General features: G+C 61.9%; 47 protein-coding genes and 1 pseudogene. 26 read left to right on the top strand and 22 right to left on the bottom strand.

All coding sequences use genetic code 11. The features are described from left to right. Positions 1-432 precede the first annotated feature (432 nt). Together AB4Y32_RS36045 and AB4Y32_RS36040 are read right to left on the bottom strand one after the other, a co-directional pair. The gene (locus AB4Y32_RS36045; protein WP_368725852.1) at positions 433-1,122 is read right to left on the bottom strand and encodes a TetR family transcriptional regulator; all 690 of its coding nucleotides are present in this window, start codon (positions 1,120-1,122) and stop codon (positions 433-435) included. A gap of 116 nt (positions 1,123-1,238) precedes the next feature. Then, positions 1,239-2,516 carry an NAD(P)/FAD-dependent oxidoreductase gene (locus AB4Y32_RS36040; RefSeq protein WP_368725851.1) on the bottom strand — a complete coding sequence of 426 codons (1,278 nt, stop codon included), beginning with the start codon at positions 2,514-2,516 and terminating at the stop codon, positions 1,239-1,241. 344 nt (positions 2,517-2,860) lie between these two features. Here AB4Y32_RS36040 and AB4Y32_RS36035 point away from each other — a divergent pair, with 344 nt between their 5' ends. Then, positions 2,861-5,962 carry a transglycosylase domain-containing protein gene (locus AB4Y32_RS36035; protein ID WP_368725850.1) on the top strand — a complete coding sequence of 1,034 codons (3,102 nt, stop codon included), beginning with the start codon at positions 2,861-2,863 and terminating at the stop codon, positions 5,960-5,962. On the opposite strand, the gene AB4Y32_RS36030 is transcribed toward AB4Y32_RS36035, so the two are convergent. The 3 genes from AB4Y32_RS36030 to AB4Y32_RS36020 are packed head-to-tail and all read right to left on the bottom strand — an operon-like array spanning position 5,956 to position 9,043. Further along, entirely contained in the window at positions 5,956-7,179 is a 1,224-nt protein-coding gene (locus tag AB4Y32_RS36030) for an ROK family transcriptional regulator (RefSeq protein WP_368725856.1), read from the bottom strand. The two genes, AB4Y32_RS36035 and AB4Y32_RS36030, sit on opposite strands and share 7 nt — an antisense overlap. Positions 7,180-7,209: 30 nt before the next feature. Beyond that, positions 7,210-8,031, bottom strand: coding sequence for an ATP-binding cassette domain-containing protein (locus AB4Y32_RS36025; RefSeq protein ID WP_342943793.1), 822 nt, complete (start codon positions 8,029-8,031; stop codon positions 7,210-7,212). Positions 8,032-8,053: 22 nt separating this feature from the next. Next, complete coding sequence (locus AB4Y32_RS36020) at positions 8,054-9,043, bottom strand: ABC transporter permease (RefSeq protein ID WP_368725849.1); 990 nt, start codon at positions 9,041-9,043, stop codon at positions 8,054-8,056. Here AB4Y32_RS36020 and AB4Y32_RS36015 point away from each other — a divergent pair. Next, positions 9,042-9,179, top strand: a complete 138-nt coding sequence (locus AB4Y32_RS36015) for a hypothetical protein (RefSeq protein ID WP_368725848.1) — start codon at positions 9,042-9,044, stop codon at positions 9,177-9,179. The two genes, AB4Y32_RS36020 and AB4Y32_RS36015, sit on opposite strands and share 2 nt — an antisense overlap. A 20-nt stretch (positions 9,180-9,199) precedes the next feature. On the opposite strand, the gene AB4Y32_RS36010 is transcribed toward AB4Y32_RS36015, so the two are convergent. Next, positions 9,200-10,228: a sugar ABC transporter substrate-binding protein gene (locus tag AB4Y32_RS36010; RefSeq protein WP_439899885.1), complete on the bottom strand. Its 1,029-nt coding sequence runs from the start codon at positions 10,226-10,228 to the stop codon at positions 9,200-9,202. Positions 10,229-10,683: 455 nt separating this feature from the next. Between AB4Y32_RS36010 and AB4Y32_RS36005 the strand changes: the two genes are divergently transcribed. From AB4Y32_RS36005 to AB4Y32_RS35975, 7 genes are all read left to right on the top strand, one after another. Further along, positions 10,684-11,577 carry a YihY/virulence factor BrkB family protein gene (locus AB4Y32_RS36005; protein ID WP_368725854.1) on the top strand — a complete coding sequence of 298 codons (894 nt, stop codon included), beginning with the start codon at positions 10,684-10,686 and terminating at the stop codon, positions 11,575-11,577. 238 nt (positions 11,578-11,815) lie between these two features. Further along, positions 11,816-14,206, top strand: a complete 2,391-nt coding sequence (locus AB4Y32_RS36000; protein ID WP_368725847.1) for an ATP-binding protein — start codon at positions 11,816-11,818, stop codon at positions 14,204-14,206. A gap of 17 nt (positions 14,207-14,223) precedes the next feature. Then, complete coding sequence (locus tag AB4Y32_RS35995; protein ID WP_368725846.1) at positions 14,224-14,958, top strand: methyl-accepting chemotaxis protein; 735 nt, start codon at positions 14,224-14,226, stop codon at positions 14,956-14,958. After that, positions 14,955-15,494: a hypothetical protein gene (locus AB4Y32_RS35990; protein WP_368725845.1), complete on the top strand. Its 540-nt coding sequence runs from the start codon at positions 14,955-14,957 to the stop codon at positions 15,492-15,494. Before AB4Y32_RS35995 ends, AB4Y32_RS35990 begins: the two co-directional genes overlap by 4 nt. A gap of 82 nt (positions 15,495-15,576) precedes the next feature. Next, positions 15,577-15,942: a response regulator gene (locus tag AB4Y32_RS35985; RefSeq protein WP_087737019.1), complete on the top strand. Its 366-nt coding sequence runs from the start codon at positions 15,577-15,579 to the stop codon at positions 15,940-15,942. 200 nt (positions 15,943-16,142) lie between these two features. Continuing rightward, positions 16,143-16,454 carry a DUF4148 domain-containing protein gene (locus tag AB4Y32_RS35980; protein WP_368725844.1) on the top strand — a complete coding sequence of 104 codons (312 nt, stop codon included), beginning with the start codon at positions 16,143-16,145 and terminating at the stop codon, positions 16,452-16,454. Between the two features lie 644 nt (positions 16,455-17,098). Next, complete coding sequence (locus tag AB4Y32_RS35975; protein WP_368725843.1) at positions 17,099-17,674, top strand: H-NS family nucleoid-associated regulatory protein; 576 nt, start codon at positions 17,099-17,101, stop codon at positions 17,672-17,674. 350 nt (positions 17,675-18,024) lie between these two features. Here AB4Y32_RS35975 and AB4Y32_RS35970 read toward each other — a convergent pair whose 3' ends face one another. Both AB4Y32_RS35970 and AB4Y32_RS35965 read right to left on the bottom strand, forming a co-directional pair. Then, positions 18,025-18,285 (bottom strand): DUF1488 domain-containing protein, encoded by a 261-nt coding sequence (locus AB4Y32_RS35970; protein WP_087737022.1) that lies wholly within the window; start codon positions 18,283-18,285, stop codon positions 18,025-18,027. Positions 18,286-18,521: 236 nt separating this feature from the next. Then, a complete protein-coding gene (locus tag AB4Y32_RS35965) occupies positions 18,522-19,397 on the bottom strand; it encodes a LysR substrate-binding domain-containing protein (RefSeq protein ID WP_368725842.1) in 876 nt (291 codons plus the stop codon). A 119-nt stretch (positions 19,398-19,516) separates the two neighbouring features. Here AB4Y32_RS35965 and AB4Y32_RS35960 point away from each other — a divergent pair, with 119 nt between their 5' ends. Together AB4Y32_RS35960 and AB4Y32_RS35955 are read left to right on the top strand one after the other, a co-directional pair. Then, positions 19,517-21,037, top strand: a complete 1,521-nt coding sequence (locus AB4Y32_RS35960; protein WP_368725841.1) for an MFS transporter — start codon at positions 19,517-19,519, stop codon at positions 21,035-21,037. A gap of 69 nt (positions 21,038-21,106) precedes the next feature. Next, positions 21,107-22,525 carry a PLP-dependent aminotransferase family protein gene (locus AB4Y32_RS35955; RefSeq protein ID WP_368725840.1) on the top strand — a complete coding sequence of 473 codons (1,419 nt, stop codon included), beginning with the start codon at positions 21,107-21,109 and terminating at the stop codon, positions 22,523-22,525. Positions 22,526-22,948: 423 nt separating this feature from the next. Here the strand turns inward: AB4Y32_RS35955 and AB4Y32_RS35950 are convergent, their stop codons facing one another. Continuing rightward, on the bottom strand, positions 22,949-23,845 hold the full coding sequence (locus AB4Y32_RS35950) for a fructose bisphosphate aldolase (protein ID WP_439899884.1): 897 nt from the start codon (positions 23,843-23,845) through the stop codon (positions 22,949-22,951). A 298-nt stretch (positions 23,846-24,143) separates the two neighbouring features. On the opposite strand from AB4Y32_RS35950, the gene AB4Y32_RS35945 reads away from it, so the two are divergent. Together AB4Y32_RS35945 and AB4Y32_RS35940 are read left to right on the top strand one after the other, a co-directional pair. Further along, positions 24,144-24,713 carry an SRPBCC family protein gene (locus tag AB4Y32_RS35945; RefSeq protein WP_368725839.1) on the top strand — a complete coding sequence of 190 codons (570 nt, stop codon included), beginning with the start codon at positions 24,144-24,146 and terminating at the stop codon, positions 24,711-24,713. A gap of 651 nt (positions 24,714-25,364) precedes the next feature. Next, positions 25,365-25,634, top strand: coding sequence for a DUF1488 family protein (locus tag AB4Y32_RS35940; protein ID WP_087737029.1), 270 nt, complete (start codon positions 25,365-25,367; stop codon positions 25,632-25,634). 617 nt (positions 25,635-26,251) lie between these two features. Here AB4Y32_RS35940 and AB4Y32_RS35935 read toward each other — a convergent pair. The 5 genes from AB4Y32_RS35935 to AB4Y32_RS35915 all read right to left on the bottom strand — a co-directional run bounded on the left by AB4Y32_RS35935 (position 26,252) and on the right by AB4Y32_RS35915 (position 31,629). Further along, positions 26,252-27,262, bottom strand: a complete 1,011-nt coding sequence (locus AB4Y32_RS35935) for a DUF2891 domain-containing protein (RefSeq protein WP_368725838.1) — start codon at positions 27,260-27,262, stop codon at positions 26,252-26,254. Between the two features lie 165 nt (positions 27,263-27,427). Next, entirely contained in the window at positions 27,428-28,867 is a 1,440-nt protein-coding gene (locus tag AB4Y32_RS35930; RefSeq protein WP_368725837.1) for an aspartate aminotransferase family protein, read from the bottom strand. A gap of 59 nt (positions 28,868-28,926) precedes the next feature. Next, complete coding sequence (locus AB4Y32_RS35925; protein WP_368725836.1) at positions 28,927-30,261, bottom strand: glutamine synthetase family protein; 1,335 nt, start codon at positions 30,259-30,261, stop codon at positions 28,927-28,929. A 35-nt stretch (positions 30,262-30,296) separates the two neighbouring features. Then, positions 30,297-31,079, bottom strand: a complete 783-nt coding sequence (locus tag AB4Y32_RS35920; protein WP_368725835.1) for a gamma-glutamyl-gamma-aminobutyrate hydrolase family protein — start codon at positions 31,077-31,079, stop codon at positions 30,297-30,299. Between the two features lie 325 nt (positions 31,080-31,404). Continuing rightward, the gene (locus tag AB4Y32_RS35915; protein WP_368725834.1) at positions 31,405-31,629 is read right to left on the bottom strand and encodes a hypothetical protein; all 225 of its coding nucleotides are present in this window, start codon (positions 31,627-31,629) and stop codon (positions 31,405-31,407) included. Position 31,630: 1 nt separating this feature from the next. On the opposite strand from AB4Y32_RS35915, the gene AB4Y32_RS35910 reads away from it, so the two are divergent. From AB4Y32_RS35910 to AB4Y32_RS35900, 3 genes and pseudogenes are all read left to right on the top strand, one after another. Further along, positions 31,631-31,819: a hypothetical protein gene (locus tag AB4Y32_RS35910; RefSeq protein ID WP_368725833.1), complete on the top strand. Its 189-nt coding sequence runs from the start codon at positions 31,631-31,633 to the stop codon at positions 31,817-31,819. 177 nt (positions 31,820-31,996) lie between these two features. Then, positions 31,997-32,159: pseudogene (locus AB4Y32_RS35905) on the top strand (XRE family transcriptional regulator); the annotation flags it as partial. A 52-nt stretch (positions 32,160-32,211) separates the two neighbouring features. Next, on the top strand, positions 32,212-33,705 hold the full coding sequence (locus tag AB4Y32_RS35900) for an aldehyde dehydrogenase (protein WP_368725832.1): 1,494 nt from the start codon (positions 32,212-32,214) through the stop codon (positions 33,703-33,705). Between the two features lie 57 nt (positions 33,706-33,762). On the opposite strand, the gene AB4Y32_RS35895 is transcribed toward AB4Y32_RS35900, so the two are convergent. Next, on the bottom strand, positions 33,763-34,296 hold the full coding sequence (locus AB4Y32_RS35895; RefSeq protein ID WP_368725831.1) for a MarR family winged helix-turn-helix transcriptional regulator: 534 nt from the start codon (positions 34,294-34,296) through the stop codon (positions 33,763-33,765). Between the two features lie 207 nt (positions 34,297-34,503). Here AB4Y32_RS35895 and AB4Y32_RS35890 point away from each other — a divergent pair, with 207 nt between their 5' ends. Beyond that, positions 34,504-35,070 (top strand): glycine zipper family protein, encoded by a 567-nt coding sequence (locus AB4Y32_RS35890; RefSeq protein WP_368725830.1) that lies wholly within the window; start codon positions 34,504-34,506, stop codon positions 35,068-35,070. Positions 35,071-35,197: 127 nt separating this feature from the next. On the opposite strand, the gene AB4Y32_RS35885 is transcribed toward AB4Y32_RS35890, so the two are convergent. The 3 genes from AB4Y32_RS35885 to AB4Y32_RS35875 all read right to left on the bottom strand — a co-directional run bounded on the left by AB4Y32_RS35885 (position 35,198) and on the right by AB4Y32_RS35875 (position 36,732). Continuing rightward, positions 35,198-35,599 carry a PRC-barrel domain-containing protein gene (locus AB4Y32_RS35885; protein WP_368725829.1) on the bottom strand — a complete coding sequence of 134 codons (402 nt, stop codon included), beginning with the start codon at positions 35,597-35,599 and terminating at the stop codon, positions 35,198-35,200. Positions 35,600-35,703: 104 nt separating this feature from the next. Continuing rightward, positions 35,704-35,874, bottom strand: a complete 171-nt coding sequence (locus AB4Y32_RS35880) for a hypothetical protein (protein ID WP_368725828.1) — start codon at positions 35,872-35,874, stop codon at positions 35,704-35,706. 78 nt (positions 35,875-35,952) lie between these two features. After that, the gene (locus AB4Y32_RS35875; protein WP_368725827.1) at positions 35,953-36,732 is read right to left on the bottom strand and encodes a TetR/AcrR family transcriptional regulator; all 780 of its coding nucleotides are present in this window, start codon (positions 36,730-36,732) and stop codon (positions 35,953-35,955) included. A gap of 305 nt (positions 36,733-37,037) precedes the next feature. On the opposite strand from AB4Y32_RS35875, the gene AB4Y32_RS35870 reads away from it, so the two are divergent. From AB4Y32_RS35870 to AB4Y32_RS35855, 4 genes are all read left to right on the top strand, one after another. Then, entirely contained in the window at positions 37,038-38,219 is a 1,182-nt protein-coding gene (locus tag AB4Y32_RS35870; RefSeq protein ID WP_368725826.1) for an isovaleryl-CoA dehydrogenase, read from the top strand. A 30-nt stretch (positions 38,220-38,249) separates the two neighbouring features. After that, positions 38,250-39,857, top strand: a complete 1,608-nt coding sequence (locus tag AB4Y32_RS35865; RefSeq protein ID WP_368725825.1) for a carboxyl transferase domain-containing protein — start codon at positions 38,250-38,252, stop codon at positions 39,855-39,857. Positions 39,858-39,883: 26 nt separating this feature from the next. Then, a complete protein-coding gene (locus AB4Y32_RS35860) occupies positions 39,884-40,669 on the top strand; it encodes an enoyl-CoA hydratase/isomerase family protein (RefSeq protein ID WP_368725824.1) in 786 nt (261 codons plus the stop codon). A gap of 67 nt (positions 40,670-40,736) precedes the next feature. Then, positions 40,737-42,749 carry an acetyl-CoA carboxylase biotin carboxylase subunit gene (locus AB4Y32_RS35855; protein ID WP_368725823.1) on the top strand — a complete coding sequence of 671 codons (2,013 nt, stop codon included), beginning with the start codon at positions 40,737-40,739 and terminating at the stop codon, positions 42,747-42,749. 28 nt (positions 42,750-42,777) lie between these two features. Here AB4Y32_RS35855 and AB4Y32_RS35850 read toward each other — a convergent pair whose 3' ends face one another. Further along, a complete protein-coding gene (locus tag AB4Y32_RS35850) occupies positions 42,778-43,566 on the bottom strand; it encodes a phosphate/phosphite/phosphonate ABC transporter substrate-binding protein (RefSeq protein ID WP_368725822.1) in 789 nt (262 codons plus the stop codon). A gap of 186 nt (positions 43,567-43,752) precedes the next feature. After that, positions 43,753-45,189, bottom strand: coding sequence for a sialidase family protein (locus AB4Y32_RS35845; RefSeq protein ID WP_368725821.1), 1,437 nt, complete (start codon positions 45,187-45,189; stop codon positions 43,753-43,755). A 715-nt stretch (positions 45,190-45,904) separates the two neighbouring features. Here AB4Y32_RS35845 and AB4Y32_RS35840 point away from each other — a divergent pair. Continuing rightward, positions 45,905-46,327, top strand: a complete 423-nt coding sequence (locus tag AB4Y32_RS35840; RefSeq protein ID WP_368725820.1) for a hemerythrin domain-containing protein — start codon at positions 45,905-45,907, stop codon at positions 46,325-46,327. Between the two features lie 57 nt (positions 46,328-46,384). Beyond that, entirely contained in the window at positions 46,385-47,581 is a 1,197-nt protein-coding gene (gene ubiM / locus AB4Y32_RS35835) for a 5-demethoxyubiquinol-8 5-hydroxylase UbiM (protein WP_368725819.1), read from the top strand. A gap of 212 nt (positions 47,582-47,793) precedes the next feature. Here the strand turns inward: ubiM and AB4Y32_RS35825 are convergent, their stop codons facing one another. Then, positions 47,794-48,612, bottom strand: coding sequence for a DUF899 domain-containing protein (locus tag AB4Y32_RS35825; protein WP_368725818.1), 819 nt, complete (start codon positions 48,610-48,612; stop codon positions 47,794-47,796). A gap of 255 nt (positions 48,613-48,867) precedes the next feature. On the opposite strand from AB4Y32_RS35825, the gene AB4Y32_RS35820 reads away from it, so the two are divergent. The 3 genes from AB4Y32_RS35820 to AB4Y32_RS35810 all read left to right on the top strand — a co-directional run bounded on the left by AB4Y32_RS35820 (position 48,868) and on the right by AB4Y32_RS35810 (position 52,554). Beyond that, positions 48,868-49,410 carry a helix-turn-helix transcriptional regulator gene (locus AB4Y32_RS35820; protein ID WP_368725817.1) on the top strand — a complete coding sequence of 181 codons (543 nt, stop codon included), beginning with the start codon at positions 48,868-48,870 and terminating at the stop codon, positions 49,408-49,410. Beyond that, positions 49,410-49,823 carry a VOC family protein gene (locus AB4Y32_RS35815; RefSeq protein WP_368725816.1) on the top strand — a complete coding sequence of 138 codons (414 nt, stop codon included), beginning with the start codon at positions 49,410-49,412 and terminating at the stop codon, positions 49,821-49,823. The genes AB4Y32_RS35820 and AB4Y32_RS35815 overlap by 1 nt, the downstream gene beginning before the upstream one ends. Before the next feature lie 700 nt (positions 49,824-50,523). After that, a complete protein-coding gene (locus AB4Y32_RS35810) occupies positions 50,524-52,554 on the top strand; it encodes a TonB-dependent siderophore receptor (RefSeq protein ID WP_368725815.1) in 2,031 nt (676 codons plus the stop codon). Between the two features lie 103 nt (positions 52,555-52,657). Here the strand turns inward: AB4Y32_RS35810 and AB4Y32_RS35805 are convergent, their stop codons facing one another. Then, positions 52,658-53,770: a diguanylate cyclase domain-containing protein gene (locus AB4Y32_RS35805; protein WP_439899883.1), complete on the bottom strand. Its 1,113-nt coding sequence runs from the start codon at positions 53,768-53,770 to the stop codon at positions 52,658-52,660. Positions 53,771-54,464: the final 694 nt, after the last annotated feature.

The following is a 54,464-nucleotide window of genomic DNA, read 5'->3' as shown; positions in this document are numbered from 1 at the left end:
TGCGGGTGCGCTTCGTCGACAGATCCAGACCAAGACCAAGCTGTGTCATCTCGCCGCTCCTTGAAGTATCCCCATCCCAGGATAGTTCACGCTCACGTCAGTGCCAGGACTTTTGCAGAGATTCCCTTACTTTCTTTGCGGCGACAAAGAACGTGAGTGCCGCCCCGCACAGGGGCAACACCCGCGCCGTGAGGCGCATACGCGGATGCCTGCGATAAAGGCAAAAAACCCACAACAAAAGCCGTTGCAAACAAAGGCAAGTGCCCCCCGCACAGGGGCAACGCCCGCGCCGCGAGGCGCATCGCGGATGCCCGCGAAGGGCAAAGCGAACCAAAGCGACCCAAAGCGACCCAAAGCTAAAAGCAATCGCAGACACAACGCCAGCGGCAAGCTAAAAGCAAAAAACCACCCAGCGTCACAGACGAAAAACCCCTAACCATTCCGCTTCACAAACCTCAGCGTCGCATCGACGATCATCGCGCGATGCCGCGCCCGCAGTCTCGCATGCGAAGGATCGCGCCCGAACGCCGTACCGAACGTATGCCGGTTCGCGATCCGGTGAAAGCACAGCGAGCTGATCAGCAAGTGCAGATCGATCGCATCGATGTCGTCGCGGAAGTCGCCCGATGCGACGCCGCGCGCAAGCAGATCTTCGATCGTGCGAATCACGCTTGCGTTGCGGCTCTTGAAGGTCTTCACCTGCTCGATGTACTTCGCGCCGTGAATGTTCTCGATCGTCACGAGGCGCACGAAGTCGCGATGCTTGTCGTGATAGTCGAACGTGAATTCGACGAGGCTGCGCAAGCCTTCGACCGGGCTCATGTCGCTCACGTGCAGATCCTGTTCGAGCGAGCGGATGTCGCCATACACTTTTTCGAGCACGGCCTCGTACAACCCTTCCTTGCTGCCGAAGTAGTAGTAGAGCATGCGCTTCGTGGTGTTGGTGCGCTCGGCGATCGCGTCGACGCGCGCGCCCGCGAGTCCCATCGACGAAAACTCCTGTGTGGCTACCGCGAGGATGTTGCGCTTCGTCTCTTCGGGATCGTATTTGCGCCGTGGTTCGGAGATTTCTTTGGGGGTGTCGACTGGCTCGGGCGCAATAGCTCGGCTTCCCTTTTTCATTGTGTATTCCGGCGGCGATGACGGTTCATTCTAGCATGTCGAAAATGCCGCCCGACGCGGCCTGGCGGCATGCGCAACGTTCATCACGCGCATGCGCGCGAGCCGCGCCACGCATCTCACGACGCACGCCGCGCACGGTCCGCGAGCGCATCGCGCGTCTGCATCGCCGCGTAGGTCAGCTGCGCGGCGGCGAGGCCCAGTGCACCGAACGTGTGCGTGAGGCCGAACGTCGCGAACGCTTCGGGCACGGCGCGCTCGCCCGCGATCGCGGCCGCGAGCAGCTCGCCGGAAACGGTCGTCGGCGCCATGCCGTGTCCGCCGAAGCCGACGGCATACCACACGCCGTCCGCGCTCTGGCCGATCTGCGGCATCTTGTGCCGCGCGTAGCTCATCAGGCCGCCCCATGCGTGTTCGATGTGCACGTCGCGCAGTTGTGGATAGACCCTCAGCAAATCGCGGCGCAAAAGGCGCGCGATCGCGTCAGGCTCCCGCTCGAGAATCGAAATACGTCCGCCCCACAGGATGCGGGTGTCGGGCAGCGGCCGGTAGTAGTCGAACGCGAAGCGCGTGTCGTAGACGGCGGAGGGGCAGGCGATCGCCTCGGCCAGACGCGCGCCGAGCGGCTCGGTGGCCATCACGTAGGTCGCGATCGGGAGGACGGCGCGCTCGACGCGCCGATAGACGTTGCGCGCATAGCCGCCGCCCGCCATCACGACATGCCGCGCGTCGATGGGCGCTTGCGCCGTCTCGACGACGAAGCCCGCGCCCTGCCTGCGCAGGGCCGTCACGGGCGACTTTTCGTAAATGCGCACGCCCGCCTGTTCCGCCGCGCGCGCGACGCCCAGCACATACTTCAGCGGATGAAAGTGGAACGCGTTGCGCTCGAAAAGGCCGCCGTGATAGCGCGACGTCTTGAGCCGACCGGCGAGATCGGCGGCGCCCAGCGTCTCCCACTCGACGCCGAACGATTCCTTCATCAGACGGCGCTGGCTTTCGAGCCGCGCTGCATCGTCGAACCAGTTCGCGAGGATCACGCCCGCATCCGTCGCATCGCACGCGATCGCGTAACGCCGGATGCGCGCGCGCATCAGCTCGACGGCATCGACCGTCAGCGCGTAGAGTTCGTGCGCACGCGCCGGACCGAGGATTTTCAGCAGGTCCGCGCAATCGAGGCTGTAGCCGCCGAACACGAAGCCGCCGTTGCGGCCCGACGCGCCATAGCCGACCTGGTTCGCCTCGACCACGACGACATCGCGCACGCCTCGCTCGGCAAGCCCGAGCGCAGTCGATAGCCCCGCCAGCCCACCGCCGACGATGCACACGTTCGCGCTCAGTTTGCCAGCCGATGCGGGGCGCGTGGGCCGCTCGACGGTTGCTTCGTAGTAGCTCTGCATAGGGCGTTGAGAGTCAGGGGCGCGGCTATGTTACTCAAATTCGTCGGCGCGTCATATTCGGTATACCGAAGCGGTCGGCGGTGGCGGTCTTGCGTCGGCGCAAGCGGCGGATGTTGCGGCCGGCATCGGCCCGCCAGGCTCGCACGCGACGCTTCGTGAATCCCGCGCCACGGCTGCCGCGCGCCGAAAACGCCAGCTTCGTTGCGCGCCCATGACGGCAATGTTGTGCGGCGTACTCACTTCACGAAGTCGTCGCACTGCCGACCCCTCGCAACAGCGCTTTACGCGGTAGACTCATATTAGTCGAGGTTGTTGTGGTCAGGCATCTGCAAGGAGACGCCGCCATGAACCGGCCACTACGGTTTCCGCTACGCGCAATCGGCACCACGTCCGTCTGGAAGTGGTTCAAGTGGCTCTTTTTCGCCGCGTTTCTCGTGGCCGTCGCGATCGGCGTGCGCTTTGTCCAGATCGAAATGGACACGTCGAGATTGCAGGCCCGCTACCTCTCCGATCTCACCCGCGACGTCGGTTTTACCGTTTCCGCGGGCCCGAGCGACAACATCCGTTTTCCCACCGACGGCCCCTACGACGTCCGCCTCGGCTACGCGCTGCTGCCGGCCTTCGAACGCCGGCTGAAGGAGCGCGGTTTCTCGGTAGCGTCGCAGGCGCGCGATTCGGAACGCATGGCTTCGCTCTCGGACGACGGCCTTTTCATTCCTTACGAGGAAAAGGATCAGGCCGGGCTGATGCTCTATGACTCGACGGGCGCGCATCTATTCGGCGCGTCGTATCCGACGCGCGTCTATGACGATTTCGCGTCGGTGCCGCCCGTCGTCGTGTCGGCGCTGCTTTTCATCGAAGACCGGCATCTGCTCGACCCCGACCAGCCGAACCGCAACCCCGCAATCGACTGGACACGCTTCAGCCGCGCGCTGATGGATCAGGGCATGCGGTTCTTCAACCGTCATCAGGCGCAGCCCGGCGGCAGCACGCTCGCCACGCAGATCGAGAAATTCCGCCACTCGCCAGGCGGCCGCACGGCGACGCCGCAGGAAAAGCTGCGGCAGATCGCATCGGCGTCCGTGCGCGCGTATCTCGACGGTCCGCGCACGATGCCCGCGCGCGAGCAGATCGTCGTGCGCTATCTGAACTCGGTGCCGCTCGCCGCGCAGCCGGGCATCGGCGAGATCAACGGGATCGGCGACGGGCTCGCCGCCTGGTACGGCCGCGATTTCGACGAAGCGAACCGCGTGCTGAAAGCGCCGTCTACACCCGACAACCTCGCCGAGCAGGGCCTCGTGTTCCGTCAGGTCCTGTCGCTGATGATCGCGCAGCGCGGGCCGTCGCACTTCCTGCTGCGCAACAACGCGGAACTCAATGCGCTGACGGAAAGCTACCTGCGCCTTCTGGCCGCGAACGGCGTGATCGGCGCGCAGCTGCGCGACGCGGCGCTCTCGCAGCAACTCGTGCTGACGCGCGGCAAGCTCGCGACGCCCGAAGGTTCGTACGTCGCGCGCAAGGCGGTCACGTCCTTGCGCACGCATCTGATGTCGTCGCTCGGCGTGTCGAATCTGTATGACCTCGACCGCCTCGATGTGCGTGTCACGTCGACGATGAACAACAAGGTTCAGCAGGACATCAGCGACCGGCTCGCCGATGCGACGACACGCGACGGCGCGCAGGCAGCGGGGCTGTACGGCTTCAACATGCTGCAGCCGAAGGACGATCCGTCGAAGATCGCGTTCAGCTTCACGCTGTTCGAGAAGCGTGACGGCGAAAACCTGCTGCGCGTGCAGACGGACAGCGTCAACCGTCCGTTCGACATCAACTCGGGCGCGCGCCTGAACCTGGGCTCGACGGCGAAACTGCGCACGTTGATCACGTATCTGCAGATCGTGACGGAACTGAACCAGCGTTATGGGCAGATGAGTGTCGACGAATTGCGCGCCGTGAAGCCCGAACGCGAAGACGCGTTGACACGCTGGGCCGTCGACTACCTGATGCACACGAAGGACCGCTCGCTCTCCGCGATGCTCGATGCGGCCGTCGAGCGCAAGTACTCGGCGAACGCGGGCGAGCTGTTCTACACAGGCGGCGGCGCGCAGGCCTTCACGAATTTCGAGGCCGATGAAAACTCGCGCATCCTCACCGTGCGCCAGGCCTTCCAGCATTCGGTGAACCTCGTCTTCGTGCGGCTCATGCGCGACATCGTCCACTACGAAACGATCAAGACGTCCGGTCCATCGTCGCAATGGCTCGACGATCCCGATACGCGCAAGATGTACCTGACGCGTTTCGCCGATCAGGAAAGCCGTGTGTACATGAATCGTTTCTACACGAAGTATCACGGCAAGACACAGGATGAGATGGTCGCGATCCTGCTGCGCGGCGTGCGCAAGTCACCGCCGAAGCTCGCGACCGTGTTGCGCAGCGTGCGGCCCGATGCGCCGCAGGCGTGGTTCAACGAGCAGATGCGCGCGCAGCTGAAGAACACGCCGAAGGCCAATCCGCCCGACGACGCGCTCGCGCAGCTTTACGCGAAGTACGGCATCGACAAGTTCAATCTGAACGATCGCGCGTACATTTCGAGCGTGCATCCGCTGGAGCTGTGGCTCGTCGACTATCTGCGCGTGCATCCCGATGCAAGCGCGAACGAAGTGATGGACGCGAGCCGCGACGTGCGCGCCGAAGCGTACAAGTGGCTCTTCAAGACGCGCTATCACGCGACCCAGGACCGCCGCATCCGCCGCATGGTGGAGCAGCATGCCTATGACGCGATCGGCAAGTCGTGGCAGGCGCTCGGCTATCCGTTCGCGCATCTGACGCCGTCGTATGCGGCCGCCATCGGCGCGTCGGGCGACAGGCCGGCGGCGCTCGCGCAACTGATCGGCGTGATCGCGAACCAGGGCGAGCAGGCGCCCACGCACAGCATCGCGGATCTCGAGTTCGCGAAGGGCACGCCGTATGAAACGCACTTCGTGCACGCAGCGCCGCAGCCGAACGAAGGCGTGTCGACGGATATCGCGCGCGTCGTGCAGGGCATGTTGCGCGATGTCGTCACGGGCGGCACGGCGAGGCGTCTCGCGGGCGGCATGACGTTTCCGGACGGCAAGACGATGGAGGTCTACGGCAAGACGGGCACGGGCGACCAGCGCCTCAATATCTACGCAAAGGGCCGCCGGCTGATCGAGTCGCGCAAGGTCAACCGCACGGCGACCTTCGTGTTCGCAATCGGCGACCGCTTCTTCGGCACACTGACGGCCGTCGTGCACGAGCCGTATGCGAAGCGCTACGACTTCACGAGCGCGCTCGCCGTGCAACTGCTGAAGTCGATGGCGCCCGCGTTGCAGCCGTTGCTCGACGAGCCTGCATCGAAAGAGAAGACAGCGCCGAAGGTTGCGGGCAGCGCGTCGCCGGATGAGGGCGCCGCGCCGCGCGCTCAATAGCCGACGTCGGTGGCCGGCTTCAGAAACAGTTCGTGCATCGGCGCGAAGTGCGCGTAGAGCGGCAGGATCGCGCCGCCCATCGCGCGCGCGTCCGAGCCGATCGTGCCTTCCAGCAGTTGCGGACGCACGATGCCTTCCCATTCGAACCTGTCGAGCACGCGCTCTGTGCGCCGGATGATTTCGCGCACCAGTTGCCGGTCCACTTCGCCGTCGATCACGACCGCTTCGAGATCGAGCAAGGCCGCCGCATTCGTCAATGCGCCCGCAATGGCAGGGCACGCGGTGTCGAGCCATTGCTCCGTCAGACGCCACAGCTCCGCCGACAACGCGCGATGATCGTGCGCGGCCGTCGCGGGCGCACCCGCATCGACGAAGAGCTTTTCGAGCACGAAGCCCGATGCCGCATGCAGCAGTTGCTGCGCGGGTTGACGTGAGCCACCGCCCGTAATCGGAATCGAGCCGACGGCACCTGCGTTGTCGTGCGGACCGCCGTGCAGTCGTCCGTCGATCACGAGCCCGCCGCCGATGAACGTGCCGACGAACAGATACAGAAAGTTGTGGATGCCGCGACCCTGGCCCATCACGAGTTCGGCGGCGCAGGCGGCCGTCGTGTCTTTCGCGAACTCGACGGGCAGGCCCGTCATCGACGCGATCCGCGCGCGAATGTCGATGTCGTTCCATGCGTCGAGCGCCTCGCGCGGCGCGCCGAGAAAATCGCGCCAGCCGCCGAGCCACAGCGGCGCCGCGACGCCCACGCCGACCACTTTCTCGCGCCGAGCGCCGAGCGCGTCGTTCACGCGCGCGAGCTTGCTGTCGAGCGCGGGGAAGAGCGTGCGCGGATCGGGATACGCGTACTCCTGCACTTCGCGGCAGCACACGCGCCCGAGAAAGTCCATCGCGAGCACATCGAGACTGCGCCGCCCGACCTTCACGCCGATCGTATACGCGCCCTCCGCACGCAACGCGATGGGCACCGACGGCTGCCCGATGCGCCCGCGCACGCGCGCCTGCTTTTCGAGCAGGCCGTCGTCGATCAGACGCTCGACGATCATCGACACGGTCTGCATCGACAGCCGCGTGAGCCGGCCCACGTCGGCCTTCGGCAGCGGCCCATGCAGGCGGATCGCCTGCAACACGATCCGCTCGTTGAACTGCCGCATGCCGACCTGGTTCGATCCGACCGTGCGTTTCAGCGGTGAACGGGTGCCCGTATCCATCGACGGTATCTGGTTACTCGTGCTCATTCGTCATGCGATCGCGCGCACGTCGGCCTGCTTCGCGCCCGTCATGATCGCGACGGCATCCGACATGTGGATGTCGTTCTTGTTGACGAGCGCCGCGCGCCGTCCGAGCCGCTGAATGTGGATGCGATCCGCGATCTCGAACACGTGCGGCATGTTGTGGCTGATCAGGATCACGGGCAGGCCGCGCTCGCGCACACGACGAATCAGCTCGAGCACCATGTTGCCTTCCTTCACGCCGAGCGCGGCCGTCGGCTCGTCGAGAATCACGACGTGGCGCGCGAACGCCGCGCTGCGCGCCACCGCGACGCCCTGGCGCTGACCGCCCGAGAGCGTCTCGACGGCCTGGCGCATCGAACGGATGCCGATCTGCAGGTCCTTCATCGCGTTGGTCGCTTCGTCGAGCATGCGGCGCTTGTCGATCATCTTGAAGAGCTTGCCGCGCCAGCCCGGTTTCACCAGTTCGCGCGCGAGGAACAGGTTCTCCGCGATGCTCATCGCCGGCGCGACGGCGAGATCCTGATAGACGGTCTCGATGCCTTGCTGGCGCGCGTCGATCGGGCTGCGGAAATTGACGGGATTGCCGTCGAGCAGCAGCTCGCCTTCGTCGGGCACGAGCGCGCCCGAGAGCGCCTTGATCAGCGACGACTTGCCTGCGCCGTTATCGCCAATCACGGCCATGATCTCACCGGGCATTACTTCGAAATCGCAGCCGTCGAGCGCGGTGACGTGGCCGTAGCGCTTGATCAGGCCGCGCGCCTGCAAAACGGGGGTCTTGCCGTTGGCGGTGCGGGTGGTGGTGTTGGCGGACGAGGGGGTTGTCGACATGACAGTCTCCTTCAGATAACGATCAACGTGCGCCACGGCGCGACAGCTTGTCGGCGGCGACGGCGAGAATCACGAGAATGCCGGTGATCAGCACCTGATACACCGACGACACGCCCATCAGCGTCAAGCCATTGCGGAATACGCCGACGATCAGCGCACCCAGCAGCGTGCCCGCAATCGAGCCGCGTCCGCCGAAGAGGCTCGTGCCGCCCAGCACGACGGCCGTGATGCTGTCGAGGTTTTCCGTCTGTCCCGCTTGAGGATCGCCGACGCCCGTGCGCGCGACGGAGAGCAGCGCCGCGATGCCGTAGATCGCGCCCGACAGCGTGTAGACCGTGATCAGGATGCGTTGCGCGGAAAGGCCCATCAGGCGCGCGGCTTCCGGGTTGTTGCCGAGCGCGTAGAGATGGCGGCCGGGCACGGTGTCGCGCAGCACGAACCACGTCGCGAGATACATCAGCAGCGTGAGGACGGTGCCGTACGTGACCGTCGCGGGACCGACGCTGAACGTGCTGCCGAAGAACATGATCGCGTCGGGCAGATTCGACACGCTCTCCGCGTTCGAATAGATCTGCGTGGCCGCGAACGCGATATTCAGCGTGCCCAGCGTGACGATGAACGCGGGCAGCTTGATGCGCGTGATCAGCACGCCGTTGAGCAATCCGAACAGCGTGCTCGCGCCGACGCCGCACAGGATCGCGATCATGGGCGGCACGCCCATCACGACGGCGAACTTCGTCATCACGATCGAGCCGAGCGCCATCACCATCCCGCACGACAGATCGATGCCGCCCGTCAGCACGATTAAAGTCTGGCCTATCGCGATGACGGCGACGACCATCGTCTGCTGCAGGATCAGCGACAGGTTCTGGAACGACAGGAAGCGGCTGCTCTGCGAGATGAAGAAGATGCACGCGAGCACGAGTGCGATCAACGGACCTGCCTCGGCGAGCGTCGGCATATGATCCGCGAACCGGCGGTGGCTTTGAGCGGGAACGGTGGGAGTCGACATGATGTGTTTCCTCGAAGCGATGCGTGATCTGCGTGCGGCGGATTTCATGGAAGAGGGTCTCGATGGAACCCGTCGCGCTCACGCTGGAGAACTCGCGGAGATGCGCACCTTGCGCATCTCCGTTGCTGCCTGGTGACTGCTATTCGACTTGCGCTGTCACTTGTTGCCCCAACAGTTGTCGAGACCGAACTTCGTGTCCTTGCTGTCGACGCCGCTTTGCGCCTTGTCGGTGATGAGCGTCACGCCCGTGTCGTGATAGCCGGACGCTTTCTTGCCCGACTTCGCGTACTCGACGCCTGCTTCCACGCCGAGCGAAGCCATCTTCAGCGGATACTGCTGCGATGTCGCGGCAAGCTCGCCGGCCTTCACGTTGCGCACGCCTTCGCAGCCGCCGTCGATCGACACGATCATCACGCTCTTTTCCTTGCCCGCATTCTTCAGCGCGCGATATGCGCCCGCTGCGGCCGGTTCGTTGATCGTGTAGACGACGTTGATGTCGGGCGCTTTCTGAAGGCAGTTTTCCATCGCCGTCTGGCCTTTCGCCTGATCGCCGCGCGTGTCCTGACTGCAAACGATCGACGCATCGCCTTCCTTGATGCCGAAGCCCTTCAGAAAGCCGTTATGACGCAGCACGCCGACGGAGACGCCGGGCGCGAGATCGAGCGTCGCGATCTTCGCGGGCTTGCCGGCGAGCGCGGCCTTCGCGTATTCGCCGATCAGCACGCCAGCCTTGAAGTTGTCGGTGGCGAAGAGGGCGTCGGTGGCGTCCTGCGGATCGGTCGGCGTATCGAGCGCGATCACGAGCGCGCCAGCCGCGCGCGCCTTCTTGATGCTCGGCACGATCGCCTTCGTGTCGCTCGGCGTGATGAGGATCGCTTTCGCGCCTGCCGTCAGCATGTTCTCGATGGCCGTGACCTGCGCGGCGTTGTCGCCGTCGAACTTGCCGGCCGCCGTGATCAGCTTCGCGCCGTCTTTCTGCGCAGCGGCTTCCGCGCCTTGCTTCATCTTGACGAAGAACGGATTGGTGTCGGTCTTCGTGATCAGGCCGACGACGGGCTGATCGGCCGCGAGACTCGCGCTCGCGCACCACAGCGCCGACGCGGCGACGCACGCTGCGGCAATACCCTTGATGACGGGCTGCATGTGGGACTCGCGGCGCAATGGCCTGCGGGAATTCGGGTTCATGGAACGCTCCTCCGGATGTTTGACGACGACGTTGTGAACAGCGATCGGTTCAACGGTTTCGACGGGCGCTGATTGCGCTTTCTGTTGCGCTCGCCATGCGATTGGGTCGCCGGCTGCGCGGGCCTTACTAAATCAAGTTGTTTTAGTTAGTACAGCAGCGGCCTTCCCAAAAATCAAGAAGCGGGTTTGATGCGGCGCGACGCGGGGCGAGGCGCGCCGTGACGTGCAGAGCCTTGCTGCACAAGGCCTGGCGGGCTGTGAAGCGGGGCCGCGAAGCACCTGTCGGATAGGGGTAAATCAGGAGTGCGGTGCCCCGCAAATTAGGTTCATTTGTTCTTTTAGTGGGCAAATGCTCTGAAAATCGACGCCTGTGCTCTAATCGGGACCGTGACTTGCTGGCGGTTCTGGCGAGGTCGCCATCACTCGCGCGACAAGCGGAGGCGAACGTGAAGACGATGCACAATCGCGCGCTGCATTACGTCGCGAAGCATCCTGCGCAGTTCACGTTGCAGGTGTTCAAGGCATTCCGCAAGAACCAGGGGCTGCTGCTCGCGGGCGCGATTGCCTACTATGCGCTGCTGTCCATCGTGCCGTTGCTGATACTCGTCGCGATCGCGTTCAGTCATTTCGTCGGCGAGCAATTGCTGCTCGATACGCTCGCGCATCTGCTCGAGTGGCTGGTGCCGGGGCAATCGAAAGCGATCGTGCAGGAGCTTGCCAATTTCCTTGCGCATCGCGCGGTGATCGGCTGGTTCCTCGTCGTCACGATGATCTTCTTCAGCTCGCTCGCGTTCACGGTGCTCGAGAACGCGCTGTCGATCATCTTCGTGCATCGCGTTGCGATACGGCGCAGGCACTTTCTGCTGTCGGCGATCCTGCCGTATCTGTTCAGCCTGTCGCTGGGCGTCGGCGTGCTGCTCGTGACGTTCGTGTCGAGCGGACTTCGCGCCGTCGCAAGCGACAGCGTCGTACTGCTCGATCACACGATATCGTTGACGGGCGCGACGCGTGTCGTGCTTTATCTGCTCGGTCTTGCCGGCGAGATCTTCGTGCTCGCGGCCATCTATCTGGTGATACCCGCGGGACGCACGACGCCGTGGCATGCGTTTGTCGGCGCGGTGGCGGCTGCCGTGCTGTGGGAGATCACGCGGCGCGTGCTGGTGTGGTATTTCGCGACGCTATCGCAGGTGAGCGTCGTCTACGGCTCGCTGACGACGGCCATCGTCGTGCTGTTCAGCTTCGAAGCGCTCGCGACGTTGATGCTGTTCGGCGCGCAACTGATCGCCGAATACGAGCGGCTCAATGCGAGCGGTAACGAGCGCGCTTCACAGCCATTCGTGACGGGTTGAGCCGACGGCAAGAAAAACGTTTGCGTCGGCGAAATAGTGTTTGCGTTAACGGCGACGAGTACGAGAACTTTAGGCCGATTTGCGCGCATGTTGTATTGCGTTTCTTGGCCCGCAAAACAATTCGTCTGGTCACAGCTTCGTCACGAGCCACCGACGATAATCGCGTCGCCCTTCACATGGAAAAATCAGAACGGGCAGCGCTGCGCAGCGCAGCGCAAGACCTCGGGGAATACCGCAAATGACCATCCGTCACCGCATCACTCTACTCGTGGTGTCGATGCTGGTTGCCTTGTCGGCAATCGGCGGATACGCCGTCTATCAGACACGCGGCAGTGCCGCAGACGTCCGGCAAGTGACGCAGGGCGTCGTGCCGAGCGCGCTCGCATCCGCTGACCTCGTTTCGCAGGTCAAGGACGTTCAGCTCGCGACGATGACGCTCGTCTATGCGCCCGATGCAAATATGGTCGAGCAGGCGCAAAAGGAACTGGCCGCGAAGGAGAAGTCGCTGCGCGAAGCACTCGACGTGCAGGCGAAAGCCGCAGCGAGCCATGCGCAGGAAGGGCTCGTCACGCAGGCGCGCGACAGTCTCGCGAATTACTTCTCGGCGATCAACGACACCGCGAAAATGAAGGCGGACGGGAAGAACGATCTCGCGCAAGCGTATCTGTTCGCCAACGTCGCTCAGTATCGCGACGAACTGGAAGGTATCGTCGAAACGCTGCGCATCGAGAAGAACCGCCAGAAGGATGACGCAATCGACGCGCTGAACACGGGCCTCGCCACGACGACGACGGCCATCGCGGCCGCAGCGGGCGCGGCCATTCTCGTGCTGGTCCTGATCGGTCTGCTCCTGTACCGTCAGATCACGCGGCCGCTTTCGCGCATGCAGTCGATGATGAGCGAAATCGCATCGAGCCAGGATTTCACGCGCCGCGTACCCGTGGGCCGCATGGACGAGATCGGCCATTCGATCGTCGCGTTCAACGGCATGATCGAGAAGATCCAGCAAAGCTCCGCGCAACTGAAGCAGAAGACGGCCGACATTCAGGCGATGTTGCAAAACATGCAGCAGGGCATTCTGACTGTCGTCGAAGGCGCCGTGATTCACTCCGAGTATTCGGCTTATCTGGAAGCGATCTTCGAAACGAAGGACATTGCGGGCCGTCCGCTGATGGACCTCGTGTTCGGCGACAGCGAGCTCGGCGCCGATACGGTGTCGCAAGTCGAGGCAGCCGTTGCGGCGTGCATCGGCGAGGACAGCATCAACTTCGAGTTCAACCAGCATCTGCTCGTCAACGAACTGACGCGCAAGATGCCCGATGGCCGCGTGAAGACGCTCGACTTGAGCTGGTCGGCGATCACCGACGAAAACGACACTGTGATGCGCCTGATGCTGTGTGTGCGCGACGTGACGGAACTGCGCCAGCTTGCCGCCGAAGCGGGCGAACAGAAGCGCCGCCTTGAAATGATCGGCGAGATTCTCGCAGTGAGCGAGGAGAAGTTCCATCATTTCGTCGAAAGCGCAACGAGCTTCATCAATGAGAACGAGCGCATCATTCGCCAGCACGCGCATGCGGACGGGTCGGCCGTTGCGGAGCTGTTCCGCAACATGCACACGATCAAGGGCAATGCGCGGACCTATAGCCTTCAGCATCTGACCAGCATCGTGCACGAGACGGAGCAGCGTTACGACGCGCTGCGCCGTCCCGAGACCGCGCACGAGTGGGACCAGGAGCAACTGATCGCCGAACTCGCGCGCGTGAAAGAGGCGCTGCAGCACTACGCGACGATCAACGAAGTGAGCCTCGGCCGCCGCAATACGGGTCGCCGCAGCAGCGTCGAGCGCTATCTGATGGTCGACAGCGAACACATTCAGGAAAGCCTGCGTCTGCTCGATGCAGCGAACCCCGCCGACGTGCGCGATTTGCTGACGGCGCGCGATGCGGTGCGCAGAACCTTGCGTCTGCTGGGCACGGAGAAGGTGGAGGATGCACTCGCGGGCGTGCTGGAGTCGCTGCCTTCGCTCGCGACGGAACTCGGCAAGGCGGCGCCGACCGTGCGTATCGACGATAACGGCTATCGCGTTCGTGCACACGCAGGAAGCGCGCTCAAGAATGTCTTCATGCACCTGTTGCGCAATTCCGTCGATCACGGCATCGAAACGGCGGTGCAGCGCGTGGCGCTTGGCAAGCCCGAAGCGGGCGTGATCGATATCGAAGTGGGTGTCGCGGAAGGGGCGTTGCAGATCACGTTGAGCGACGACGGACGCGGCCTCGCGATGTCGCGCATTCGAGGCATCGCTGCCGAGCGCGGCTGGCTCCAGCCCGATGCCCAATTGAGCGACGAAGCCGTTGCGGAGTTCATTTTCCGGCCGGGCTTCTCGACGGCGCAAAACGTGACGGAAGTCTCAGGTCGCGGCGTCGGCATGGACGCCGTGCGCGATTTCATCCGGCGCGAAGGCGGGCGCATCGGATTGCGCTTCACCGACGAGCGCACGGGTGCCGACTTCCGCCAGTTCCAGACTATCGTCTATCTGCCGGAAAATTGCGCTGTCGATAGCGTCGGCACGTCGATGCACGATGCCGCCAAAACGGTGAATTCGATTCAGGCGAATGCACTTTCCGAATAGCACTACGGGGATTCGTTGTGGTTGAACAGTATGTGATCGCGGCGCTGGCAGGCGTCGTGGCGAGCGCGCTTGCGGGCGTGCTCGCGCATCGTTGGCTTATCAAAAAGGCCAACGAGCAGAACCGGGCGGCGCTCGAGTTGCAGGCGAAGGAACGGGCGCAAGCCGAAGAGCGACATGCAGCGGAGATCCGGCAACATGAGCAGCAGGCGCGCGAATTGCACGCGCTGGCCGACACGTTGCGCGAAGATCTCGTGCATCACTCGGCACAAGCCGAAGAGGCGCGCGCCGCGCTCAATGCGCTGTTGAACCAGAAGGACGAATGGCTTCAGCACGCGACGCGTCTTTCCGGCGAAGCGGCGCGCTTGCGGCATCTGTCGGCCACCTTCGAGCGCTGGCATGAGCAGATGATTTCGCTGATGGCGCAGAACCACGACATGCACGCAAAGAACACCGAGCTGTCGTCGATCGTGCGGCACGTGCTGATCGTCTCGCTGAACGCTTCGATCGAAGCGGCGCGCGCGGGCGCGGCCGGACGGGGGTTTTCGATCGTCGCGAGCGAAGTGCGCGCGCTCGCTTCGCGCTCGCAGGAACTGTCGAAGAGCTATCACGACAGTCTGAACCGCAACGACCTCATCACGACGGCCACGTTTCAGGACATTCAGGCAGGCGGCAAGATGATCGCTGCGTCGCTGGCGAGCGTCGAAGCGCTCGCCGGCCAGATTCAATCCCGGTTAGAACAGGCGACGTCGTGATCAGTCAGCAAGCGAAAGAAAGTATCGAACGGATCTTCTATCAGTCCGCGCGCACGCGTTTGCCCGCCCGTGCCGGCGACGAGTGCGAAATCACTGCTCTCGATGCACATCTGGCCAATAGGGCGCTTGCGAGCCATATCGTCGTTTTGACCATTTCATCGATTGCATTCCGCTTTCTGCTCGTGTTGCATTTCGACGACGACCAGACGACGCGCGATTACTACTTGCGCGACGCCGAAGATCGTTCGCTGGCGGAAGCACTGATGGAAGTCGGCAATCTGTGCTGTGGCGCGATCAATCAGCAGCTGGTCGAGTACTTTCCTGATCTGGGCATGTCGACACCCTATCAGCTGAATGGCGCGTGCGTGCCTTATCTGACGGAATTGAAGCCGGCGCACCTCGCGGCATTTCGCGTGACCATCGGCGCAAACGTACAAATCGGCGCGACGCTTTGTGTGTGCGCGAGCGCGCCCGTCGATTTCGTCGCCCACGTGGCCGAAGTCGAGGACAGCGGCGGAGAACTCGAACTGTTCTGAACGGCTTCGGCTTCGGCTTTCGCGCACGACGCATATCTTCAATCAATCAATGCGCCGCTTTAAAGGCGCGACGGGGTGAGCAATGGGAAAGGTTCTGGTAGTGGACGATTCGAGTACGGTTCGCGATGAAGTGGCGGGCTTCCTCAGAAAGAACGGCCTCGATGTCGAGACGGCCGTGGACGGCAAGGACGGTCTCGCGAAGCTGAAGTCGTCACCGGGCATCCGCCTCGTCGTCAGCGACGTGAACATGCCGAACATGGACGGCCTCACGATGGCCGAAAAGATTCGCAGCGAGCTGGCCAACGCGAGCGTCAACATCATCATGCTGACGACGGAAAGCAGTCCCGCGATGAAGGAGCGCGGCAAGGCGGCGGGCGTGAAGGGCTGGATCGTCAAGCCGTTCAAGGGTGACGCCGTGCTCGAAACGTTCAGGAAACTGGCGGGCTGACGGGCCGCGCACCGCGGATCGGGATTCGGAAGCCCGCTGTATGCGGGCGCAGCGACGCATCGCGGATTGTCACGATTCGCTGAATGATCTATTCACGCGCCGCGTGTTTATCGGCGAACGCTGCACCTCTAAACTTCTGTTGAACGGTTGCACAACGCAGGTTCGAAGCAGCCCAAACGAACAGTCCCGGAGTTGTTGCCATGAAAACGTTTGCCAAAGCCTTTGTCATTGCGGCTCTCATTAGCGCTCCCCTCGCTGCTTTTGCGCAGACCAGTCAGCCTGTGACGCGCGCGCAAGTTCGAGAAGAACTGGTGCAGCTGCATAACGTCGGCTATAGCCCGCTCGACGACCGCAACAGCTATCCCGTCCACATCGAGGCGGCCGAAGCCCGTCTGGCCGCGCAGAATGCGGCGTCCGCGCAGAAAAGCGGATACGGTGCGGCGTCGGATGGTTCGTATCAAGCGGGCGTGCGTGACGTGCGCGCGAACGGCGTCGCGTTCGCGCATCACTGATCGCGTGCGTTGTCTGCGATAACTGCGATAAAACAGGCCGACATGAATCGTTGACGCTGCGCCGAGCGTTTTGATCCAGCGTCAGGGCCGGGAACTGTGCGATGCAGGTCCCGGCCTTTTTCGTTATTAGCGTGCTCATGAGTGGCGTATTCGACGCGTGACTCAACGCCGGATCGCACATACGCCGGCGGGACGAGGATTGCGGAAATCGAATCCGCACTGTCGATCGAATAGAAAATAGAAAAGGCCGGCAGCGCGTGAAAGGTAGTGACTCGCGTCGACTATGCTTTCAAAACAGTAGATCGCCATGGCGCGAAGCCGTCGATGAGGAATTCAAGGTCGACACACTTGTAAAGACTCGTTGAAGTCGAGCCGTTCATTCGTCTCGCGATGCGCAAAGAATAGACCTTTGCCCGGTTTATCTCTCTTCTGCATAGAACGGTTAGCCGGATGCCCGTCGCCAATGCAAGCAATTTGACATTCTCGCTATTCCCTACGCGAATCGAATTTTTTTTAATGCTCTCGTCGAACGCGGCGCTAGCAGCAAAACGAAAGGCGTCTGTCTTTTCATGTAATGGATGAACTCTAGCCATATATGACATGTCCGTGGCATAGTGCCGGTATCTTCAATCAGGAGTTTCAATATGGCTACACTCGAAGCACTTCAGGCAAAGATACAAAAGCTTCAGCAGCAGGCCGATGCCATCGCTTCTCAAAAGTCGGCGGCGGCTCTCGAAAGCATTCGCTCATTGATGGTCAAGCACAATCTGACGACAGCCGATATCGATGCGCATCTCGGCCATCGAAAGCGCGGCCGTCCTTCGCTGAAGTCGGCAGGTGTGCAGACGAAAGCTGTAGCCAGATATCGCGATCCCAAAACGGGAGCGACCTGGACGGGTCACGGCCGCGCACCGGCCTGGATTGCGGGCGCGAAGGATCGCAACAAGTACCTCGTTTCCGGCGCGGCGAGCCAGGTTGCGACGAGCGTGTCCGCCAAGGGGGCGAAGAGCAACGGCCAGCCTAAAGGACGGCAGCCCGCCAAATATCGTCATCCGGAGACGGGCGCGACGTGGAGCGGCCGTGGTCCGGCGCCCGCATGGCTGGCAGCGGAAAAAGACCGTAACAAGTTTCTGATTAGAAGTGCAAAGGCCACGGGAATGAATGGCGTTGCCGGGAAAAAGACAGCGGCCAGGAAGGCTGCGAGAAAATCACGCGCTTAAAAAGTCGATGGGAGGGTGGGCCACTGCGCTGCCTCGCACGAATGCCACGCACGGCGGCGGACTAAAAAAAGCTCGTCGTCGTGCCGGATCTATTCGCTATTGCTGAGAATTTTTGCCGAGGCGAGATGCGCAATCCAATGCGCAGTGGGTTTTCGGTCACGGCGAGCGTCAGAAAGCTCATTTCGTCACTCCCCGTAAATCCCCGCCTGGCGCGCTGAAAAGCCTGTTTTCAGGTGAAAGTACTGGCGGTCGAATCGCGACCTGGCGTGCGTGGATCGATGATTGATCCTGTCGGCGTCGCGCGCGCCAGCATTGCTTTTTCTGCGCGCGACGCGGTTTTCGAGCCAGATCTAATGGAAGTCGCGCGTCTCCAGTTCCACCGACTGTCCCCCATTTCGCTGTAGCACACGGCGAGCGGCAGCTTCAATTGCCTTCCTGTTACCCTCGAATGCCGCGATCAGATCGTGGGACGACGTGCCCGTATTGCCGAAGTGGTCGTTGAGGGCGTCGATTGATACGCTGCACCATACCTCCTTTCCTTCGACGTTCGCTTCGAATGCGACTCGCGATGCGGCTACGACGTGCCGGCGGCTGGTGAATTCGATGGTCATTTGATTTCTCCGTGAGTGCCAGGTGTGATACACGAACGTCCGCCAGCGCGGTTTTCCGGGCGATTGTTCCTTTGCCCGGGGCCAGGTGGTCCGGTCTGGGGCGTTCGCTTCGGTGCTGTACAGCAAGGAACGATCCAGTCCGCTTCGAACATGCCCAGCCCGATGGCGGGCGATGTCGAGCGTCGGTCTCGCTCTCCAATGATAGGTCGCGGGGAGGGTAAAAGCCCGGGAAAGTACTAGGCCGCCTTGCCCGTCATCTGCTCGATGAGCTTTTTCGTCGCGGGCGAATGCTCGTATTTGCGGAAAACCGCGGCGACCTCCGACACGACCGGCTCGCCCGCAAGCGTCTTGAAGACGACGTTCGGCAAATTGACCACCCGGGTCAGCACATTGGGCACGATGGCCACGCCCGCGCCCACGGAGACCTGCGTCAACACGGCGAGCAGCGTGCCCGGCGCGCTCACGATGCGCGGATTGAAGCGGCCGCGCCGCGCGATTTCCCGCGTGCCGAGATCCTGTTCGGGCACGACGAAGGTTTCGCCCGCCAGCGCACGCGCCTTGATCGGACCCGCTGCTGCCGCGAGCGGATGCTCGGCGGGCAGCGCCGCGCAGAACGCATCGCGCGTCAACACGTGCGCGCGCAGCGAGGACGGCAGTTCGACGGGCATGCGCACGAACGCGACGTCGACGCGTCCTTCCTCCAGTAGCGCGGGCAGCTCGCCCATCGGATGTTCGGTTGCTTGCACGAGGACGCCCGGCCTCGATTTGCGGAACGCGCGGAGCTGCTTCTGCAGGATGCCCGAAAATGCGGCCGAGCCGACATAGCCGATATGGATTCGCCCCAGTTCACCGCGTCCGGCGCGCTTTCCGGCATTCAGCGTGCGTTCGAACTGCGCGATGGTCTCGCGCGCTTCGGCGAGAAATGCTTCTCCGGCAGGCGTGAGCGCTACCGTGCGTTTGGTGCGGCGAAACAGTTGCGCCTGCAGCGTACGCTCCATTTCCTGGATCTGCACGGTCAGCGTGGGGGGCGCGATGCCGAGGGCTTCGGCGGCCTGTGCAAAATGCAACCGCTCCGCGACGGCGATGAAGTAACGCAGATGCCGGAGTTCCATAAGGCCTGGCGAGTATTAGGTTAAACCTAATTATATTGAACAGACACGGGAATGAACGGAATAGAAAAAACTGGTGAAATACGGGCTCACCGTCCGTCGTCTTTCCGCAAACCAGCCCCATGAGTTCAATCACCGTTACCCATTCGGCCTCTCGCGGCACGCCGCTGCTGCTCATTGCGTCGATGGGGTGCGCGATGACTGTGCTCGACACGAATGTAGTCGGCATCGTTCTGCCCACCATTGCGCGCGATCTCAATGCGTCGTTTGCCGATATCGAATGGGTGATCAGCACTTACGTGCTGTGCTTTGCCGCGCTGTTGCTGCCCGCCGGCTCGCTCGCCGACCGCTTCGGACGCAAGCGCGTGTTCCTCGCGGGCATTGCGCTTTTCGCGCTCGCTTCGTTCGCATGCGGCGTCGCGCCGAGCGCATCGTTGCTGAATATCGCGCGAGCCGCGCAGGGCGTGGGCGCGGCGTTCCTGCTCGCGCCCGCGCTCGCGATCATCGGCCATGCGTTTCATGACGAGCGCGAACGCGCGCGTGCGTGGGCTGTGTGGGGCGGCATCATGGGGCTGACGATGGTCCTTTCGCCGCTGATCGGCGGTGTCGTCAGCGCGTATCTGGGCTGGCGCTGGGCGTTCACGATCAATGTGCCTATCTGCGCGCTGCTGGCTACGGGTGTCGTCAGAATCGTCGACGAGTCGCGCGACCCGACGCCGCGCTCGCTCGATCTGCCGGGTATTGCGCTCTTTGCGTCAGCGATGTTCTCGTTGACGTGGGCCCTGATTCTCGGTCCGGAACGCGGATGGTTCAGTACCGCCGTCGTGTCGCGTGCATGTGCCGGTGTCGCGCTGTTCGCCGCGTTTGCGCTGGTCGAAAGCCGGCGCGCGCATCCGATGCTCGATCTCGCACTGTTCCGTTCGCTGCCTTTCGTCGGCGCGATTGTGGCGATGTTCGCGTATGCATCGTCGGCGCAGGTAATGGCTTCGCTATTGCCGCTGTTTCTGCAAAATGCGCGAGGCGAAAGCGCGCGCGGTGCGGGGGCCGGCATGTTGCCTTTTGCGCTGGCGATGCTGTTGCTGCCGCAACTTGGGCGCAAACTCGCGGCATATCTGGATTCGCGGCGGATTCTGACGCTCGGCCTCGCAGTGGTCGCTTGCGGCAATCTCGCGATGATGCTTGCCGCGCGCAGCGCGAACCATGCGTGGCTGGTTGCAGCGATGGCGCTGCTCGGCAGCGGCGGGGGACTGCTGAACGGCGAAACGCAGAAGGCGATCATGGGCACAGTCCCGCGAGAACGTGCGGGCATGGCGTCCGGCATCAGCACGACATCGCGCTTCACTGGCATTCTTCTGGGCTTTTCCGGACTCGGCGCGGTGCTGGCCGAGGGTGTGCGTTCGGCGTTGACCGCGCAGATGTCCGATGTCCAGGTTCCGTCCGTTCCGGGCTTCGCGGAGCGTGTGATGGCAGGCGACTTCGCGCGCGCATTCACGCTCTATGCGCCTGCTCTGACAGACACGCTGACCCGCATTGCGCGCTCGAGTTACGGCGAGGGCTTCTCACAGGCATTCGGCGCGGCTGCATTGGTGGCGGCCGTTTCGGCATTCGTCGTCTATCTGTCGATGAAAAGCAGCAAGCGTTGATTGCGTGGTGCAGTACCGATTAGTATAAAAAGCTCTATACAAAGAGCGCGCTGCAACGCGCACCCTTCGATGACTCGGTACGAATCACTCGCCAATACGATGGCGGCGGAAATACGCTCGGGCAGTCTCGCCGTAGGCACGCGGATGCCTTCGTTGCGGCAGGTCATCGCGCAGCATGGCGTCAGTCAGTCCACGGCGTTTCGTGCTTACTACCTATTGGAAGAATGGGGACTCATTCGCGCGCAGGAGCGTTCCGGCTATTACGTCGCGCGCGGCGCGGCCGTTCCCGAAAGTCGCGAGGCCACAAAGAAGCGCGCGCTCGCCGAGTCCGCGAAAGTCGATATCAGCGAACTCGTTTTTAGCGTGCTCGAAGCGGCGAGGCATCCGGGCGTCGTGCCACTCGGTTCCGCGTTTCCGTCGCCCATGTTGTTTCCGTTGCAGCGTCTTGCGAAGTCGCTCGCACAAACGGCGCGCACGGTGAATCCGTGGAGTACAGTCGTCGATTTGCCGCCTGGCAACGAGGCATTGCGTCAGCAGATAGCGCTGCGTTATCTGGGCATGGGGCTGTCGCAACGGCTCGATGAAATCGTCGTCACCAATGGCGCGCTCGAAGCATTGAATCTATGTCTGATGGCCGTGACCCGTCCTGGCGACGTAGTAGCGGTCGAGTCTCCGGGGTTTTACGCCGCGCTACAGGCGATTGAGCGACTCGATTTGCGCGCCGTCGAAATTCCCGTCGATTCGCAAACCGGCCTCGATCTGGATGCGCTCGAACAGGCGCTCGACAAGCATCCCATTCGCGCGTGCTGGTTCATGACGAACTACCAGAACCCGACGGGCGCGACGATGCCGCTCGAAAAGAAAAAGGCGCTAGTGGAACTGCTCGAGCGACACGAGGTGCCGTTGATCGAAGACGACGTCTATGGCGAACTGCACTTTCAGGCGGACTATCCGTTGCCCGCGATTGCGTTTGATCGAAAAGGGCTTGTCATGCATTGCAGTTCTTTCTCGAAGACGCTTGCGCCAGGGTACCGAATTGGTTGGGCCGCTGCGGGAAAATTCGCGGAAAAAGTACAGCGCGCCAAGCTGATGACGACGCTTTCGGCAAGCATTCCCGTGCAGGCGGGTATCGCCGATTATCTTCAACATGGCGGGTACGACCGGCATTTGCGTAAATTGCGCGCGGCATTGCGCGCGCAACTCGATGCAATGAATGTGGCGTTACGACGTTACATGCCGAAGGGCGTGAAATGGACGTGTCCGTCGGGCGGCTATTTCGTATGGCTCGAATTGCCCGAAACGGTCGACGCGTTGACGCTGCACAGACACGCGATCGAGCAGGGCGTGAGCATCGCGCCGGGGCCCATTTTCTCGGCGGCACGCAGCTTCCGGCATTGCGTGCGCATCAATTTCGGGCATCCGTGGAATGCGGATATCGACCGTGCCGTCCGTATACTCGGCGAACTCGTTACACAGGCAGTGAAATGAGTAGCGCGCGTTTCATTAACAGACTCTGCGATGGATTCGTCCAGAGCCTCTCGCGCGTTCGCTGGCGCGGAAGTTCAAGGCGTGATCACTGCTGAGTTGCCAACATGCTTCGCTACGAAGCCGCTTGGATTGCGTCTCTAGTAGACCCGGCTTCTTCCCTTGAGAACGGACAACGATGAGTCGTTTTCGGAAAAGTTGACTTGAGATCGCACCCGTCAGGTAAGGCTTGCTGGCAACTGTCTTCGCGACGCGCTTCAGGTACATCCGTTGCATGCCTTCCGGGCACTCATTTTCGCGGGCGGTAAACAATGGGTTCGATCAATCCGCAAAACGCGCAGAACGGGCGGAGCAGGAGAGACGAAGCCGCGCGGGATCGAAACGCAGTAGCACTGCATCCCGCGCGGCTTGCAGACGGCTTTTCTTTTAGACCTTGACGGAGGAAGCCTCGTAAATCTCATCGATGGCTTCCGCGAGCTTCGCATTGAACTCGTCGTCGCTCATCTGCTTCTTCAGGTCGTTGATCAACGCACGCGAGAAGCTCGCGATCATGCCGTGATTCTGCGCGAGCTTCGTGCACGCATCTGTGCGCGTGTAGCCGCCCGAAAGCGCGACGACTCGCGCAACGCGCGGATGATCGATCAGCGGCTTATAGAAGTCGGCGACGTCGGGAATGGTCAGCTTGAGCATCACCTGCTTGCCGGCAGGCAGTGCATCGAGGCCCTTGCTGATTTCATCGCGCAGCGCCTTTTCCGCGCCCGCCTTGTCCGGCGCCTTGATCGACACTTCGGGCTCGAGAATCGGCATGAGTCCGCTCGCGTCGATTTGCGCGCCATATTCGAACTGCTGCTTGACGATGGCGGCAATACCCGACGGCGAGTTCTGCTCGATCACCGAGCGCATCTTGGTGCCGAAAATGCCGACCTTGCGCGCACGCTCGAGCAACGTATCGAGCCCGGGGATCGGCTTCATCAGGCGCACGCCGTCCTTTTCCGCTTCGAGTCCCTTATCGACTTTCAGAAACGGCACGACGCCGCGGTCTTCCCAGAGGAACGACGGCACGGGTTTGCCTTGAGCCTGCCCGTCCATCGTGGCCTCGAACAGAATGGCCGCGATCACCTTTTTGCCGGTGAAGGCGGGGGAGGTGATGATGCGCACACGCATTTCATGGATCAGCCTGAACATTTCGGCGTCGCCGTTATAAGCGTCGTCGGGAATGCCGTACTGCCGCAGTGCGCCCGGCGTTGAGCCGCCGCTCTGGTCGAGCGCGGCAATGAAGCCGTCCTTTTCAGAAATCTGCGTCAACATTTTGTCATTTGCCACGGACGTTCCCTCCTTGAACAACTGATTGGTGGACCATTCGTTTCCGACTCGACAAGTGTACGGCATAGCAGCGCGCACTCCTATATCGTGCGGATCGGGTTCAATTCAACACATAAGCGAGGAATGTTCCAGGCACAATGTGTCAGGAAACGCGTGATCCCGCAGTGTGATTGGCAACACTAGAGCTGATCCCGCTCCGCAATAGCGGCGGTAAGATCGACAAACCGGTCTCTGCCATTGTGCGAGCGGCAAAATAAAGTACTTCCTTCATTGGCGCGCGGACCTCGCGCGAATAGCGATGAATACGCTGGTGCGAGTGATCGCGACTGTGGCATGTGTGGCGGCCGCGCTCGGACTCCTGTTCGTACCGTTGCCGCGCGCTTTTCATCTTTCGACGCGCATTGTTACTGTCGTGCGCATCGCGCGGCCCAGCACGGCTGTTTTCGACTATGTAACGACGCCCGCGCACTGGCCGGCATGGCATCCGTCGTCGCTGGCGGTCACGGGCGCAACGGATCATTCGCTGGCCGTCGGCGAGCAGACGACGGAGGAGTTTCGCGTCGCGGGACGCCGTGGGCGCGTCGTATGGACAGTCGTCGAGCGCAACCGGCCGGACAAGTGGACGATCGACGGAACGATCGAAGGCCGACCCGCGGGCACGGTCAGCTACACGCTGACACCCGTCGCAAATGGCGCAAATGGCACAAATGGCACACGGTTCGAGCGCGCCTTCATCTACCGTTCGCCGACGCTCTGGTTCGCGTTGCTGAACGCGATGCTACTGCGCGCGAAGATCCAGGCGGAATCGGACGAAGCCGTCGAGCGCCTCAAGAACGCGATGGAACAGCAAGCGGGGCAGCGCGAGTAGAACGCGTTCAAGCTGGACCGATCGAACTTGTTCTTCTTGAGGCGCTTTCCGCCGCAATGCAAGTGCGACACCGCTCAATGTCAGCGCCAACGCTACTGCTTCCTTCCAGCCGAGCGGTTCACCGAGCGCGAGTGCCGTGGCGACGATCCCATGATCGGGACCAGCTGTATGCCGATCGGCTCCACGATATGGATTTTCCACTGCGTGCGACGTGACATGTAGTGCAAACGATTGCGTTGTATCCTTGACGACGCCGCAACGCACGGTGTCGATTCGTTTGCGTGCGATCTTTCGTTAGACAAAAAACTGCGCGATCCACGCGGTGCAACTGCAGATGCGTTCTTCTGTCTGACAGCGAGGAACAACCCCGCCGTAGCCGTTCAAAATGGGCACATTCCGGACGTTTTCTTCGTTGTGAAAACGCCTCGCAAGGTGCTCGCAGACGTTGGCACCAGGTCCCCGCGACCCTTAACCAATGGTTGTTACTTGCGTTGGGCGCTATCAAACGTTTGCGACGGGTGTGTGTCAAGGGTTGTTCCGAACTGATCGATGCCGAACGGAGTGAGATAGTTTCAATGCGGGATGATCGGGGCATGGTTTCATGAAAGCAACACGAAATACGGTTAGACTGCGGTTCATGAGAGGCTGAAAATGGAACAGTCCGTACGCAACTTTGCGCTTTCGACTAACGGCCAATCCGTGACTTTCGATATCGTCGTGCAAAAGCGCGCGATAGGATGTTCGATTACGCGCGATGCGCTCGAACAGCACTTCTGGCTGGAACGTGGCGCGGACGAATTGCACCTCACGAAGGCATTCGGCAACGGTCAGCGCCGCATAGCGGCAGTGGCCGAACGCAAGGCGCTCGCGAAGGGCTCGACGCACGTGTTGATTACCGCGGACGATTTCGAATACCGCTAGACGCCGCCCGGCGTCTACTGCGCGCCGGCGCTGCCCGGCATGCTGTCACGCGTGGCTCGCGGCTGCGCGGGGTACCTCACAAGCCTGCCACACGTCATTTTCCGCTCTGCCCATCCTTGCGTCGTCGCGTGTCGTGCTTCACGAAGCATTTCGGCTCGATAGATTTGCCGCCTGCTCGCACTGTCTGGATCGCGGCAGGGGGTATTCGCAGTAGAGCGTGTTGTTGTCGCGACACATGCACTTGCATCACAGCGCTAAGGGTTTATCCTAGCAATTGTCTCCTCCATGTCTCCTCTTGATATGGATTCGGCCCACCGCCTGGTGGGCCTTTCTTTTTGTCCCTTCTTTTCCGATCAACTCTCCCGCTGCCATCGGTGACATAAGGACGAGCATCCTTTGCGCGGCAAAGCCGACGCGCATCGCAGCCAGCGGTTCCCCGCGCCGGGTTCGAATGCAGTGGTGAAGAGCGATTCCGCACTCGACGTGCGGCGCGCGGGCGTCCCGTCGGAAGAGACTTCACGCTCATCCCTTGAAAGACAGATTCGGCAACTGAAAAGCAAATGGCCGGTGCTATGCACGCCGGCCATTTTCATCTCACTGCGATGTTCAAGCGTTCATCACGCTTCGAGCGCGAGCGTCGCGAAAGTGGCGAGCCAATGCTCGCCCATATAGTCGCCGGCGACGTGCTGTAACGCGCTTTCCAGATGTATGTCGGCGGCTTCGAACAGCACTGCGCGGCGCGGATCGTCATTCGGCAGCGCGCGTGCAAGCGATCGCTGGCACCACGCGCGGCTCAGATTCAGCCCATCCAGATGCGCGATCTTGCCGTCGCTGCGGTCGGTGACGGTGGCGGGCACGAACAGGGTTGCGGGTTGCCGCTGTGCGAGATCGGGCAGAAATCGCGTGAACCATCCGTCGAACTCGGCGGGCGGCAAGGCCCGCCGCATCAACTCCGCTTCCATCAGCGAAGGCGACAGAAACTCATCGCCAGATGGCTCCCACGCCTGGCAATCTGCGTCGTTCAGATACCAGCGCTTCGCCGTTTCGACGATCAGCGTTGCAAGCGAATCGCGTTGCGTGCGATGCGCGAATTCGAGCGTGAGCGCCAGTGCAAATGCCATGTTGAAATGCGTACCGACGCGCAGCGGATAAGTCGCCTTCGGCAAAAACTCTTCGAACCGTTCGACGAATGCATTCGTTAGCGGCTCGATCGTATTCGACCAGCGTTCGGCTTGCGGCAGCTTTAACGATGCCGCCTGGCCCGACAGCGCAAGCAGCCATGCCCAGCCATACGGCCGCTCGAAACCCCGGTTATGCGGCAGATCCAGATAGGCGCGTTCGCCCGCGACCTTCTCTGCCGTGAAGTGCTCGTCGACGACGGCAATGATTTGCGGCGCCTCGGGCAACTCCGGGAAGCGTTCGAGCAGATGCAGGAGCAACCAGTAGCCATGCACGCACGAATGCCAGTCATAGCTGCCATAGAAGATAGGATGCAGTTCGCGCGGACCTTGCACGTCCTGCGGACCGGCGAGCGAGTGCGTGAGCTTGTTCGGATACTCGCGCGTCAGATGAGCAAGCGCGAGACCAGCGAATTTCGATGCGATTTCAGATGTGAGCACGGCATTCATCGACGCCTCGTCATAACGGACATAGGGGTTACGGTAAGCCTTCAATCCGTTTGCTCGGGCATGCACGGGCCGAACATCGTGTTAAAGGCGAGGAGCACATTCTGCCCTTATCGCCGCCTTTCTGTCATGTATGAAGCGCGTTGCCCGCGCGTGGTTTGAGTACCATTACAAAAGCTCCAATTGCCGCGCGGTTGCATCGATGGCTTTTTTCGCCTTCGATACGATCTCGTCGATCTCGTCTTTCGTGATGACGAGTGGCGGCGAGAGCAGCATGCGATCACCCGTTGCGCGCATGATCAGATTGCCGTTGAAGCAGAAGTCGCGGCAGATTGTGCCGACGTCGCCGCCGTTTTCGAAGCGCTTCCTGGTCTTCGGGTTTTGCGCGAGTTGAATGCCCGCGACGAGACCCGTGCCCGCTACTTCGCCGACGATGGGGTGATTCGCGAACGTCTCGCGCAGTGACCGCTGAAAGTACGGACCCGTATCGTTCTTCACGCGCTCGACAATCTCTTCATCGCGCAGCAGTTTCAGATTCGCGACGGCAACGGCAGCGGCGACGGGATGCCCCGAATAAGTAAGGCCATGATTGAATTCGCCGTTCTCGATGATCGCATTGGCAATGCGATCGTGCAGGCCGACAGCGCCCATCGGCACATAACCGCTAGTCAAGCCCTTGGCCATCGTGATCAGATCGGGCTCAAAGCCGAAATGCAGATGCGCGAACCATTCGCCTGTGCGGCCGAAGCCGCCGATCACTTCATCGGCGACGAGCAGCAGGTCGTACTTGCGGCAGATGCGCTGGATTTCAGGCCAATACGTCGACGGCGGGAATATCACGCCGCCTGCTCCCTGGAACGGCTCGCCGATAAACGCCGCGACGTTCTCCCGTCCCAGTTCGAGAATTTCCGTTTCGAGTTGTCGTGCGCGTTCGAGGCCGAATTCTTCCGGCGTCATGTCTCCACTTTCGCCAAACCAGTATGGCTGGTCGATATGCACGATGTGCTCGACCTGCGACGGCATTTGCTCATGCATATAGCCCATGCCGCCGAGCGTGCCGCCCGCGATCGTCGAGCCGTGATAGCCGTTCTTGCGCGAGATGACGAACTTCTTCTGCTTCTGGCCTTGCGTCGCCCAGTATTGATGGACGATGCGCAGCACCGTGTCGTTGCCTTCCGAGCCGCTGTTGCAATAGAAGAAGTGATTGAACGGCGCGGGCGCGAGTTCGGCGAGCAGCGCCGACAACTCGATCACGGGAGGATGGGTCGTCTTGAAGAACGTGTTGTAGAAGGGTAGTTCCTGCAACTGCCGATAGGCCGCGTCCGCGAGTTCCTTGCGGCCATAGCCGACGTTCACGCACCACAGTCCAGCCATGCCGTCGATGATCTTGTTGCCGTCCGAGTCCCACAGATAGACGCCCTCGGCCTTCATGATCACGCGGCTGCCTGCGTGATTCAACGCGCTCATATCCGAGAACGGATGAATGTGATGCGCGGCGTCGAGCGCGCGATATTCCGCGGTGCTGCGTTGCTGTCGCGATGCGCTGGCCTTTGCAGTCGGCTGCGCAGTGGGTTGCACGTAAGTGATTTCTTCTGTTCTGTAGCTCATGTTGCCTCCAGTTGTCTTGCGCTTGCACGTTGCATTCCGGGTACTCAAAAAACCAGGGCTTAGACGTGCAGCAGCAAATGCTTGCGTTCCCATGAACTGATCACGCGGAAAAACGCCTCGTATTCGGTTTCCTTCAGCGTGAGATACGCCTTGACGAACTGCTCGCCCATGATCTCGGCGAGCGGCTCGCATGCGGCCATCAGCGTGAGCCCTTCTTCGAGATTGCGAGGCAACTGGTACGGCAACTGGTAGCCGTCGCTCGTGAGCGGCTCAGTCGGCGTCAGACGCTGCGTGATGCCGAGATAGCCGGCGGCGAGCGTGCCGGCAATCGCGAGATACGGATTGCAGTCGACACCCGGAATGCGATTCTCGATACGGCGCGTTTGCGGACTCGAATGCGGAATGCGGAATCCGACCGTGCGGTTGTCGTAACCCCATTGCACGTTGATCGGCGCGGCCATGAAGCGCGACAGCCGGCGATACGAATTGATGTACGGCGCGAAGATCGGCATCAGCGCGGGCGTGTACTTCTGCAGTCCCGCGAGGTACTGGTTGAACAGCGCGGTCGGCTTGCCGTCGCTGCCTGTGAAAAGGTTCTGGCCCGTCTCCCGATCGACGATGTTTTGATGCACGTGCATCGCCGAGCCGGGTTCGCCCTCCATCGGCTTCGCCATGAAAGTCGCGTACATGCGATGACGCAGCGCCGCTTCGCGCACGGTGCGCTTGAAGAGAAACACGCGGTCCGCGAGATTGAGCGGGTCCCCATGCAGGAAGTTGATTTCCATTTGAGCGGCACCCACTTCGTGAATCAGCGTGTCGACTTCCAGTTCCTGAATGTCGCAATACTCGTAGATGTCTTCGAAAAGCGGATCGAACTCGTTGACGGCTTCGATCGAATAAGCCTGGCGTCCCGTCTCGGCACGCCCCGTGCGCCCGACGGGAGGCTGCAAAGGCAGGTCGGGGTCTTTGTTCATGTCCACCAGATAGAACTCGAGCTCCGGCGCGACGACGGGCTTCCAGCCTCTGGCCTTGTAGAGATCGAGCACGCGGCGCAGTACGCGGCGCGGCGAGATCGCGACGGGCGTGCCGTCGAAATGCACGCAGTCGTGAATCACCTGCGCAGTGGGATCGACGGCCCATGGAATGATGCGGATCGTCGAAGGATCGGGCACGCACACCATGTCGGGATCGGTAACGCCCGTGAGCGAGCCGTCGTCCGGGTACTCGCCCGTCACGGTCTGGATCATCACGGCCTGCGGCAGCCGCATAGATTCTCCTGATTCGAACTTGCTGCGCGGAATGATCTTGCCGCGCGCAATGCCCGCCATGTCGGGAATGATCGCTTCGATTTCGGTGATGTGATGTTTCTTCAGAAATTCATCAATGTCTTGCATGATTGTTCTCTCTGTTTTATTGCGCGAGACGGGGATCAGGCGTGCGCGCCTGCAGTCGAACCCGTCCTCGTGCGCATTCGATCGCGGCACGCTGCGCCAAACGCGCGGAAGATCGCTGTCGATAGCGCGTCGCTTGCATGCTTCCATTCCGGATGCCATTGCACACCCAGTGCGAAAGCACGCGCATTGGCGACGCTGATCGCTTCGATCAAACCGTCCGGCGCGCGAGCTTCGACTGTGAGGCCGTTGCCGAGCCGCTCGACGCCTTGTCCGTGCAGTGAATTGACGTACACTTCGCTTGCGCCGCCGGCGAGCTTATGCAACAGCCCGTCTTGCACAAGATGCAGCGCATGCGACGGCCCGTACTGCACGTCGATGTCGTCTTCCTTGTTCTCGCGATGGTCGCCGTAGCCGTCCACCGTGTGAACGCTTTGATGCAACGTTCCGCCGAATACGACATTCATTTCCTGAAAGCCACGGCAAATCGCGAGGACAGGGATGCCCGCATCGATGGCGGCGCGCATCAGCGGCAGCGTCGTCGCGTCGCGTGCGGGGTCGTGCAGCGTGCCTGGCGCGCTCGCATGACCGCCGTAGCGACGCGGCTCGACGTTCGAATAGCTGCCCGTAAACAGCAGGCCGTCGACGTGCGCGAGTACGTCATCGGGTGCCTGCCGTTCGCCTAGCGCGGGCAGCAAAACCGCCAGCGCCTGCGCGCCGTCGACCACGGCCGCGATGTACTTCTCGCCGACCACATGCGATGGGTGCTCGCCTCTCATCGTTCTGTCGGCGCCGATGCCGACTAAAGGCTTCGTTGGCATGACTAATCGTATTCGTTGATTGCTGCACTAACGCGACACACACGTTGCCACACTCGACTGTGTATATGGCTGCGTGCGTGCGGCACTATTCCGCAGTCTTGCGCAATGCAAAGCCGCTTCAAGGGTGCTTGTTTGTCACGGTCGTCAGCGAACCGCGCCGCGCGTTGCGATCAGATAAGCTGTCCGGTTTGCTCCGCTGCGTGCGACCGCGGGCGTGCAACGGCGCGTGCCCGGAGAAGGGGCGAGCGCAAGCGAAGACGCAGCGCGTTGACGCGCGCGAAGCATTGACCCGTGAGTGGGCCAGACAGCGGAAGATGGAGAGACGCTAGGGCAAGAGCGATGCGACACCGTCGGTGTGCACCGCGATGAAGGCACGCGCAGAAATGGAGTTATGACGTCGGACGGAACGACGCGACAGGATCGTGGAGACGGACAGATAGCGGCGAAACGCATGCCTGCCGTTGCTGCCGTCGGCGATGGCGTTGTCATCGCGAAGACACCTCGCGAACTGACTACGATCCCACCTTACCAAAGGGCCACGGACTCTCACGATGACACTCGACTGGCACGTTGAAGTATTGAGCGCCCCGCTTGAAAAACGCACCAATAAAAAGAAAACGGGACGCCAGGTTGTCATTCAAAATACATTCTTTATCGCTATGACGCCGCTCGAATTGCTCAGCGCGTTGGATAACCGAACGAAAGAAGATCGACCTGTCGTCAGCATATACGAGTCGTAAATTCCGGAAAAGTCTTTTCGTCAATTTATGCGGGCTTACCCTGAGAATATATCGGCATTCAAATCAGCATTTGAATGCGGCAGGTATATAGAAGCTTCGATTTTTTGCAGGGTTCCCCGGCGGCAGTCGATTTAAAGCGACTAGTATATTCAATAGACGTGTGCGCTATTCGAGCCGCTGTTTCTCGCACAGATCTCGCTCATCGAACAGAATCGCGTGAGTTCTTCTGTCGGCACATTGAAGAGAAACTGCGCTCCGATGAGCGTTGCGGAATTCTTCACATTTGAAATCGAAGGGGGCGCGCAGCATCTCGCGCCGCGCGAAGATGCTGAACCTCGGCGAAATCGCAAGGCTGGCGCTTTGCGTCACTTGTATGACATTGAGGCATCCTGATGGACAAGACGACATTGGCTTATTGGCAGGGAAAGGCAGCGGTGCTTGCAATCGAGGGCCGCGCGTTTATCGACGGCAAGTATCGGCCGGCTGAGAGCGGGCGTACGTTCGACTGCGTGAGCCCGATCGACGGAAAGGTACTCGCGCAGGTCGCCGATTGCGGCGAAGCCGACGTCAACGCGGCCGTAAGGGGCGCGCGGCGCGCGTTCGAAGCGGGAGTATGGGCCGGCCTCAATCCGCGTCAGCGCAAGGCGACGCTGCTCAAATGGGCTGCGCTGATGCGCGAACATCTCGACGAACTTGCGTTGCTCGAAACGCTGGATGCAGGCAAGCCGATCGGCGACACGACCTCAGTCGATGTGCCGGGTGCCGCGTATTGCGTCGAATGGTTCGCGGAAGCAATCGACAAGGTGGGCGGCGAAGTGGTGCCCGCGGATCATCATCTCGTCGGGTTCGTGACGCGCGAGCCGCTGGGTGTCGTCGCGGCCGTCGTGCCATGGAATTTCCCGATCCTGATGGCTTCGTGGAAGTTCGGGCCCGCGCTCGCGGCGGGCAACAGCGTCGTGCTGAAGCCATCGGAGAAGTCGCCGTTGTCGGCGATTCGCGTCGCGCAACTCGCACTCGAAGCGGGCATTCCTGCGGGCGTATTCAACGTGGTGCCGGGCGGTGGAGAGGCGGGCAAGCTTCTCGCGTTGCATCGCGATGTCGATTGCCTCGCGTTCACCGGTTCGACGAATGTCGGCAAGCTGATCATGCAATACGCGGGGCAATCGAATCTGAAGCGCGTATGGCTGGAACTGGGCGGCAAGTCGCCGAACATCGTGCTGCCCGATTGCCCGGACCTCGACCGCGCCGCAAAGACGGCGGCGGGCGCGATCTTCTACAACATGGGCGAGATGTGCACGGCGGGTTCGCGGCTGCTCGTGCATCGCGACATCAAGGACGTGTTTCTCGACAAGCTCGTCGAGGCAGCGCGGGGCTATATTCCGGGCAATCCGCTCGATCCGAAAACATCGATGGGCGCGATCGTCGATCAGCTTCAACTGGATCGCGTGCTCGCCTATATCGAAGCGGGGCGCGCCGAAGCGAAGCTGCTGCACGGCGGTTCGCGCGTGCAGCAGGAAAGCGGCGGCTTCTATATCGAGCCGACTGTTTTCGACGTATCGCAACACGACGCGAAGATCGCGCGCGAAGAAATCTTTGGGCCGGTGCTGTCGGTGATCACGTTCGATTCGATCGACGAAGCCGTGAAGATCGCGAACGACAGCGACTACGGCCTCGCCGCAGCCGTGTGGACCGCAAACCTGACGACGGCGCACGAAGTCGCGCGACGTTTGCGCGCGGGTACCGTGTGGGTCAACTGCTATGACGAGGGCGGCGACATGAACTTCCCGTTCGGCGGCTACAGGCAATCGGGCAATGGCCGCGACAAGTCGCTGCACGCGCTGGAAAAGTATACGGAGTTGAAGTCGACGCTCGTGCGTCTGCGTTGAGTGACGGACGGGGCGCGCCGGCGCACGGCACAACTGCCGAGGCGGACGCAGGCGCGCTCATGATGCGTTGCGTCCGGGCATCGGCATGCCTTGCTCGCGGCACTCGACGGGGCAGCCGGCCTTCAGGCACGGCTTGTCGTCGCAGAAGCGGCAGAGTTGCATTGCGTGCGATGCGTCGCGTGTTTCGTTCCAGAGTATCTTGATCAGCAGGTCTTCGAAGACGGCGCGCTCGTCGTCGTCGAGTCGTCCGACGACGCGCTCCAGCAGGCGTCCGCGCGCCGTGCGCAAGCGGCTGGCTTCGCGACGCCCCGAAGGCGTCAAAGCCAACGCGACGGAACGTTTGTCGTTGCCCGCCTTCTTTTCGACGAGGCCCGCGTCGACGAGCCCAGCGACTGCGCGCACGGCGGCAGGGTGCGAAAGCGCGACCGCTTCGCGCAGCACTTCGATCGACGAATCGGGATACTGGCCGATTGCATTAAGCATCGCGCGTGCCGTCGGCCCGGCGAGCGCGGGCAGCGTGGATGGCGAGTTCAGATCGTCGTTCACCAGAACGGCGAGCACGCCGAGCAGGTTTGCCGTGCGCTGAACCATGACGTCACCTCGATGTGTGCAATGTGCATATGTGCATGATGCACATATCGGTGCGCGGATTCAATGCGAATCCGGCTGGCCCTTACTTGCGCTTTTCAGTGAATTGCGTGGAAATATCCAGTAACGGATTCGTAACTCATCGACGAGTCGCTTCGACTATTGTTCTTATATTGGACTCTGGATTCACATACTGGCGTGTCGACGAAGATGAACAGAACACAGATCACGAGAAAGCTTGCCGCGCCGGCGCTCGTCGTCGGAACGGTGCTCGCGTTGGGCGGTTGCGCCGTTGCGCCGCCCAGCGGGCCGAGCGTGGTCGCAATGCCGCGCAAGGGCGAGCCGCTCGAGCAGTTCCAGCAGGAAGATTACGCGTGCCGGGACTATGCGTTCCGCAGCACGGATGCGAACGGCGCGTCGCAGGCGGCGACGCACAATTCCGCGAATAGCGCGGCCCTCGGAACGCTCGGGGGCGCGGCCGTCGGCGCGCTGTTCGGCGCGGCGGCGGGCAATGCGGGCGCGGGTGCGGCGATCGGCGCGGGCAGTGGCATGCTGCTCGGCGGCGCGACGGGTGCCAACAGCGCGTCGTACTCGGCTTACGGCTTGCAGGCGCGCTACGACGCCGCCTACGCGCAGTGCATGGTGGCGAAGGGCAATACGATCGCGCAACCGCCCGCGCCTGCATACTACTCAGCGCCGCCCGTCTATTACGCGCCGCGTCCTTACTACTACTACGGCCCGCCGGGCGTCGTGTACTCACCGTATCCCTATTACTGATCGGGTGTGAGCGAAAGACGCGAGCATTGTCACGGCGCTCGCGTCTTTTGTCTGTATATGTGCAGCGTGCACATATCCGTGCAGTCTCTCGCTGCGCGATGAAAGTGTTGAAAGCGATCAAAGCCCGTCAGTCCGGCGCGTACTTGAACTCGGGCAACGCCTCCAGCGACGACTTCGTCGCGTCGGGCATCATCACCTGCTTGCTGTTGATCTGCAGATCGCTGAACGGCACGGCGACATAGTGCTTGCCCATACCGAGAAAGCCGCCCACCGAAAGTATCGCGAACGCTGTGTGATCGGACGGCGAGACGACCAGGTCGTCGATGATGCCGATCTTGTCCTTGTCGCGGTTATAGACAGTCGCGCCCGAGAGCTTCGATGCGCGAAAGCCGGTGCCCGTCTGCATGACCTCGGTGTGGCGCTCGGTGATCGACTGCTGCGCGCCTTGCGCGAGCGCCGATGTCGAGATGAGCGCGGCCAGCAGGCTTGCGAGGCCGATCCGGCATGTTCGGTTGAATGCTTGTTGCACGATGGTCCTCCCTATCGACCATGGTTGGCGCCCGTGGCGCGCTGCTCTGATCTCACGCACGACGATTGCCGTTATTCGATGTTGTTGATGAGCGGCGCGTGCCCCTACGGCTTGTCGTCCTCGTAATCGGGGTTGACGTCGGGATCGAGTGGCGGAGCGTCCGGGTCCTGCGGCGGACCGACGTTGGGCAAGTCGGTCTCGACAGTCCCGGGTGAGGGCGAGTCGGACTGATCGTGGTGGATCGGGTTGTCGCCTTGGCTGGGCTTCGTGGGCATGGCCGGTCCTCCCTGGGTTCATTGCTGGCATAGGTGTTGCCAGCAAGTGGCGCTCCCGGCCGGGCGCGCGAGCGCGATCTACGCGTTCTCGTTGTTTTTCGCGGCGACGGTCGCGGTCTCGCGCGGTTTCGCCAGCTTTTGCGCGGCCTCGGCTTCCGCGAGCCGGCGCGCCGCTTCGCTTACTTCCTGGCGGAATTGCACGAGCGCGCTGAGCGATGCGTCGGGCGGTTGCAGCGCTGTCCACAGCACGTCGATCAGACGGTCGGCCGTCGCGTCGATATCGGTGCGACGATTGCCGAGCGTCGCGTCCCACAGCACATGCTCCATCGGGCCGAACACCAGCGAGCGCAGCAGGCGCAGCGGCACGTCCGAGCGGATCTGGCCGGTTTGCTGGCCTTGGGAAAGCACGCGCATCAGCGGCGCAGTGTAGCGCCTCTGAAGGCCCGTCAGTTCCTCGCTCAGCTCGTGCTGGCGCGTGCGTCCCTCGGACAGCACCAGCGCGCACAAGCCCGTCCCGTTGACCAGCATCAGCCGCAAATGCGTGCGGACGATGAACGCGAACTGCTGGCGGATGCTGCCGTCCCGCGGCAAGCCCGACTCGATGGCCTCGATGATCTCGTCGTACCAGTCGCCGATCACGCGCGCGCACAGTTCGCGTTTGCCGCGAAAGTAGCTGAACACGGTCGCCTCGGAAATGCCGAGCCGTTGCGCGATTTCAGCCGTGGTCGCGCGCTCGTAGCCCTTTTCGGAGAACACGTCGCGGCCCGCCTGAAGAATTTCCTTCACGCGCTGCTGCGATTTGCGTCCCGCCGGCTGGCGGCGTGATCCCGGCACTTCCGCCCTTGCTACGCCCATCATATGAGTCCAGTTCAGATTTCGGGGCAGGAAAGCCCCGCTGTGGCCGATACTACCACGGTAAATAGCGGCTCAGCGCGTGCATAACGTTTTTGAGTGATACTCAAAAATACCGATTGACGCTTACGTAAATCTGGAGTGAAATGCGGTCTATGCTGTCGCGCGCCGGTCATTCCCGGACTCATCGGTCATCACACCGGCTGCGCGGCCAACGAGCTGGCTGAGCCTCGCTCAGAAAAATCGGTTGATGCGATGTGGCGCGCACCCTCCGCGTGGTCCGCGCACGATGAACTCCTGGAGACACACAAATGAGTAACCTGCCCGGTTTGCACTTCCCGCTTGGTGAAGAGATCGAGATGCTGCGCGACAGCGTCGCGTCGTTTGCGGCGAAGGAGATCTCGCCGCGCGCGGGCGAGATCGACCGCACCGATCAGTTCCCGATGGACCTGTGGAAGAAGTTCGGCGATCTGGGCGTGCTGGGCATGACCGTCTCCGAAGAGTACGGCGGCGCGAATATGGGCTACACGGCGCACATGGTCGCGATGGAGGAGCTTTCGCGGGCCTCGGCATCGGTGGGTCTTTCGTATGGCGCGCATTCGAACCTGTGCGTGAACCAGATCCACCGCAACGGCAACGAAGCGCAGAAACAAAAGTACCTGCCGAAGCTGGTGTCGGGCGAACACGTCGGCGCGCTCGCGATGAGCGAGCCGAATGCGGGCTCCGACGTCGTCAGCATGAAGCTGCGTGCGGAGAAAAAAGGCGACCGCTACGTGCTGAACGGCACGAAGATGTGGATCACGAACGGGCCGGATTGCGACACGCTCGTCGTCTATGCGAAGACCGACATCGAAGCGGGTCCGCGCGGCATTACCGCGTTCATCGTCGAGAAGGGCATGAAGGGCTTTTCCGTTGCGCAGAAACTCGACAAGCTCGGCATGCGCGGCTCGCATACGGGCGAGCTGGTGTTCGAGAACGTCGAAGTGCCGGAAGAGAACATCCTCGGCGAACTGAACGGCGGCGTGAAGGTGCTGATGAGCGGCCTCGACTACGAACGCGCGGTGCTCGCGGGCGGCCCGACGGGCATCATGATGGCCGTGATGGACGCCGTCGTGCCGTATATCCACGATCGCAAACAGTTCGGCCAGTCGATCGGCGAATTCCAGCTGATCCAGGGCAAGGTCGCCGATCTGTACACCACGCTGCAGGCGTGCCGCGCATATCTGTACGCGGTCGGCCGCCAGCTCGACACGATCGGCTCGGGGCACGTGCGCCAGGTGCGCAAGGACTGCGCGGGCGTCATTCTCTACACGGCGGAAAAGGCCACGTGGATGGCGGGCGAAGCGATCCAGATTCTCGGCGGCAACGGCTATATCAACGAGTACCCGGTGGGCCGTCTGTGGCGCGATGCGAAGCTCTATGAAATCGGCGCGGGCACGAGCGAAATCCGCCGCATGCTGATCGGCCGCGAGCTGTTCGCGGAAACGATGTAAAGCACCCGCATCGAAAAGGAGAACAACGCGATGCCGATCATCGAATCAAAGTTGAATCCGCGCTCCGACGATTTCCGCACGAACGCGGCGGCGCTCGAAGCCCTCGTCGAAGACCTGAAGGCGAAGATCAGCAAGCTCGCGTTGGGCGGCGGCCCCGCTGCGCGCGACAAGCATGTGTCGCGCGGCAAGCTGCTGCCGCGCGATCGCATCGCGCAACTGCTCGATCCGGGCACGCCGTTTCTCGAACTGTCGCAGCTTGCGGCGTTCGGCATGTATCACGACGATGCGCCGGGCGCGGGCGTCATCACGGGCATCGGCCGCATCGCGGGCCAGGAATGCGTGATCGTCTGCAACGACGCGACCGTGAAGGGCGGCACTTACTATCCCGTCACGGTGAAGAAGCACGTGCGCGCGCAGGAAATCGCGCAGGAAAACCGCTTGCCGTGCGTGTATCTCGTCGATTCGGGCGGCGCGAACCTGCCGAATCAGGACGATGTGTTCCCGGACCGCGATCACTTCGGCCGCATCTTCTACAACCAGGCGAATCTTTCGGCGCAAGGCATTCCGCAGATCGCCGTCGTGATGGGCTCGTGCACGGCGGGCGGCGCGTATGTGCCCGCGATGAGCGACGAGTCGATCATCGTGAAGAACCAGGGCACGATTTTTCTGGGCGGGCCGCCTCTGGTCAAAGCGGCGACGGGCGAAGAGGTCAGCGCGGAAGATCTCGGCGGTGGCGATGTGCATACGCGTCTTTCCGGTGTCGCCGATCATCTCGCGCAAAACGATGCGCACGCACTGGCGATTGCGCGCAGCATCGTCGGCAATCTGAACCGGCGCAAGGATGTGCCCGTCGCGATGCAGGAGCCGAAGCCGCCGCGCTACGACGTGAAGAGCATGTACGGCGTGATTCCCGTCGATACGCGCAAGCCCTTCGATATCCGCGAAGTGATCGCGCGCATCGTCGACGATTCCGCGTTCGACGAGTTCAAGGCACGTTACGGCACGACGCTCGTGTGCGGCTTCGCGCATATCTGGGGGCACCCGGTCGGCATCGTCGCGAACAACGGCATTCTGTTTTCCGAGTCCGCGCTGAAGGGCACGCACTTCATCGAGCTGTGCTGCCAGCGCAAGATACCGCTCGTGTTCCTGCAGAACATCACGGGCTTCATGGTGGGCCGCAAGTACGAGAACGAAGGCATCGCGCGCAACGGCGCGAAGATGGTGACGGCCGTGGCGACTGCGAAGGTGCCGAAGTTCACGGTGATCATCGGCGGCTCGTTCGGCGCGGGCAACTACGGCATGTGTGGCCGCGCGTATTCGCCGCGTTTTCTGTGGATGTGGCCGAATGCGCGCATCTCGGTGATGGGCGGCGAACAGGCGGCATCCGTGCTCGCGACCGTCAAGCGCGACGGCATCGAAGCGAAGGGCGGCACGTGGACGGCCGAGCAGGAAGAGGCGTTCAAGCAGCCGATCCGCGAGCAGTACGAGCATCAGGGCCACCCGTATTACGCGAGCGCCCGCTTGTGGGACGACGGCGTGATCGACCCCGCGCAGACGCGCGATGTGCTGGGCCTTGGGCTGTCGGCGGCGATGAATGCGCCGATCGAAGACACGCGCTTCGGCGTGTTCCGCATGTGATGCCATCGATCGAGGAGCCCAGGATCATGCAATACGAAAACCTGACCGTCGCGTTCGATAACCGGGTCGCGACCGTCACGCTCAATCGCCCCGACGTGCGCAACGCGTTCAACGAAGCGATGATCGCGGAGATCACTTCCGTCTTTCGTGCGATGAACGAGCACGACGACGTGCGCGCCGTCGTGCTCGCCGCGAACGGCAAGGCGTTCTGCGCGGGCGCGGACCTGAACTGGATGAAGAAGATGGCCGGTTACTCGGACGACGAGAACCGCGCCGATGCAATGCGTCTTGCCGACATGCTCGCGTCGATCTACCGTTGCAACAAGCCGGTGATCGCACGCGTGAACGGCGACGCATACGCGGGCGGCATGGGCCTGATTTCGGCGTGCGATATCGTCGTGGCCGTCGATACCGCGAAGTTCTGTCTCTCCGAAGCGCGCCTCGGCCTGATTCCCGCGACGATCGCGCCGTATTTGATTCGCGCGCTCGGCGAACAGGCGTCGCGCCGCTACTTCACGACAGCCGAGCAGTTCGACTGCGCAACGGCATATCGCCTTGGCCTCGTCAGCGAATGCGTGAGCGCGGACAAGCTCGACGAGACCGTGCAACAGATCGCAGCGACGCTGTGCGCGAACGGCCCGCACGCCGTCAAGGCATGCAAGCAGCTCGTGCAGGACATTGCGGGCCGCGAGCTGAATGCGGCGCTGATAGAAGATACGGCGGCGCGCATCGCGCGGATTCGCGCGAGCGCCGAAGGACGCGAAGGCGTCGCGTCGTTCCTCGAAAAACGTTCGCCGTCGTGGCGCGCGTGATCGCGTGGCATATGAGGCCGAACGCGAAGGCACGCGCACACAGAACAACACCCCATCGAGACACCTCATGTTCAACAAGATCCTGATTGCGAACCGGGGCGAAATTGCCTGCCGCGTCGCCGCGACCTGCAAGCGGCTCGGCATCACGAGCGTCGCGCTCTATTCCGACGCCGACGCGAACGCAAAGCACGTCGCTGCATGCGACGAAGCCGTGCACATCGGCGGATCGACGGCGGCGGAGAGTTATCTGCGCGTCGAACGCATCATCGAAGCGGCGCTTGCGACGGGCGCGCAGGCTGTGCATCCCGGCTACGGCTTCTTGTCGGAGAACGAGGACTTCGCGCATGCATGCGAGAGGGCGGGCATCGAGTTCATCGGGCCGCCCGTCGAAGCGATTGCCGCGATGGGCTCGAAGGCTGCCGCGAAGGCGCTGATGCATTCGGCCGCTGTGCCGCTCGTGCCGGGCTATCACGGCGACGATCAGAACGCCGATCTGCTGCATCGCCAGGCCGACGAGATCGGCTATCCCGTGTTGCTGAAGGCGAGCGCGGGCGGCGGCGGCAAGGGCATGCGCGTCGTCGAGCGCACGGAGGATTTCGCGGCGGCGCTCGCGTCGTGCAAACGTGAAGCGGCCAGCAGCTTCGGCAACGACCGCGTGTTGATCGAAAAGTATCTGACGCGGCCGCGCCACGTCGAAGTGCAGGTGTTCGCGGACAAGCACGGCGGCGCCGTGTATCTGTTCGATCGCGACTGCTCGGTGCAGCGCCGTCATCAGAAGGTGCTCGAAGAAGCGCCCGCGCCGGGCTTGCAGCCGCATGTGCGGCGCGCGATGGGCGAGGCGGCCGTCGCGGCGGCGCGCGCGGTGAATTACGTCGGCGCGGGTACCGTCGAGTTCATCATGACGGCGGGCGGCGACTTCTACTTCATGGAGATGAACACCCGTCTTCAGGTCGAGCATCCCGTCACGGAGATGGTCACCGGCCAGGATCTCGTCGAGTGGCAATTGCGTGTCGCGGCGGGCGAGCCGCTGCCGCTCGAACAGGACCAGTTGAAGATCGATGGCCATGCGATCGAAGCGCGCATCTACGCCGAGCATCCGGCGCGCGGCTTCCTGCCGTCGACGGGCACGTTGAAGCATCTGCGCATGCCGGAAGGCGTCGAGTTCTCGTTGGGCCTCGGCGGCGAACGCGCGCCCGTGCGTATCGACAGCGGCGTGCGCGAAGGCGATACGATCACGCCGTTCTACGACCCGATGATCGCGAAGCTGATCGTGCACGGCGCGAGCCGCGACGAAGCATTGAAGCGCATGAGTCATGCGTTGCGCGACTGCGAAGTGGTCGGGCCGCATACGAACGTCGAGTTCCTGCAACGCATCGTGACGAGCGTGCCGTTTTCGACAGGCGACCTCGATACGGGTTTGATCGAGCGTCATCACGATGCGCTTTTCGCGCCATTTCAGAAGCCGTTCCTCGAAGCGCTGGCGCTCGCTTGCGGCGCGCTGATGACGCGCGAAGGCGGGCTCGCGCACGGCGCATCGCCGTGGGATGCGCTGTCGCACTGGCGCCTGAACAGCGGCTATACGCAGACGCTCAACTGGCGCGACGTCGAGAAAGAGTCTGCATTTACAGTGCTTTTCTCGCGCGACGGGGAGTCGCGGATGCTCACGCACGATGGCAAGACCGAGCCGTTCAAGTGGTGGGCGGGCGCGGGCAAGCATGAATACGGCGCGACTATCGGCGATGCGCACGTGACGGGCCGTGTGTTTATCGACGGCGATACGTTCCATGTGTTTTGCCGCGGCGATGCGCTAGAGTTCGAATGGCAGAACCTGCTGGCGCATGCAGCCGATGCCGAGCACGGCGAAGGGCGTCTCACCGCGCCGATGCCCGGCAAGGTGATCGCGGTGCTGGTCGAAGAGGGCGCTGTCGTCGAGAAGGGGCAGCCGCTGCTCGTGATGGAAGCGATGAAGATGGAGCACACGATCGGCGCACCCGCAGCGGGCAAGGTGGCGGAGGTGCTGTACGGCGTCGGCGATCAGGTCGCCGACGGCGCGCAGCTGCTGGTGCTCGACGTCGAATAACACACAGATAACGCGGAAGTGTCCGGCGTCATGCGAGGCGCGCGTAGTTCGCTATGCGCGCCTCGTGTTCCATTTGCGCGATGCAATCGTACGCTTCGTGCGGCAATACAGAAAAACCCTTGAGTCGCAGGCGTCGTGCACGCACGGGTTGTGTCTCGATCGCGTGATCAAGCGCGACGCGCAGAGCGCCAATCTGTTCGATCGATATGTTCTTGGAGGCGATCAACGGCAAGCCCGGTGACGCGCCCGCATAGCCGATTTCCTTCACTGCACTCGCGAGCTGCGGATAAGCGTCGCGCACGAAGGCCATCGTCACGCAATCGATAGCGGCGATGTCCGCACGGTTGTCGGCAAGCGCGCGAAGCGAGCCGAGATGCGAGCCCGTCTCCAATGTCGCACCGAAGAATCGGCCATCGCGGGCAAGTGGTGCTGTCGCATGCCGCAACGCGTTGTAGCCGCTGTTCGAATCGGTGGCGTTATACGCGGCGCGCGCGCCGCGACATGCGTCGAGAGAATCGAATTGCGCGCCGGCGCGAGTGACGAGCACACTCGAATACGTCGCGCCTTCACAGCCGGGCGCATCGAAATGCGGCGTCGCGATCAATTGCACGTATTCGTGCAGGCCGAGCACGAAGGGATAGCCGCATGTCTGCGAAATCAGCAGGCCGGGCTGACGCCAGAACGCATCCAGATCGTTCGGCTCGACGATCTGCGCCATTGGATCAACTTGCTTGAGCACGTCTGTGAGCAGCGCGTGCCAGTCGGCCGCGAGTGCGGACGACACGTTGTACATCGGCAGGGCGGCGATCGCGTTCATGCTCGCGATTCTAAACGCGGATTCGCCGGTGATGTGGCCACTGCACTGATGCCTGAGTGAAGTAACGCTGCTACGAAACCGAAGGCTCGATGCTGCCGACGGCGCAGCGACGGTGTTCGACCATCGCCGCGCGCACTCCCTGTTTCACGGATGCCCCAAACCCGCGTTCAGATACGACTTCGCGGATTACGGTGCAGCGAATACATCGGTGGGGTTAGCGGTATTGCCCGTCGTTTGCACGAAGAGCGGCACGAAGCTCGTTCCCCGGACATCGAGGCCCTGGTAGTCGCCCACGAAAAAGCCCTCCGCGTTCGGCGCCATTTTCATATCGAATGGACCGGACACCTTTATTTCGCCACCGAAACTCTGTCCGCCATTGGTCGACGTAGTGCGCCAGATGTTCGTGGGCAATGTCGTCACGTTTCCGGCCTGCAGGTCGCGAAGATCGTAGTAGGTGACGGCGACCGTCCCGGCGGAGTTGACGCGAATGGACGGATTGAAAGCGGCACGCCCCGTCGGTGTGTTGACGCGGATCGGACTGCTCCATGTTTTCCCGCCGTCGGTGGAAGTGGACAGCGCAATCTCGTCGAATTGACCGCCGTTGAAGCGCGAGTCCTGCCAGACAACATAAAGCTGGCCCGTCGTCGGATCGATTGCGGGCTCGGGAATGATGTCGCCCGTACGCAAAGGCTCAGTCGTATTCGGGTCTGTGACACCGACGGTTCTCAAGTCGGCGATGATCTGTGGCTTCGTCCAGGTTGCGCCATCGTCCGTCGATTTGATGAACGCGACCTTGTTGGCCGTTACGCTGAAGGGCGGCGTGATCAGATTGAAAAAGTCATAGAGGGTTCCTGTCTGCGAATTGACTACGATCTGGTTGCCGATAGTCTGTTGCCGCGACGGAACCTTCACGATGACGGAAGGCGAACTCCATGTCTTGCCCCCGTCCACGGTCTTCGAGAAGTAAGCCGGCCCACGGAAAGCCGCCGTGTGCAGGTTGGCGTACGGATTGCCATTCGGCGACTCGAGCCGGTCCCACACCGCGTATGCAACACCGGCTTTGATCGGATTGGCGGTAACTGACTCCTTGTCGTTGAAGAACTGCACCGTTGGTTCATTGTTGGCGATGAGCACGCTCAGGTTTCCCCACGTGATGCCGCCATCCGTTGACACTGCCGCAGCCACCGCATTGTTGTTATTGGACTGGTTGAAGGAAATGGATACCGAATAGGCGGTGCCGTCCGGTCCGATCGACACCCACGGGTCCGACGCACGCTCATACCCTAGTCCGTTTGCGCATGCACTGAAGGGAAGATTGGTCTGTTTCCACGTCTGGCCGCCATCGAAGGAGTAGCCCGCGACCAGACCGTGTGCTCCGCCATTGGACCAGCGGTCCTGCTGCCATACGCCGATCAGGTTCGACTGATTGGCGGGATTGACGGCCAGCCACGGTTCGACCTCGGCGTTCACGAAGTTCGTACCGGGTCCGCCGATAGTGCAGTTTGCGAACGGGCTGGGTGTAGTGGAAACGGTAACGGGGGCAGCCAGGCTCGTTGCACTCGCAGCCAACGCGAGAACTAGTATTGTCCCTGGTAGAAGTACATTGGATGTGTTGCGACGCATGAAAGCCTCTCTTTTTTCATTTGCGGTCTGCAACAGGCGCGACAGTAGCTTCCGAGGCTGCACATGCGCTACCGGTCCGGCTGCTGCATGCCATCAGCGGTGAACACCGACACCGCGTCGGTTACGGCTCTATCACAACGTTCAGGTCTGCTCTTGCCGTCAGGCGGTACTACGCTGGCCGCCGGCCCGCCGTTTAACAGCTGATAATCGTCGGCGGAATGCAATGGACTTTAGGTCGCGGCGGCATTCGTAGCAAGAATATTTTGTGACCGCGAGAGTTATTTGTCTGGTCGTTTCACAACATCGGTACGCCATCCAGTGAAATACGCGGCTTTGGGAGTACATGCACGATGACCCAACGTTCGAAGTCGATAAAGAAAAGGCTTTGAATGTTCTCACTTTGAATGTTCTCAAATTGCAATTGGTTCTCACGCGATTGGGAGTGGATGCTTTTCGACGTGCGTGATCGGCGCGAGCTGCTCCCTTGAATTCTCGCTGAACGAATCAACGGTCACGCTTCGCAAATTTGAGGCGGCGCGGGAACAGCGATTGCTAGCGAATCCGCGCCATCGCCAATGCCGATATCCGGCCGGATTTTCAACATCATCAATGATGTGACGCTTGATCGAGATCAGCGGAAGAGGTGCAGTACTTTGCTATCTTGCTTTGCCTCCTGAGAAAGCCGTACCAGCTGCTTCTGCTTCGAATTCTCGCTATGTCGACATCCGCAACGCAATGCGCGCCAATACTTCCTCCCGATCTGCAACTGGGAGAACCTGTAACCGATGCAACGCATAGCGAGTTTATTCGCCTGCTCGACCTCGCGGACTCTGCCGCTGACGAGTCGCTCATCGCTTCGCTCGACGACTGGATTGCCCACACCGGGGAGCATTTCACGCAGGAAGAATCGTGGATGGAAGCGATGGACTTCGGTCCGCGTCATTGCCATGCGGGCCAGCATCGTCATGTGCTGCATGTAGTCGAGACGGTGCGCCGGGAGATGGCGGACAACGGCCGCTTTGACCTGGGGCGGCGACTGTTGAGCGAGTTGCGCGTGTGGTTCGCACATCACGTGAAAACGATGGACGCAATGATGGTTGCGTACATGCAGGAACACGGCGTCTCTCAGGCTGCGTGAACGATGCACGAGCCACTCTCCTCGATTCACGCAACTTCAGACCAGTCATTCGCTTACATGGCAAACGACATCGTTATCGTGGGTGCCGGTCCGGTGGGGCTGTGCCTCGCTCGCGCACTCAGTGGGCTCGGCCTGCGAATCACATTGATCGAGCAGCAGTCTTTGAATGAAATCAGCGACCCGAAATTCGATGGCCGTGAGATCGCGCTGACTCAAAAGTCAGTTCGATTCATGCAGCAATTAGGTCTCTGGGATCTGATAGACCCAGACGCTCGCTCTCCGCTGCGCCGCGCGAAGGTATTCAATGGCTCGTCGCTGTCGGCACTGGAGATCGGGCACGAACTCGCCGGCCACACAGAACTCGGCTGGCTGGTTTCCAACTACCTGATCCGCAAGGCCGCTTATGACGCGGTGCATCGCGGTATCGGCGAAAACCATGACGTCACGTTGCTCGCGGCGGAGAAGGTGAGTAGCGTCAAGAGCGATGAGTTCTCTGCCAGCGTGACGCTGGAGAGCGGAAAGACCCTCTCGGCCAGGCTGATCGTTGCAGCCGATAGCCGCTTCTCGGCGACGCGCAAGATGATGGGAATTTCCGCCGACATGCGCGATTTCGGCAAATCGATGCTTGTGTGCCGAATGACACACGAGCAGCCCCATCAGTACACGGCGTGGGAATGGTTCGGATATGGGCAGACGCTCGCGCTGCTGCCCATGAATCCGGATCGATCGACGAATGCGCACCAGTCTTCAGTGGTGCTCACGCTGCCCGCGTGCGAGGCGACGGAACTTGCCTCTCTTGGGCCAGACGAATTCAGCGCCAACCTGGAGCACAGATTCGCGCGGCGGCTGGGCGTGATGAACTTGGCGAGCACTCGCCATCTTTATCCATTGGTCTCCGTATACCCCGAGCGATTCGTCGGAAAGCGCTTCGCGACAGTGGGTGACGCTGCCGTCGGCATGCACCCCGTGACCGCGCATGGGTTCAACTTCGGACTGGCGAGTGTGGAGACGTTATGCAAGAGAATCGTCGCTGCGCATAGGCATGGCTTCGATGTGGGCGCGGAGTCCGTCTTGAGCCGTTACGGACATAGCCATCGCCGCGCGACCAGGCCGCTCTATCTCGCCACGCGGCTTGTCACCGACATCTATACGAACAGTAGCGTCCCAGCGAAGCTGGCACGAAACATCATGCTGCGTGCGGCTTCGTTCTCGACGCCTTTCAGAAAAGCTATCGCGGCGTCGTTGACCGGCTAGGGGTATTCGGCGCGGCATCGGCGCGGTAAGCATCGCAGTCGCGTGATCGCGATGGCAAGCCGACCGCGACGAGAAACGCTTCGCCGATCGGGTCATTTCCACGGCTTCTGCTATTTCGATGCGGTGTCGTATCGAATAGCTTTTGCAATCGATGGCGATCCCTCGAAACGGTCATGACCGTTCAGCGAGGATCGCCATCGGATCACTGGCATTCACGGCTGCCCATTCTTCTGCTGGTTCCTGAACGCCGCCTCTCCCGCATCCGACACCTCGACCCACTTCTTGTCGGGCGGCGCGTCGGCGACATAGCTATCGTGCCAGTTCCACCACTTGTAGGTCGGCGTCTGGGGATAGCCCTCGGGCGAATCCTCCCAGACTTCCTGCCGACCGAGCGGCGTGATGTCGAGATAGTTCCAGGTGCCGCCCATCTGCTCGTCGCCGCGATTGTTGATGAAGTACGTGCGGAACACGCGGTCGCCGTCACGGTAGAACACGTTCGTGCCGTGCCATTCGTCGACGCCGAAGTCGGCGTCGAAGCTGTCCGTCACGGTGAACCACGGTATCTGCCAGCCCATTCGCGCCTTCAGTCGCTCGATGTCCGCCTGAGGCGCGCGCGAGACGAACACAAGCGTCGTGTCGCGGGCGTTCAGGTGGGCGAGGTGGGCGACCTGGTCGGCCACCATCGAGCAGCCCCGGCATGCGTGGTCGGGCCAGCCGAACACACCCGGCTCGAAGAAAGCACGATAGACGATCAGTTGACGCCGACCGTCGAACAGGTCCAGCAGGCTCGCCTTGCCCGCGGGCCCGTCGAATGCGTATGTTTTCTCGACGGCCACCCACGGCATCCGGCGACGCTCGGCGGCCAGCGCGTCACGGGCGCGTGTATGGGCCTTTTCCTTCACGAGCAACTGCTGGCGCGCCTCTTCCCACGCCTGCTGCGAGACGACGGGCGGCGTATGCATGGCGGGCTGTCCGCCTTTCGTTGCGTCTTTCGTTGTGTCTTTCGTTGTATTTCCGGCTGATGAAGTCATGGCTTTGCAACCTCCTGATCTGGGGAAGATTCCTGCGTCGCGAGGCTGAAGCGCGATGCCGTTCAGCACGCGTCGCTGGATGTTTGCTGAGAGACAGTTTGAGCTGTCACGTCTACGGTTGGGAGTAACAAGTGTGACGGTATTCCGGCGGACGATCTGACGTGCGCGCGGCGCATCTATCGCGGCATCCTTCGCTATGCGAGTGCGGCTGGTGGACCTTAAACTCTGCTCATATGCCACCCGATCCCGAAGGCCATGTCCTTTCGCGAAATCCACAACGCTCAGCAATTCGCCTCGTCATCCGCACCCGTCGATGACGGCGCATTGCAAGACCCGGCCCTGCTGCGTCGCCTGCTACGCGCCAAAGATCGCATGGACGCTGCATCGAACGAGGTCTGGCCCGTCAAGCGCCTCGCCGAGGTCAGTGGTGTCTCCGAAGCCCATTTTGCGCATTCGTTCAAGCGAGCGTTCGGTGTTCCTCCGCACCGATACCTGCTGACGCGGCGCATCGAACGCGCCACGGCCCTGCTGCGCGACACCGAGCTCAGCATCACGGAAATTGCGTTTGCTACCGGTTGGGAGAGCCTGGGTACTTTTGGCCGCACATTCCGCGACATCACGGGCCGAACCCCCAGCGCGATGCGTGTCGAGGCCCGGGCCGCTACGGCTCAACCCGGCCCCGTGCCTGCCTGCGTCCTGAAGGCGGCGCAGCGGCCGGACCTCACGATCGCAGTTTTGGAGAAGCGCCGCCGCGTGGCCAAAGGTACATTCCCGCCATCAATCGAGGAGGTGTCGTGATGAACCAGGGTATCAACGTGGTGGGCTTGTACGTCGACAATCAGGATGAGGCGCTCGCGTTCTATGTCGACAAACTCGGATTTCGCGTCCATACGGACGTGCGCAACGGCGACTATCGCTGGCTCACGGTCCAGCATCCTGAGCAGCCGTCGTTCCAGCTCGGCCTGTTCACACCCGGCCCGCCGATCCACGACGAAGCCACCGCGCAAACCCTGCGTGCGATGGTGGCCAAAGGGGCCATGCCGCCCCTCGTTCTCTCAGTGACCGACTGCCGCGCGAGCTACGCGCAGTTGAAAGCGCGCGGCGTGGAGTTCACTCAGGAGCCCGTGGAGCGCTTCGGCAGCGTCGATGCCGGCTTCCGTGATCCTGCGGGCAACGGCTGGAAGGTGATCCAGTCTCCGCCGTCGAAATAAATACGGGCATTGAAATTCGACGGTTTCGCTGTCGAGGGGCCGTCATATCGTCAGTGACAGGGGAGCATCGCGGCGAGTGCGGTGCCCCCGATGCCATTAGCGCAGCTTGATCCAATCACGCTGCCGACTTCTCCTTTCCGCGCCGTTTGACATGCGTGGACACCTTTTGCGTCAGCGGGCCGCGATGCGCGCTAAGCGAATCGCAATGCCGTAGCCACGATGCGCCCGGCCGCGATCTCGGACGCCACGCGCGTCGCCGTGGTCCGATTTGCTGGCGGCATGGAGCGCGAATCCCGACGCATGATTTCGTGCCAGCACGCGCCCACGGCCCGAACGCACGATGCCCGCGAGTGCGATCAATCGAGTCCAGTCCATTTCCAGACATCCGCACGCCCCTTTCTTATCTCTTGTTGAAACGCCCCGGAAGGTCGTGAATTTCCGACGACTCTCCAACGCCAACTTTACAAAACAAAACGCTCTCGCCATAATGCAAACGCAAATAACAACCATTCGCATTTGAATACGGGTAAGCAAGAGAACAATGAAAGCGGGCAAGCAAAATTCCACGGCGCTCCGGCCGCTTATGATTGCCGTGCTGCTGTTATTTGCAGCAACTCACGCCGGCGCGCAATCCGCGGATGCGCAACCATCCACTACGGATGCGGATGCTCAGCACGAAGCCACGCTCCCAGCCGTCAGCGTGAGCGCACAAGGCAATCCGGACGCGCCGTACGGGCCGACCAACGGATACGTCGCGCAATGGAACTCGAGCGCGACGAAATCGGGCACGCCGATTCTGGAGACGCCGCAGTCCGTTTCCGTCATCACGCGCGATCAGATCGAGCAGCAGAACGCGCAGAACCTGAACGCTGTCGTGCGTTATACGTCGGGCGTGACGCCCGAGACGCGCGGCAGCATCGCGACGCGCTACGACCAGCTGAAAGTCCGCGGCTTCGATGCCGACACTTACTGGAACGGCCTGAAGCTGATCAACAATGGCTGGTACGCGGTGCCGCAGTTCGATCCGTACATGATGGAGCGCATCGAAGTGGTGAAGGGGCCGGTATCGGTGCTGTATGGCCAGGCGGCGGCGGGCGGGCTTCTGGACATGGAAAGCAAGATGCCGACCGTGCTGCCGCTGCACGAGGTCGGCGTCGAAATTGGCAACTACGGCCACGTGCAGGGCAAGTTCGATCTGTCCGGACCGATTGCCGGTGACGATCGCTATCTGTTTCGCCTGACGGGCATCGCGCGCAAGGAAGACGGCCAGGTGAACATGACGAAGAACGAGCGCATTGCGATTGCGCCGTCGTTCACCTGGCGCCCGGATAACAGGACATCGTTGACGCTGTTCGGTCTCTATCAGCACGATCCGCGCAGCACGTCGTACGGCAGCGTCCCGCCGCAAGGCACGGTGCTGTTCAATCCGAATGGCAAGCTGCCCAGCAACTTCTACGACGGCGACCCGAACTTCGAAAGCTTCAATCGCGTGCAGGAATCGATCGGCTACACGTTCGAGCGGCGTCTGACGAACGCGTGGTCGTTCCGCGCGAATGGCCGCTTCCTGCATCTCGCGCAGGACTACAAGAGCGTCTATGCATCGATGCTCGAAGACGATCTGCGCACGCTCGACCGCGGAACGGCGGCATCGACGGATAACCTGAACACCGTCGTGCTCGACAACCAGCTCGAAGGGAATTTTTCAACGGGGCCGATCGACCATACGTTGCTCGTCGGTTTCGATTACCAGCACTACGCGAGCAACTTCGACGCAGGCTTCGGCACGGGGCCGTCGATCGACATGTTCGCGCCCGTCTACAACCAGCCCGTCACGCCGCCGGACCGCTACCATCAGGTGCTGAGCGGCACGCAGTACGGCGTCTATGCGCAGGATCAGGCGCGCCTCGGCAACGCAATCCTGACGCTCGGCGGACGCGAGGACTGGGCAAGCAGCAAGACACGCAACGATACGTTCGATACCTCGTCCAGCCAGTTCGATCGCGCGTTCACGGGGCGTGCGGGATTCACGTATGTGTTCCGTAACGGCATTGCGCCTTATGTCAGCTATACGCAGTCGTTCACGCCGCAGGCGGGCACCGACATCAACGGCAAGGCGTTCGATCCCGAGCGCGGGCACCAGTACGAAGTCGGCGTCAAGTTTCAGCCGAGGGGCTACAACGCGCTCTTCACTGCGGCGCTCTTCAGTTTGACGCGCGAGAATCTGCTGACCACGGATGATTCGAATCCGAACTTCCAGTCGCAGGCAGGCGAGGCGAGGTCGCGCGGCGTCGAACTCGAAGCGAAGGTCAGCCTGACGAATTCATTGAACGTCGCGGCAAGCTATACGTATCTGAACACCGTCTACACGAAGGACAACAGCGGACTCGAAGGCAAGCATCTCGCGGCGATTCCGCAGAATCAGGCCTCATTGTGGGCGTATTACACGATCGATCGTGGCCCGCTCGCGGGTCTGTCGATGGGCGCGGGTGGACGCTACACGGGCACCACGTGTAGCACCGACAACAGTTTCAAGGTGCAGAGCTTCTTCCTCGTCGATGCCACGCTTCGCTACGATCTCGGCCGCGCTGTATCGCAGCTCAGGGGTGCGGAGCTGTACGTCAACGCGCAGAACCTGTTCAATAACGAATACGTTGCTTCGTGCTATTACGGAAGCTGGTGCGCGTTCGGCTATGGACGCCAGGTGTTTGCGGGGATGAACTATCGCTGGTAGTCCATTGGCGGAGTGCATCGCTTTTTGCGCCGGCTCGCATGCACCGTCACACGCACATTGATGCAACGGTCGTGCTTGAACGCAGATTACGCGTTGAACCGCTTCAAGCGGCGATCGCGCTCTTCTTCTTGTGGCGTTTGGCCTCATACATCGCGACGTCCGCCGACCCCAGCACCTTGTCGATCCCGTTCCCCACGCCAGTCACGGGTGCAATACCGATGCTGGCGCCGATTTCGATTACCACGCCGTCAGCCAGATGGAACGGCCTTTCGATCCCGGCGATGACGCTGTCCGCAAAGGTGTGGGGTTCCGATGCGCCCGGCACCTGGCCGACGATCACAAACTCGTCGCCGCCCATTCGCGCGACGAGGGCGTCCGGTCCGGCGAGCTGGCGCAGTCTCGCCGCGACCTGCACCAGCAGCTTGTCGCCGAACTCGTGCCCATGCTCGTCGTTGACGGCCTTGAAACCGTCCAGATCGATATAGAAAAGCGGCACGCCGGTTTCGATATGAGCGGACCTGGCGAGTTCATAGGTCGTCGCATGGAAAAGGCCGGCGCGGTTGAGCAGTCCCGTCAGGCCATCGTGGCGCGCGCGGCGATCGTTCTCGCGCTCCGCCTCCATGGTGGTAATGAGCATCGCGTTGAGCTTTCTGGCGGCGACACTCATCGCGAACAGATAAAACGGAATCTGAACCAGCGTGAGCAGCAGCACGGGTTCGCCCGACAGCACCGCGCCAATACAGCATGGGCCGAGCGACAGAAAGATCATGATGGCGACGAGCCGCGGCGCCGCGAAGTTCCGGAAGCAGATTCCGCCGACCATCGCCGCCGCCGAAAGAAAGGAGAGCGTCGCCGCCACCCAGTCGCCGCTTATCGAACTGATGAACGCGCCATAGCCGACCGTCGCTCCCCATAGGGGCGCAAGAAGAATATAGATGTCGGTCGGCGTGGACTTGCCCTGCTGCGCCCGCCGGTGAGCCAGCATGAGCACGAACAGGCGAGCCACGCAGACGACGATCTCCGAGATCAGCCAGAACCGGAATAGTGCGCCTGGATGGCGGTATTCGAGCACCCAGGCAACGGCTATCGTGTTGAATACGCCACCCAGGAAAATCGGCAGTGTGCCGAACAGCGTATAGACAAGCGCTGTCCGGATCTCTTGCGGAGTGTCTCTCCCGGGGTGCAGCAGCCAGCAAGCAAGCTTGCCCTGCGGCAAGCTGAACGATTTGATTGGTTTCGTCACTTGAGCACCTGCGAATTGCCTCGCGACGATTATTTGTCGCCCCATGCGGTGACCGGGAACGCGACAAGGGCAGGGATCGACGCCTCCGCGGCACGCACCGGATGTCCGTCAGCCTCGGCTCGACAGCGGGATGCCATCCCATGAGTGAAGCGATCGACACCACATGACCGGTTATCGGCGCTTGCGGGCGGCAACTTTAGACCGGTAAGCTCGGTTCAACGTTTGCGAACCCCGCGATCGACACCATCAAATACATGGAGTCGTAGCCACGAATCTTATAGTGTTCTTCGCGTGGCCTGACGTTCGACGGCAGCGGGTACTTGAGCTTCATGACGGAGTGCAGACCAATCGTCTCCCGTCGGTTCTACCCGCAATCTACCCGCAAGCCCTGCGGATATAGGCGGATTCAACCGGATGAGCTCGCAACGATCAGCGTGCGCCGGATGAGTAACCGGCACGAACGAATAGAGTCTCGTCCATTCGCTATAGCCCTTTACCAGAAAGCCTCCTGAGCGTTCTATGTATTGCTGGCGAGATCTTTGGAATCTCTGCAAAAGTCCTGGCACTGACGTGAGCGTGAACTATCCTGGGATGGGGATACTTCAAGGAGCGGCGAGATGACACAGCTTGGTCTTGGTCTGGATCTGTCGACGAAGCGCACCCGCAA

It is taken from the genome of Paraburkholderia phymatum, assembly GCF_040965635.1.
GTDB lineage: Bacteria > Pseudomonadota > Gammaproteobacteria > Burkholderiales > Burkholderiaceae > Paraburkholderia > Paraburkholderia phymatum_B.
The sequence above is the reverse complement of the archived record's forward strand: the minus strand, read 5'-3'. Positions and strand labels throughout refer to the sequence as shown.

What these genes read in the sequence shown, in the direction of transcription:
- AB4Y32_RS36045 (WP_368725852.1), bottom strand. Translation starts at nt 1,122, where the DNA reads ATGAAAAAGGGAAGCCGAGCTATTGCGCCCGAGCCAGTCGACACCCCC.
- AB4Y32_RS36040 (WP_368725851.1), bottom strand. Translation starts at nt 2,516, where the DNA reads ATGCAGAGCTACTACGAAGCAACCGTCGAGCGGCCCACGCGCCCCGCA.
- AB4Y32_RS36035 (WP_368725850.1), top strand. Translation starts at nt 2,861, where the DNA reads ATGAACCGGCCACTACGGTTTCCGCTACGCGCAATCGGCACCACGTCC.
- AB4Y32_RS36030 (WP_368725856.1), bottom strand. Translation starts at nt 7,179, where the DNA reads ATGGATACGGGCACCCGTTCACCGCTGAAACGCACGGTCGGATCGAAC.
- AB4Y32_RS36025 (WP_342943793.1), bottom strand. Translation starts at nt 8,031, where the DNA reads ATGTCGACAACCCCCTCGTCCGCCAACACCACCACCCGCACCGCCAAC.
- AB4Y32_RS36015 (WP_368725848.1), top strand. Translation starts at nt 9,042, where the DNA reads ATGATGTGTTTCCTCGAAGCGATGCGTGATCTGCGTGCGGCGGATTTC.
- AB4Y32_RS36020 (WP_368725849.1), bottom strand. Translation starts at nt 9,043, where the DNA reads ATGTCGACTCCCACCGTTCCCGCTCAAAGCCACCGCCGGTTCGCGGAT.
- AB4Y32_RS36010 (WP_439899885.1), bottom strand. Translation starts at nt 10,228, where the DNA reads ATGAACCCGAATTCCCGCAGGCCATTGCGCCGCGAGTCCCACATGCAG.
- AB4Y32_RS36005 (WP_368725854.1), top strand. Translation starts at nt 10,684, where the DNA reads ATGCACAATCGCGCGCTGCATTACGTCGCGAAGCATCCTGCGCAGTTC.
- AB4Y32_RS36000 (WP_368725847.1), top strand. Translation starts at nt 11,816, where the DNA reads ATGACCATCCGTCACCGCATCACTCTACTCGTGGTGTCGATGCTGGTT.
- AB4Y32_RS35985 (WP_087737019.1), top strand. Translation starts at nt 15,577, where the DNA reads ATGGGAAAGGTTCTGGTAGTGGACGATTCGAGTACGGTTCGCGATGAA.
- AB4Y32_RS35980 (WP_368725844.1), top strand. Translation starts at nt 16,143, where the DNA reads ATGAAAACGTTTGCCAAAGCCTTTGTCATTGCGGCTCTCATTAGCGCT.
- AB4Y32_RS35975 (WP_368725843.1), top strand. Translation starts at nt 17,099, where the DNA reads ATGGCTACACTCGAAGCACTTCAGGCAAAGATACAAAAGCTTCAGCAG.
- AB4Y32_RS35970 (WP_087737022.1), bottom strand. Translation starts at nt 18,285, where the DNA reads ATGACCATCGAATTCACCAGCCGCCGGCACGTCGTAGCCGCATCGCGA.
- AB4Y32_RS35965 (WP_368725842.1), bottom strand. Translation starts at nt 19,397, where the DNA reads ATGGAACTCCGGCATCTGCGTTACTTCATCGCCGTCGCGGAGCGGTTG.
- AB4Y32_RS35960 (WP_368725841.1), top strand. Translation starts at nt 19,517, where the DNA reads ATGAGTTCAATCACCGTTACCCATTCGGCCTCTCGCGGCACGCCGCTG.
- AB4Y32_RS35955 (WP_368725840.1), top strand. Translation starts at nt 21,107, where the DNA reads ATGACTCGGTACGAATCACTCGCCAATACGATGGCGGCGGAAATACGC.
- AB4Y32_RS35945 (WP_368725839.1), top strand. Translation starts at nt 24,144, where the DNA reads ATGAATACGCTGGTGCGAGTGATCGCGACTGTGGCATGTGTGGCGGCC.
- AB4Y32_RS35940 (WP_087737029.1), top strand. Translation starts at nt 25,365, where the DNA reads ATGGAACAGTCCGTACGCAACTTTGCGCTTTCGACTAACGGCCAATCC.
- AB4Y32_RS35935 (WP_368725838.1), bottom strand. Translation starts at nt 27,262, where the DNA reads ATGAATGCCGTGCTCACATCTGAAATCGCATCGAAATTCGCTGGTCTC.
- AB4Y32_RS35930 (WP_368725837.1), bottom strand. Translation starts at nt 28,867, where the DNA reads ATGAGCTACAGAACAGAAGAAATCACTTACGTGCAACCCACTGCGCAG.
- AB4Y32_RS35925 (WP_368725836.1), bottom strand. Translation starts at nt 30,261, where the DNA reads ATGCAAGACATTGATGAATTTCTGAAGAAACATCACATCACCGAAATC.
- AB4Y32_RS35920 (WP_368725835.1), bottom strand. Translation starts at nt 31,079, where the DNA reads ATGCCAACGAAGCCTTTAGTCGGCATCGGCGCCGACAGAACGATGAGA.
- AB4Y32_RS35910 (WP_368725833.1), top strand. Translation starts at nt 31,631, where the DNA reads ATGACACTCGACTGGCACGTTGAAGTATTGAGCGCCCCGCTTGAAAAA.
- AB4Y32_RS35900 (WP_368725832.1), top strand. Translation starts at nt 32,212, where the DNA reads ATGGACAAGACGACATTGGCTTATTGGCAGGGAAAGGCAGCGGTGCTT.
- AB4Y32_RS35895 (WP_368725831.1), bottom strand. Translation starts at nt 34,296, where the DNA reads ATGGTTCAGCGCACGGCAAACCTGCTCGGCGTGCTCGCCGTTCTGGTG.
- AB4Y32_RS35890 (WP_368725830.1), top strand. Translation starts at nt 34,504, where the DNA reads ATGAACAGAACACAGATCACGAGAAAGCTTGCCGCGCCGGCGCTCGTC.
- AB4Y32_RS35880 (WP_368725828.1), bottom strand. Translation starts at nt 35,874, where the DNA reads ATGCCCACGAAGCCCAGCCAAGGCGACAACCCGATCCACCACGATCAG.
- AB4Y32_RS35875 (WP_368725827.1), bottom strand. Translation starts at nt 36,732, where the DNA reads ATGATGGGCGTAGCAAGGGCGGAAGTGCCGGGATCACGCCGCCAGCCG.
- AB4Y32_RS35870 (WP_368725826.1), top strand. Translation starts at nt 37,038, where the DNA reads ATGAGTAACCTGCCCGGTTTGCACTTCCCGCTTGGTGAAGAGATCGAG.
- AB4Y32_RS35865 (WP_368725825.1), top strand. Translation starts at nt 38,250, where the DNA reads ATGCCGATCATCGAATCAAAGTTGAATCCGCGCTCCGACGATTTCCGC.
- AB4Y32_RS35860 (WP_368725824.1), top strand. Translation starts at nt 39,884, where the DNA reads ATGCAATACGAAAACCTGACCGTCGCGTTCGATAACCGGGTCGCGACC.
- AB4Y32_RS35855 (WP_368725823.1), top strand. Translation starts at nt 40,737, where the DNA reads ATGTTCAACAAGATCCTGATTGCGAACCGGGGCGAAATTGCCTGCCGC.
- AB4Y32_RS35850 (WP_368725822.1), bottom strand. Translation starts at nt 43,566, where the DNA reads ATGAACGCGATCGCCGCCCTGCCGATGTACAACGTGTCGTCCGCACTC.
- AB4Y32_RS35845 (WP_368725821.1), bottom strand. Translation starts at nt 45,189, where the DNA reads ATGCGTCGCAACACATCCAATGTACTTCTACCAGGGACAATACTAGTT.
- AB4Y32_RS35840 (WP_368725820.1), top strand. Translation starts at nt 45,905, where the DNA reads ATGTCGACATCCGCAACGCAATGCGCGCCAATACTTCCTCCCGATCTG.
- ubiM (WP_368725819.1), top strand. Translation starts at nt 46,385, where the DNA reads ATGGCAAACGACATCGTTATCGTGGGTGCCGGTCCGGTGGGGCTGTGC.
- AB4Y32_RS35825 (WP_368725818.1), bottom strand. Translation starts at nt 48,612, where the DNA reads ATGACTTCATCAGCCGGAAATACAACGAAAGACACAACGAAAGACGCA.
- AB4Y32_RS35820 (WP_368725817.1), top strand. Translation starts at nt 48,868, where the DNA reads ATGTCCTTTCGCGAAATCCACAACGCTCAGCAATTCGCCTCGTCATCC.
- AB4Y32_RS35815 (WP_368725816.1), top strand. Translation starts at nt 49,410, where the DNA reads ATGAACCAGGGTATCAACGTGGTGGGCTTGTACGTCGACAATCAGGAT.